At 57.2% G+C, this 57,021-nt stretch carries 54 protein-coding genes and 4 pseudogenes (1 of these 58 only partly in view); 27 read left to right on the top strand and 31 right to left on the bottom strand.

Translation table 11 applies throughout. The features are described from left to right. The 3 genes in view from FHT85_RS27140 to FHT85_RS27130 are tightly spaced (at most 58 nt apart) and all read right to left on the bottom strand, a layout consistent with a single transcriptional unit that may run on beyond the window. A protein-coding gene (locus tag FHT85_RS27140) for a transporter substrate-binding domain-containing protein (protein ID WP_112412736.1) crosses the window boundary here: on the bottom strand, positions 1-233 show its 5' end (the start). 622 nt of this gene lie to the left of the window's left edge; 233 of the gene's 855 nt are visible here — the first part of the coding sequence; its start codon is at positions 231-233; the stop codon falls past the left edge of the window. A 58-nt stretch (positions 234-291) separates the two neighbouring features. Next, positions 292-1,968: a M28 family peptidase gene (locus FHT85_RS27135; RefSeq protein WP_112412737.1), complete on the bottom strand. Its 1,677-nt coding sequence runs from the start codon at positions 1,966-1,968 to the stop codon at positions 292-294. Next, positions 1,961-3,385, bottom strand: coding sequence for a M20 family metallopeptidase (locus tag FHT85_RS27130; protein WP_112338779.1), 1,425 nt, complete (start codon positions 3,383-3,385; stop codon positions 1,961-1,963). Before FHT85_RS27130 ends, FHT85_RS27135 begins: the two co-directional genes overlap by 8 nt. Positions 3,386-3,563: 178 nt before the next feature. Between FHT85_RS27130 and FHT85_RS27125 the strand changes: the two genes are divergently transcribed. The 8 genes from FHT85_RS27125 (at position 3,564) to FHT85_RS27090 (ending at position 11,109) form a co-directional block, all read left to right on the top strand. Beyond that, positions 3,564-4,202, top strand: a complete 639-nt coding sequence (locus FHT85_RS27125; RefSeq protein ID WP_112338778.1) for a GntR family transcriptional regulator — start codon at positions 3,564-3,566, stop codon at positions 4,200-4,202. Between the two features lie 606 nt (positions 4,203-4,808). After that, complete coding sequence (locus FHT85_RS27120; protein ID WP_112412738.1) at positions 4,809-5,645, top strand: transporter substrate-binding domain-containing protein; 837 nt, start codon at positions 4,809-4,811, stop codon at positions 5,643-5,645. Between the two features lie 22 nt (positions 5,646-5,667). Beyond that, positions 5,668-6,414 (top strand): amino acid ABC transporter permease, encoded by a 747-nt coding sequence (locus tag FHT85_RS27115; RefSeq protein WP_112412739.1) that lies wholly within the window; start codon positions 5,668-5,670, stop codon positions 6,412-6,414. Then, positions 6,411-7,190, top strand: a complete 780-nt coding sequence (locus FHT85_RS27110) for an amino acid ABC transporter permease (protein WP_112412740.1) — start codon at positions 6,411-6,413, stop codon at positions 7,188-7,190. The genes FHT85_RS27115 and FHT85_RS27110 overlap by 4 nt, the downstream gene beginning before the upstream one ends. A 10-nt stretch (positions 7,191-7,200) precedes the next feature. Continuing rightward, a complete protein-coding gene (locus tag FHT85_RS27105; RefSeq protein WP_112412741.1) occupies positions 7,201-7,992 on the top strand; it encodes an amino acid ABC transporter ATP-binding protein in 792 nt (263 codons plus the stop codon). Between the two features lies 1 nt (position 7,993). Next, a complete protein-coding gene (locus FHT85_RS27100) occupies positions 7,994-9,346 on the top strand; it encodes an MmgE/PrpD family protein (RefSeq protein WP_112412742.1) in 1,353 nt (450 codons plus the stop codon). 18 nt (positions 9,347-9,364) lie between these two features. Then, positions 9,365-10,654 (top strand): LLM class flavin-dependent oxidoreductase, encoded by a 1,290-nt coding sequence (locus FHT85_RS27095; RefSeq protein WP_112412743.1) that lies wholly within the window; start codon positions 9,365-9,367, stop codon positions 10,652-10,654. Positions 10,655-10,914: 260 nt separating this feature from the next. Further along, entirely contained in the window at positions 10,915-11,109 is a 195-nt protein-coding gene (locus FHT85_RS27090) for a hypothetical protein (protein ID WP_112412744.1), read from the top strand. 73 nt (positions 11,110-11,182) lie between these two features. Here FHT85_RS27090 and FHT85_RS27085 read toward each other — a convergent pair whose 3' ends face one another. Then, positions 11,183-11,470, bottom strand: a complete 288-nt coding sequence (locus tag FHT85_RS27085) for a hypothetical protein (protein WP_162709794.1) — start codon at positions 11,468-11,470, stop codon at positions 11,183-11,185. 149 nt (positions 11,471-11,619) lie between these two features. On the opposite strand from FHT85_RS27085, the gene FHT85_RS27080 reads away from it, so the two are divergent. Continuing rightward, the gene (locus tag FHT85_RS27080) at positions 11,620-13,326 is read left to right on the top strand and encodes an adenylate/guanylate cyclase domain-containing protein (protein ID WP_112412745.1); all 1,707 of its coding nucleotides are present in this window, start codon (positions 11,620-11,622) and stop codon (positions 13,324-13,326) included. Positions 13,327-13,635: 309 nt separating this feature from the next. Here the strand turns inward: FHT85_RS27080 and FHT85_RS30680 are convergent, their stop codons facing one another. The 3 genes from FHT85_RS30680 to FHT85_RS27065 form a co-directional block, all read right to left on the bottom strand. Beyond that, positions 13,636-13,866: a hypothetical protein gene (locus tag FHT85_RS30680; RefSeq protein ID WP_405048054.1), complete on the bottom strand. Its 231-nt coding sequence runs from the start codon at positions 13,864-13,866 to the stop codon at positions 13,636-13,638. 640 nt (positions 13,867-14,506) lie between these two features. Further along, entirely contained in the window at positions 14,507-15,322 is an 816-nt protein-coding gene (locus tag FHT85_RS27070; protein WP_112412747.1) for a transglutaminase-like domain-containing protein, read from the bottom strand. Positions 15,323-15,398: 76 nt separating this feature from the next. Continuing rightward, entirely contained in the window at positions 15,399-16,295 is an 897-nt protein-coding gene (locus FHT85_RS27065) for a transglutaminase N-terminal domain-containing protein (protein WP_112338769.1), read from the bottom strand. A gap of 345 nt (positions 16,296-16,640) precedes the next feature. On the opposite strand from FHT85_RS27065, the gene FHT85_RS27060 reads away from it, so the two are divergent. The 7 genes and pseudogenes from FHT85_RS27060 (at position 16,641) to FHT85_RS27030 (ending at position 22,857) form a co-directional block, all read left to right on the top strand. Then, complete coding sequence (locus FHT85_RS27060) at positions 16,641-17,456, top strand: transglutaminase-like domain-containing protein (RefSeq protein WP_112412748.1); 816 nt, start codon at positions 16,641-16,643, stop codon at positions 17,454-17,456. A gap of 762 nt (positions 17,457-18,218) precedes the next feature. Then, positions 18,219-18,383, top strand: coding sequence for a hypothetical protein (locus tag FHT85_RS27055; protein WP_162709796.1), 165 nt, complete (start codon positions 18,219-18,221; stop codon positions 18,381-18,383). A gap of 722 nt (positions 18,384-19,105) precedes the next feature. Continuing rightward, positions 19,106-19,430: pseudogene (locus tag FHT85_RS27050) on the top strand (IS110 family transposase); the annotation flags it as partial. Between the two features lie 1,148 nt (positions 19,431-20,578). Further along, on the top strand, positions 20,579-20,788 hold the full coding sequence (locus tag FHT85_RS27045; RefSeq protein ID WP_183774604.1) for a cold-shock protein: 210 nt from the start codon (positions 20,579-20,581) through the stop codon (positions 20,786-20,788). Positions 20,789-21,438: 650 nt separating this feature from the next. After that, a complete protein-coding gene (locus tag FHT85_RS27040) occupies positions 21,439-21,702 on the top strand; it encodes a hypothetical protein (protein WP_112412874.1) in 264 nt (87 codons plus the stop codon). Continuing rightward, positions 21,699-21,995, top strand: a complete 297-nt coding sequence (locus tag FHT85_RS27035) for a hypothetical protein (protein ID WP_112412873.1) — start codon at positions 21,699-21,701, stop codon at positions 21,993-21,995. Before FHT85_RS27040 ends, FHT85_RS27035 begins: the two co-directional genes overlap by 4 nt. A gap of 490 nt (positions 21,996-22,485) precedes the next feature. Next, positions 22,486-22,857, top strand: coding sequence for a hypothetical protein (locus FHT85_RS27030; RefSeq protein WP_112338763.1), 372 nt, complete (start codon positions 22,486-22,488; stop codon positions 22,855-22,857). A gap of 284 nt (positions 22,858-23,141) precedes the next feature. On the opposite strand, the gene FHT85_RS31045 is transcribed toward FHT85_RS27030, so the two are convergent. From FHT85_RS31045 to FHT85_RS27005, 5 genes are all read right to left on the bottom strand, one after another. Next, positions 23,142-23,405 carry a DUF982 domain-containing protein gene (locus FHT85_RS31045; protein WP_112401249.1) on the bottom strand — a complete coding sequence of 88 codons (264 nt, stop codon included), beginning with the start codon at positions 23,403-23,405 and terminating at the stop codon, positions 23,142-23,144. 179 nt (positions 23,406-23,584) lie between these two features. Continuing rightward, a complete protein-coding gene (locus tag FHT85_RS27020; protein WP_112338761.1) occupies positions 23,585-23,836 on the bottom strand; it encodes an Sf3a2-prov protein in 252 nt (83 codons plus the stop codon). 176 nt (positions 23,837-24,012) lie between these two features. Continuing rightward, positions 24,013-24,183 (bottom strand): hypothetical protein, encoded by a 171-nt coding sequence (locus FHT85_RS27015; protein ID WP_181476413.1) that lies wholly within the window; start codon positions 24,181-24,183, stop codon positions 24,013-24,015. Positions 24,184-24,294: 111 nt separating this feature from the next. Beyond that, a complete protein-coding gene (locus tag FHT85_RS27010; RefSeq protein ID WP_112338760.1) occupies positions 24,295-24,504 on the bottom strand; it encodes a cold-shock protein in 210 nt (69 codons plus the stop codon). A 471-nt stretch (positions 24,505-24,975) separates the two neighbouring features. Then, positions 24,976-25,185, bottom strand: coding sequence for a cold-shock protein (locus FHT85_RS27005; protein WP_112401250.1), 210 nt, complete (start codon positions 25,183-25,185; stop codon positions 24,976-24,978). A 307-nt stretch (positions 25,186-25,492) separates the two neighbouring features. Between FHT85_RS27005 and FHT85_RS27000 the strand changes: the two genes are divergently transcribed. Further along, complete coding sequence (locus FHT85_RS27000) at positions 25,493-27,274, top strand: B12-binding domain-containing radical SAM protein (RefSeq protein WP_183774601.1); 1,782 nt, start codon at positions 25,493-25,495, stop codon at positions 27,272-27,274. 167 nt (positions 27,275-27,441) lie between these two features. On the opposite strand, the gene FHT85_RS26995 is transcribed toward FHT85_RS27000, so the two are convergent. After that, entirely contained in the window at positions 27,442-27,687 is a 246-nt protein-coding gene (locus FHT85_RS26995) for a hypothetical protein (protein ID WP_146746712.1), read from the bottom strand. Positions 27,688-27,984: 297 nt separating this feature from the next. On the opposite strand from FHT85_RS26995, the gene FHT85_RS26990 reads away from it, so the two are divergent. From FHT85_RS26990 to FHT85_RS26975, 4 genes and pseudogenes are all read left to right on the top strand, one after another. Beyond that, positions 27,985-28,479, top strand: coding sequence for a response regulator (locus FHT85_RS26990; RefSeq protein WP_310235711.1), 495 nt, complete (start codon positions 27,985-27,987; stop codon positions 28,477-28,479). Positions 28,480-28,547: 68 nt separating this feature from the next. Beyond that, positions 28,548-28,649, top strand: a pseudogene (locus FHT85_RS26985) (transposase); the annotation flags it as partial. Between the two features lie 761 nt (positions 28,650-29,410). Then, on the top strand, positions 29,411-29,635 hold the full coding sequence (locus tag FHT85_RS26980; RefSeq protein WP_112339715.1) for a hypothetical protein: 225 nt from the start codon (positions 29,411-29,413) through the stop codon (positions 29,633-29,635). A gap of 352 nt (positions 29,636-29,987) precedes the next feature. Next, the gene (locus FHT85_RS26975; RefSeq protein WP_246780113.1) at positions 29,988-30,734 is read left to right on the top strand and encodes an ATP-binding protein; all 747 of its coding nucleotides are present in this window, start codon (positions 29,988-29,990) and stop codon (positions 30,732-30,734) included. A gap of 53 nt (positions 30,735-30,787) precedes the next feature. On the opposite strand, the pseudogene FHT85_RS26970 reads toward FHT85_RS26975, so the two are convergent. The 6 genes and pseudogenes from FHT85_RS26970 to FHT85_RS26945 all read right to left on the bottom strand — a co-directional run bounded on the left by FHT85_RS26970 (position 30,788) and on the right by FHT85_RS26945 (position 37,997). Then, positions 30,788-31,775 (bottom strand): annotated as a pseudogene (locus FHT85_RS26970) (IS5 family transposase). 50 nt (positions 31,776-31,825) lie between these two features. Continuing rightward, positions 31,826-32,875 carry a nucleotidyltransferase family protein gene (locus FHT85_RS26965; RefSeq protein ID WP_246780112.1) on the bottom strand — a complete coding sequence of 350 codons (1,050 nt, stop codon included), beginning with the start codon at positions 32,873-32,875 and terminating at the stop codon, positions 31,826-31,828. Between the two features lie 250 nt (positions 32,876-33,125). After that, positions 33,126-33,251, bottom strand: a complete 126-nt coding sequence (locus FHT85_RS26960; protein ID WP_112412869.1) for a DUF2474 domain-containing protein — start codon at positions 33,249-33,251, stop codon at positions 33,126-33,128. Next, positions 33,251-34,258: a cytochrome d ubiquinol oxidase subunit II gene (cydB, locus tag FHT85_RS26955; protein WP_112412868.1), complete on the bottom strand. Its 1,008-nt coding sequence runs from the start codon at positions 34,256-34,258 to the stop codon at positions 33,251-33,253. The genes FHT85_RS26960 and cydB overlap by 1 nt, the downstream gene beginning before the upstream one ends. Positions 34,259-34,260: 2 nt before the next feature. Beyond that, positions 34,261-35,673, bottom strand: a complete 1,413-nt coding sequence (locus tag FHT85_RS26950; RefSeq protein ID WP_112400206.1) for a cytochrome ubiquinol oxidase subunit I — start codon at positions 35,671-35,673, stop codon at positions 34,261-34,263. Positions 35,674-35,729: 56 nt separating this feature from the next. Then, a complete protein-coding gene (locus FHT85_RS26945) occupies positions 35,730-37,997 on the bottom strand; it encodes an FdhF/YdeP family oxidoreductase (RefSeq protein ID WP_112412867.1) in 2,268 nt (755 codons plus the stop codon). Between the two features lie 274 nt (positions 37,998-38,271). Here FHT85_RS26945 and FHT85_RS26940 point away from each other — a divergent pair, with 274 nt between their 5' ends. Further along, positions 38,272-39,198: a bestrophin family protein gene (locus FHT85_RS26940; protein ID WP_112412866.1), complete on the top strand. Its 927-nt coding sequence runs from the start codon at positions 38,272-38,274 to the stop codon at positions 39,196-39,198. Between the two features lie 188 nt (positions 39,199-39,386). On the opposite strand, the gene FHT85_RS26935 is transcribed toward FHT85_RS26940, so the two are convergent. The 12 genes and pseudogenes from FHT85_RS26935 to dnaK all read right to left on the bottom strand — a co-directional run bounded on the left by FHT85_RS26935 (position 39,387) and on the right by dnaK (position 52,728). Beyond that, entirely contained in the window at positions 39,387-40,211 is an 825-nt protein-coding gene (locus tag FHT85_RS26935; RefSeq protein ID WP_112412865.1) for a family 1 encapsulin nanocompartment shell protein, read from the bottom strand. Position 40,212: 1 nt separating this feature from the next. Further along, complete coding sequence (locus FHT85_RS26930) at positions 40,213-41,283, bottom strand: Dyp-type peroxidase (protein ID WP_112412864.1); 1,071 nt, start codon at positions 41,281-41,283, stop codon at positions 40,213-40,215. An 87-nt stretch (positions 41,284-41,370) separates the two neighbouring features. After that, a pseudogene (locus FHT85_RS30675) lies at positions 41,371-41,487 on the bottom strand (formate dehydrogenase); the annotation flags it as partial. A gap of 57 nt (positions 41,488-41,544) precedes the next feature. Continuing rightward, complete coding sequence (locus tag FHT85_RS26925; RefSeq protein ID WP_112400213.1) at positions 41,545-41,787, bottom strand: DUF2171 domain-containing protein; 243 nt, start codon at positions 41,785-41,787, stop codon at positions 41,545-41,547. Between the two features lie 125 nt (positions 41,788-41,912). Next, entirely contained in the window at positions 41,913-44,516 is a 2,604-nt protein-coding gene (gene clpB, locus FHT85_RS26920) for an ATP-dependent chaperone ClpB (RefSeq protein WP_112412863.1), read from the bottom strand. Positions 44,517-44,564: 48 nt separating this feature from the next. Then, on the bottom strand, positions 44,565-45,095 hold the full coding sequence (locus FHT85_RS26915; protein WP_112400200.1) for a DUF1269 domain-containing protein: 531 nt from the start codon (positions 45,093-45,095) through the stop codon (positions 44,565-44,567). 172 nt (positions 45,096-45,267) lie between these two features. Continuing rightward, positions 45,268-45,660: a hypothetical protein gene (locus FHT85_RS26910; protein WP_183774598.1), complete on the bottom strand. Its 393-nt coding sequence runs from the start codon at positions 45,658-45,660 to the stop codon at positions 45,268-45,270. Positions 45,661-45,864: 204 nt separating this feature from the next. Continuing rightward, the gene (locus FHT85_RS26905) at positions 45,865-47,883 is read right to left on the bottom strand and encodes a cache domain-containing protein (RefSeq protein ID WP_112412862.1); all 2,019 of its coding nucleotides are present in this window, start codon (positions 47,881-47,883) and stop codon (positions 45,865-45,867) included. Then, positions 47,876-49,267: a sigma-54 dependent transcriptional regulator gene (locus FHT85_RS26900; RefSeq protein WP_183774595.1), complete on the bottom strand. Its 1,392-nt coding sequence runs from the start codon at positions 49,265-49,267 to the stop codon at positions 47,876-47,878. The genes FHT85_RS26905 and FHT85_RS26900 overlap by 8 nt, the downstream gene beginning before the upstream one ends. Positions 49,268-49,367: 100 nt before the next feature. Next, positions 49,368-49,649, bottom strand: a complete 282-nt coding sequence (locus FHT85_RS26895) for a chaperone modulator CbpM (protein ID WP_210293906.1) — start codon at positions 49,647-49,649, stop codon at positions 49,368-49,370. Further along, positions 49,646-50,548: a DnaJ C-terminal domain-containing protein gene (locus FHT85_RS26890; RefSeq protein ID WP_112412860.1), complete on the bottom strand. Its 903-nt coding sequence runs from the start codon at positions 50,546-50,548 to the stop codon at positions 49,646-49,648. Before FHT85_RS26890 ends, FHT85_RS26895 begins: the two co-directional genes overlap by 4 nt. 227 nt (positions 50,549-50,775) lie before the next feature. Continuing rightward, a complete protein-coding gene (dnaK, locus tag FHT85_RS26885; protein ID WP_183774592.1) occupies positions 50,776-52,728 on the bottom strand; it encodes a molecular chaperone DnaK in 1,953 nt (650 codons plus the stop codon). Between the two features lie 630 nt (positions 52,729-53,358). Between dnaK and FHT85_RS26880 the strand changes: the two genes are divergently transcribed. From FHT85_RS26880 to FHT85_RS26860, 5 genes are all read left to right on the top strand, one after another. Then, entirely contained in the window at positions 53,359-53,553 is a 195-nt protein-coding gene (locus FHT85_RS26880) for a hypothetical protein (protein ID WP_112412858.1), read from the top strand. 85 nt (positions 53,554-53,638) lie between these two features. After that, on the top strand, positions 53,639-54,610 hold the full coding sequence (locus FHT85_RS26875) for a cation diffusion facilitator family transporter (protein WP_112412875.1): 972 nt from the start codon (positions 53,639-53,641) through the stop codon (positions 54,608-54,610). A 274-nt stretch (positions 54,611-54,884) separates the two neighbouring features. Next, positions 54,885-55,451: an HdeD family acid-resistance protein gene (locus tag FHT85_RS26870; RefSeq protein ID WP_183774589.1), complete on the top strand. Its 567-nt coding sequence runs from the start codon at positions 54,885-54,887 to the stop codon at positions 55,449-55,451. A 75-nt stretch (positions 55,452-55,526) separates the two neighbouring features. Beyond that, entirely contained in the window at positions 55,527-56,156 is a 630-nt protein-coding gene (gene grpE / locus FHT85_RS26865; RefSeq protein WP_112412856.1) for a nucleotide exchange factor GrpE, read from the top strand. Positions 56,157-56,247: 91 nt separating this feature from the next. Next, positions 56,248-56,880 carry a DUF1345 domain-containing protein gene (locus FHT85_RS26860; protein ID WP_112412855.1) on the top strand — a complete coding sequence of 211 codons (633 nt, stop codon included), beginning with the start codon at positions 56,248-56,250 and terminating at the stop codon, positions 56,878-56,880. Positions 56,881-57,021 lie beyond the last annotated feature (141 nt).

The following is a 57,021-nucleotide window of genomic DNA, read 5'->3' as shown; positions in this document are numbered from 1 at the left end:
GCGTTCCATTCGCCGGCTATCAACTCGCAATCCACCTTGGCGCGCTTGCAGAGATCGTTGATGAGATCGACGTCGAAGCCGGCAAGCTTGCCGCTCGAATCCATCAGATTCCATGGCGGGAATGCGCCTTCGATGCCGACCTTCACCTGGGTCCAGTCTTTGGCGCCGGCGGTCAGCGGAGCAAGGAAGGTGATCACGCCGAATACGGCGGCAAGGATTTTTCTATTTTTCATGTTCGTTCCCCTTTTCGGCTGCCTAAGCGGCCTTTTCTCAGATCCGGTATTCTCGGCGTCAGGTCTCCAGAGCCGCTTGCAGGGCTGCATTGGCTTCCCGCAACGCGTGAGCGACGCGATTTCTCGTCTGACGCGCATGAACGACGTAAAAAGCGGTATCCGGCGCGCCCTCATCCAATCTCGCCAGCGCGCGCAGCCCTTCCAGAGAGGGCCAGGCGACGTGCGGGAGCGCGGAATCGGGATGGAAGCGTTCGCCGCTCGTATAGTTCAGCGGCACGAGATGCCGCCCTGCGCACATCAGCGAGGCATCGATCCGCGCCGCTCTTTCCGGCGTGGGATCCCTCACCTGCAGAAGCGAATTTGCGTTGACGCGCAAGTCTTCGATGGCCTGGGACAGGCCGGAGATATCGAGACGGCCGGCAAGCGCTGCCCGCAATTGCCCAATCTGTTCGCCGAGGGAGGCGGCATATTGAGTGTAATCCAGCGGCAGGACGGGCAAAGTCAACAGCCGCCAGAGAACCTCGAGAACAATCGCGGTATCCCGGCAAAGATTGTCCGGATCGATATGTTCCGCGGTATCGTGCGGCGTATGCCACCACCATCCAAGCGCCGTCAGCATCTTGACAGGCCCCGGGGGCTGATGGCTGAGGCTGCCGAACATCGAGGGAATGCCGATGCCCCAGAAAGACTGATCCGCAGCACGGCCATGACGCCTGCCGGCGTGTTTCTGTCCGGTCACGCGCTCGATCACATCCGCAGCCAAAGGCCTGAGTTCGTCGATCACACCGGAATTGGTGAGGACGGTCGCACCCTCGCCGCCGGTGGAATCGACATTGACATGGACGGCGCAGCGACGATCGAGTTCGTCGAAATACTCGTCCGCGTACCAGGCGGAGCCGGAATAGCGGCCATGGGAATGACCGGACCAAAAGCATATGCGCAAGCCCCGGCGCCATTCGGAGGCACGAAGCGCGAGCAGTCGCGCCGCCTCCAGCATCGTCGCGTTGGCGCCGCCATTGTCCATGACCCCGAAATGCCAGGTATCGTGATGGCCGGAAAACAGGATGAAAGGCCCATCGTCGCCTTTCGGTTGAAGCTCGGCAACAAGCAGCGGCGTCTTGCGCCAACCCGTATCGACGTCCGCGCAAAGCGTTGCAGTTACGGCTTCTCCGCGCGCAAGCCTTTCACGCAAGCGGCGGCCGTCATCCTTCGCGATCGAGCAGATGACGGTCGTCGGCAGCCTGTCGCGCGTGTGTTGCGACGGACTGCCCCAGACCGGCGAGACGCACATCTCGTAGAGATGCTCGTTCGGACTGATGTGAAGTTCGCCGAGCGCGCCGAAGGCACTCACAAGAGCGGCCACTTCTTCGGTCGCGATACCATCGACCAGAACGATCTTGCCGGCAACATCCTTGCCTGCGAAATCGGCTTCGGTTCCCTCGCCGACATGGATGAGATGGCCGGTTACCCCCGCGGCTGAAGTCGAGACCGACATGGAATGCGTGATGCAACGAAGGTTCTCGCCATCGATCTCAACAGTGGCCACGCCTGGCAAACTGATGAAGGCATCGTGCGTCAGAAGCTCCGTGCGATAGCCAAAGCCGTCCATCTCAGCCTGGAGATAACGGAAGCTTTCCAGCTCTTCGGCCGTGCCCGAAAGCTTTACCCGGCGCGCGAATTCGCCAATATGCGCCATCAAGCGCGCGCGATCGGGCTTCAGACCGGCCTCAGCCATTGACCTTCTCCGGCAGCGGCGGCTCGACATCGTCCGGGATCGGATTGACGAAGGGCGTACCTTCGAGGCGCGCCTTGTGATCTTCCTTGGCGGCCGCGATGAGCGCGGGATTGCGGATGAGTTCGACGGCCGTGCTCGCCATCACCTTGGCGGCATGTTCGGTGCCCTTGTGAGCGACAGGCAGCTTGCCCTGCGCGACGAGCTGCCAGGAGTGCCCGGGCGTGCCGATCGCATAGGTGGCGCCACGCATCTGCACGGTCGGGACGACCCAGCTGACCGTTCCGACATCGGTCGAACCGACCAGCGTGCCGTCGCCGGCATTCAACGGAAAGATTTCCTCGCAGAGCGCCTGGCCCTTCTTCGGCTTCAACGCAAATCGGCCGTAGGAAGCGGCAATATCCTCTGCGCTGAAGGTCTGCTGAAACTTCAGCGCGGTCTCGCGATCCGCGTCGTCAAACACGGGCGGCCCGAGCCGATCCAGCTGCGCGAACATGCATTCCTCGAGCGGTGTATTGCCGACGAGATTGGCGTCGCCGCTGATGATCTCGCTGCGAACCGTCGTCTCCGTCATCAAGGCGGCACCCTCGGCAACCTTCTTGACACGGGCGACCAGCGAAAGGAGTTCCGGCAGGGTCCGCGCCCGCACGAGATAACGCACGGTGGCGCGCGCCTGCACCACATTGGGGGCAGCACCGCCAGCATCGGTGACGGCATAGTGAATGCGCGCCGTCGACGGCATGTGTTCGCGCATGTAGTTGACGCCGACATTCATCAGCTCGACCGCATCCAGCGCGCTGCGGCCAAGATGAGGCGTGGCCGAAGCGTGCGAGGCACGGCCGGAAAAATGGAAATTGATCTCGTTGCAGGCGAGCGAAATGGGATTGTTGACGCCGGCGAAGGCTGCTGGATGCCAGGAGATCGCGATATCGACATCATCGAAAACGCCAGCACGAACCATGAAGCCCTTGGAGGATCCACCCTCCTCGGCCGGGCAACCGTAATAGCGCACCCTACCCTTCAGGCCGTTTTGCGCGAGGAAATCCTTGACCGCGGCCGCGGCGAGCATAGAGCCGGCGCCCAGCATGTTATGGCCGCAGCCATGGCCATTGCCGCCGTCGATCAGCGGCCGCTCCTCCGCAACACCGGCTTCCTGGCTCAATCCCGGCAGTGCATCGAACTCGCCGAGGATCGCTATGATCGGGCCATCCTCGCCCGCCTCGCCCATGACAGCCGTCGGCAGGCCGGCGATGCCGCGCTCGACGCGAAACCCCTGACGCTCAAGCATCTCGGCATGTTCTTCGGCGGATCTGTATTCCAGGTAGTTCGTTTCCGGAATGTCCCAGATCCGATCGCTGAGCGCGAAGAATTCGGCACTTTTCTTTTCGACGATGTCCCAGACCGCATCGGAATTTTGCATGGACTTGCCATTCGCCTCATATAATGGATACTAAATTGGTACCAATTTATGTGCCAATAAGAACGGATGCGCAAGAGATGGGCATGGATATTTTTTTGGCAGCGATCACGAGCGTCGTTGTTGAAAAATGCGGACCTATGATAGTCATCGCCAACTTGGGAAGGTCTGGGAGAGCTGCATGAACTCGCTGGAAGCTGAAGCGGCAGCGCCGTCACACGAAGATATGCCCGACGTGACCGAGCTCATTCTCCAGGACATCCTTGCGGGCAGGCTCCCACCGGGAACATGGCTAAAGCAGATCGATCTGGAGCGTCGGTACAGCTGTACGAGGCCGCAGGTGCGGCGGGCGCTCGACCGCCTCGTGCAGAAGCGGCTTGTCGAGCACATTCCCAATCGCGGCTATCACGTGCACGAGCAGGACGGGCGCCGCGCCCAGGAAGTAAGCGATATTCGCGTGATCCTCGAAGTGGCGATCAGCGACCGTATCGTCGCCAATGCCGGCGACGCGGATATTGCCAATTTGCGTACGCTGGCTTCGCGCTTCGACGATCTGGTGCTCAATGGCACCATGCTCGAACTTTACGAAGCCAACTTGGCTTTTCACCGGTACCTGCTGGTACTTGCGGGAAATCAAGAGCTTGTCGAACTCATCACCGAAATCCGGCAGCGCACCTCGTCGGCACCGGTGTCGCAATGGCGAACCCGAGCCCGCATCGAGCAGTCCGGCCGCGAGCACCAGCAGATGATCGACGCAATAGAGAAGCGCGACGTCGATATACTCAAGGAGCTGACCCGCAGGCATATTTTGCAGACATAGGTGATATCGACCACAGCTCGATAAAAGGGGCATGCCCGGCGAGCCTATCCCCAAAGATTCTGACAAGGAGTGTCCTTTGCCTTCGCGGATCTTCTATTGAAGATGCGGGCACAATCGCGTCAAGTCATAAAGCTCTTGAAGGTGCAACCAGAGGGCGTCCACGGTTCTCAAAGCATTGCAGCCGATTGCAGAGTGGGATGCTCCGACGGATTTCAAGGAGCTTCCCGCCTCCATGCCGGAACCAAGTCCAGATAGTAGCTGGCGGAAAGCGGGTAGGCAACATGATGAAAACCGGACTAATGTCGGCGATGTTATGAACGCAGCTCCGCCGGGTTTGAAGCACGACTGAACACCTACACCTGAAACTCGTCGCGAGCGTTGAAGGAGGACGTTCTGGCTCATCTCGTCGCTCGCCAGCACGGCGGCTGTGTCAAGCCGAATTTGTGAGCAATATCGCGGGGTGCCTGAACAGCTGCCTGAAACATCATTGCTCCTTACCGCGCCCGTCAGCGGATACATTCCAATATTCCCGCGACACATAGAACGGTCTTTCTCGTCGGGGCACCCGGGCTCAAATACGTTGCGGCGCAGACAAGGAGCCACCAGATGTTCGCAACGCCGTCACTCAAAACCCTCTTCGGACTTGCCTTTGCGATCGCGACGCTTGCTGCGACGCAGGCCTGCGCAGATGCCACGCTTGATCGTATCAAAGGCCGCGACAAGCTGACCGTGGGGGTCATCCTGTCGGGCGCGCCTTTTGGTTATATCGATCCGAAGAGCCAGGAGCAGAGGGGTTACAACCTCGACATCGCGAAGGCGCTTGCCGATGATCTTGGTGTGAAGCTCGAAACGGTCACGGTGACGCCGCCGAACCGCGTCCAGTTCCTGCAGCAGGGTAAGGTCGACATTCTGATCGCCAACATGCAGTACACGGAAGAGCGCGCCAAGGTTCTCGACTATGTGCCCACACCGTATGACCGGGCAGGCGGCGCCGCCGTGGTGCGAAAGGACAGCGGGCTGAAGGACTGGACCGACCTCAAAGGAAAAACGGTTTGCGTTTCTCAAGGCTCCAATTACACGCAGCCTCTTATCGAGACCTATGGCGCAGTGGTCAAGGCGTTGCCGAGCCAGCCGGAATCGCTGCTTGCCCTTCAGGGCGGCAACTGTGTCGCCGCCGTTCATGTCGGCGCAACGGTTGGTCTCTTGCTTGAGGATCGCCCGGAAGAGTGGAAGGATTACGCAATTCCCTTCCCGACCGAGCTTGTCCCTTCGGATTCGGTGATCTGGTTGCGCAAGGGTGAGAAAGACACCCAGACGGCGCTCGATAACGCGGTCAAGAAGTTGCACGCGTCCGGCAAGCTCCTGGAGTTCGCAAGGTCCAATCGGCTGCTGAATACCAAGTATCTTGAGGAGCAGCACAAGGCTATGTCTGCCGTCAAATAGGGGCCGTCACACTGGAAAAGATATGCAGCATATGAGCGTGACTGACCTGTTCATCAGCCTAACGAGCAGGATTGGCTTGAACTACGAGTTCTTGGTCTCTGGTTACGAGGCTCAGATATGGCGCGACGGTTTCGTCACCACGCTATATCTGATCGCCGCTCTGATACCCGTCAGCCTTATCGCCGGCGTGACATTCGCAGCTTGCCTCACATCCGGACGGCTGTGGCTGTCAGTACCGGTACGCGCTTTCGTGGAACTGACCCGCAACACACCGACGCTGGTGCAGTTGATGTTTAGTTTCCTTGTCCTGAACAACCTCGTTTCCAACATGGTTGGCGGCGCGCAGAACAATCCGCTCTCACCCTTCTTCTGGGTTATCGCGGTAGTCGGCTTGCATATCGCAGCTCTGCATGCGGAAGCCATCCGCGCCGGCATCGAGGCGGTGCCGGCATCGACGGTTGAGGCGGCGCAAGCCATCGGCTTCAGCCGGTTACAGATCCTGCGCTATGTGGAAATTCCGCTGGCTTTCCGTGCGTCGCTGCCGGCAATCGTCAATAACCTCATCAACCTGGCGAAGCTGACCACAATAGGAAACGCGATTGCCGTCAGCGAAATCACCTATGCCTCCATCATGGTCTGGACGCAGCGCGACAACGTCGTCTCGCTGATGATCGTCATTCTCCTGTTCTTCAGCGTGATCAATTTTGTTATCGCCCGCATCGGCTCGTGGGTGGAGCGACGGCTGGCAGTTCCGGGATATGGCTTATGACGACGGCAGCCCTTCCCCAACCAGTCAGTCACCGAGTGCTGCGCAATCTCGGTATCCTCGCGCTGCCGCTGATCGTCCTTGTCTGGTCACTGGCAGACCCGACACTTGGCCAGGAGGTGGTGGAATGGATCCCCTATCTCGCGTCCGGCTTCGCTATGAATGTCGTGATCGCCGTGCTTGCCATGGCGCTCGGCACCCTGGTGGGGGCGCTGTTCGGCATCTTGGAGCTCGTGCCCCATCGCATTGTCCGCTATCCCGTCGTCGCCTATGTGCAGGTGTTCCGAAATGCGCCGCATCTCGTGCTGATCTTCGCGACCACCTACATCTTTCCGTTCGAAATTGTCGTCTTCGGCAATTATCTACCCTTTCCAGACTGGGTGAAGGCCGTCATTGGGCTTGCCATTCCCGCCAGCGCCTACGTCGCGGAGATCACCCGCGGCGCGATCCTCTCCATACCCACGACTCAATGGGAAGCGGCCAAGGGACTCGGCTTTGCGCGCAGCGAGGCATTGCGGTGGATCATTCTACCGCAATGCCTGCGCCGCTCGCTGCCGCCCTGGATGAACGTCGCGGCCTCGATCACCATGGGAACGGCGCTGGCCTCGCTCGTCGGTGTCCACGAACTTCTGCATGCAGCCACCGATGCAAGCACGGCGGTGCGGCGGCTCGATTTCACGATCATCGCCTATCTCGTGGTCATGGCCGCCTTCTTCCTGCTCTGCTATCCAATTTCCCGCCTGACCAGACGCCTGGAAGGGCGCTTCAAGGCGGCTTGAGGACCAAGAGATGACAAGCCCATCCGCCGAGAACGCCCTCGTCAAACTGGAAGACGTGCATTTGTCCTTCGGACCTGTACAGGTGTTGAAGGGCATCGACCTCACCGTCAACAGGGGCGATGCCGTATCTATCATCGGTCCGTCCGGTTCCGGCAAGTCCACGATCCTGCGCTGCATCAACGCGCTGGTTCAGCCGCAGAGCGGCAGAATCACGGTCGGCGGAACCCGGGTCGATCAATTGGCCCGGGAAAGCGAACGCATCGCCCTGCGCAAGCGCGTCGGGATCGTCTTCCAGCAATACAACCTCTTCCCGCACCTGACGGTGTTGGACAACATCGTTCTGGCACCCGTCCGCATTCTCGGCATCGAACGGCGCACAGCGGAAAAGCTGGCCCGCGACTTGCTGGAAAAGGTGCGGCTTGCGGATAAAGCAAATGCCTATCCCGGCCAACTCTCGGGCGGCCAGCAGCAACGTGTCGCCATTGCCCGCGCGCTTGCGATGAAACCGGAACTCGTCTTGTTCGACGAAGTGACTTCGGCACTGGATCCGGAAACCGTCGGCGAGGTCCTGTGGGTGATACGCGACCTGATACGCGATGGCATGACCAGCATTCTCGTCACGCATGAGATGCGCTTCGCCGAGGAGATCAGCAATATGGTCGTCTTCACCGAGAACGGCCGCATTATCGATCATGGTTCGCCGGAACAGATCTTCCACGTGAGCCAGAATCCGCGCATCCGCCAGTTCGTCGGGGGCCTATCGGGAGGCCGCGGCTCGCTGAGCGACGGTGAAGGAATCTGAGATGACTGGCACGTCCGCACCATTGACCACAGCCTTCGCCGAGGCGATCGTTCACTCGGCCCCTGGTCGCGATCCTGCCGCGATCGAAGCAGCTCGCACGGCGATCATTGATTTTTTTGCCTGCGCCGTTGCCGGCGCTGGCGATCGCACGGCTGGCCTTCTGGCTCAGGCCGTGGGCGCGGAACTTGCGGGTAACGCAATCGTCATCGGGACGAGCCGCCACACCGACCCGCTCGTCGCAAGCGTGGTCAACGGTTATGCGGGCCATGTGCTCGATTACGACGATGTCCATGCCAGCGTGCGCGGGCACCCGACGACCGTTATCATCCCCGCGCTCCTGGCCCTTGCTGCTGAACGTGGGTTCACCGCGGGCGACCTGATCGCCTCCTATATCGTCGGGCTGGAAGCGATGGCACGGCTCGGCCTCTCGATCGGCTCAAAACACTACGAGAATGGCTTTCATGCCACCGCAACCCTCGGCCCCGTCGGCGTCGCCGCGGCAATCGCACATCTGACTAAAGCCTCGGTGAAGGAAACCGCCGTTTCGCTAGGACTGGCGGCAACCCAGTCTTCTGGCTTGCGGCTGCAATTCGGTTACGATGCAAAGCCCTTCCACGCTGGCATGGCCGCACGTTCTGGCCTTTTGGCAGCGCGTCTGGCTGCGGCAGGTTTCGGTGGTGCGCCTGACTTTCTCGACAATCCCGTCGGCTTCCATTCCGCCTATGCGTTCGGCGCGGAGCGTCCGGCCATGCTGACGGAAAACTGGGGAAGGCCCTGGCAGATCGTTGCGCCCGGCCTCACGCTGAAGGCTTATCCCTGCTGTACGGCAAGCCACCCCGTCGCTTCGCTCGGCATCGAACTTCACCGCGAAGGCCTCGCAGCCGACAGGATCGAGACCATCACCTTCACCTATCCGCCCGGCGCCGATGCGGCGCTGGTGGTAACAAAACCGACCAACGGCATCGAAGCGCGTTTTAGTCCGGAATACGTGTTCTCCGCCGCGCTCATCGACGGTGCGTTGCGGCTGGACCATTTCGACGAGCGACCGGTCGAGCCGCGCCTGATGGCCCTGGCAGGCCGCGCGCGGCGTCGCCATGACGAAAGCGCGCCGCACATGTCGAGCGATCCGACAACGCGTTTCGTCATCCTCGACCTGAAGCTTCGCGACGGCGGTACGATCACACGCCGCTTCGATGGCCTTCCGGGCGTGACGGATCCCACCGAGAAATTCCGTGACGCGACGGCAGGCAATCCTGCCTTCGCCGATATCCCGTCCCTCGTTCGCGCAATGCACGGCGCCGCCGATCTCGACCGGCTGCTGGCGCTGCTCAATCAGGACGCCGTCTCAATCTGAACTGACGAAAGACTTACAATGAGTGCCAAACGACAAATCCATCTCGGCCTGTTCCTGCAAGGCGCCGGCCATCACGTATCGGGCTGGCGGCATCCACATGCCGAGGCCGGCAGCGAGAATTTCGATCTGCTGCGGCGTGTCTCGAAGATCGCCGAGGCGGCAAAGTTCGACATGGTGTTTCTTGCCGACGGCCTCACCAGCGGCATCGACGCGCATCCTTCAACGATCGCCCGCTTCGAGCCGCTGACGCTTCTTGCAGCGCTCGCGATGGTCACCGATAAGATCGGGCTGGCCGCCACTTCGTCGACAACCTATGGCGAGCCCTATCACACCGCCCGCGCCTTTGCCTCGATCGACCACCTGAGCCACGGCCGCGCCGCCTGGAACATCGTCACTACCTCCTATGCCCGCACTGCGAACAACTTTTCGAAATCGCATCCGGAGCACGATGAACGTTACGCCGTGGCTGAAGAATTCGTCGACGTGGTGCGCGGTCTCTGGGATAGCTGGGAAGACGACGCTTTCGTCAAGAACAAGCAGACAGGCGTCTATGCCGATCCCGCCAAGATGCATGTGCTCGATCATAAGGGCAAGTATTTTTCCGTTAAGGGTCCGCTCAACATTCCACGCTCGCCGCAGGGGCATCCGATCCTAATCCAAGCCGGTTCGTCCGGCCCCGGCCAGGATCTCGCAGCGCGCACCGCCGACGTGGTCTTCACCGCGCAGCAGAGCCTGCAAGAGGCGCAGGGCTTCTACAGGAGCCTGAAGGAGCGCGTAGTCAGGTTCGGCCGGCTGGCCGACGACGTCGCGGTTATGCCTGGTTTCCTGCCGGTGATCGGTCGCACAGCCAAGGAGGCGGCCGACAAGCTCGCAGAACTCGACCAGTGGACCGACCTGACGAGCGCTATGCCGCTGCTCGAGGAGCGCATCGGCCACAGCCTCGCCGACTACGATCCGGATGGCCCGCTGCCAGACCTGCCGATCTCCGACCAGCTGCGCAGTCGCGCCGAGCTTTTAACGGCGCTGGCACGCCGCGAACACCTGACGATCCGCCAGCTGGCGCTGCGGGTCGCCGCCGGCCGCGGTCACCATATTGTTCTTGGCACGCCGGTCGAAATCGCCGATCGGATGCAGCAATGGTTCGACGGCCGCGCAGCCGACGGCTTCAACGTCATGCCGCCTTTCTTCCCCGAGGGTCTGGAGGATTTCACGCAGTTGGTAGTGCCCATTCTTCAGGAGCGCGGGCTATTCCGCACAGAGTACAGCGGCACAACCTTGCGGAACCATCTGGGACTTGCGAGGCCATAGCACGCCCCGACAATTATCGGGATACGTAGAAGCTACCTTACAAGCTCGGCCGACTGGGCGGTATCGCTCCGAGCCGATTGGCAGCGCCTTATTGGAATTGCAGTCGTGCATCCACTACCTCGGCGTCACAGAAGTCTAGCTCGCATTCGACCGAGCCACCTTGGATACGAGAGCGAACAATATAACGACGGTGAGCACCGGTAAGTAAAACATGCCCACTATGAATGCACCCATCCATATATCTCCATCGGGGAACGACTTTGATTCTGAACTACCTCGGTTCGTCGATGCTGGCGATCGCGCTAGAGCAGTTCCAGCAAAAGTGCGAAGCGGTTTTGCGTCCGGAACTGCGTAAAAACAAGGAGATAGAGCGTTTTCGCGATTCGAAGAAAAGCGGAAATGCTCTAGTCTTCGTCGCGGCGGTCAATCGGGTTGCCCTTGCGCTCATTCCATGATCGACGTCGAACAGCGCCCAACTGGCGTTATTAGCATAGAGCAGGCTTTCATCTTGCCGAGATTCAGTGACCGTCACATGCCATGAATAGCGTTGCTCTTGAAAGGATCAGAACCAACGACCCTGTTATTGCAGACGCTATCCGTTTGAAATTCCTCAGTAGCGGACATCCGCTTTATCTGTACGGAATGACCGATTTGGGCCGAAAGGAGACCGGCTGTGTCTGGAGAGTTAGCAGGGCGCAGTTGCAGTTCTGGCCTCCCCCGGAACACCATTTCGCAAACAGAACTGGGTACTTCCGCCGCCCCCTCGCCGCGTATCACCAGACGTTCAAGAACCATCCGCTTTTCGTGAATACTCATTTCGGTGTCGTCTACCTCGATGCCGTCGTCACAAAGAGAGTGACGGGTCGATGGAGGTGGAGATCGCCTGGACATTACTTCTTACGATTTGTTGACTCACCCGCAGTTGATCAATAACTTGTGAACTCAGTCGTTAGGCTTGTCCTCACATGACGGATCAATCTCTTCAGCGTCGCCTTGCCGCCATCGTCGTTGCCGATGTGGTGGGATATTCACGCCTGATGGAGGCTGATGAAGCCGCAACGCTGGCGAACCTCAGGGAACTCCGTTCTGGCGTTATCGAGCCGGCTGTAGTGCGCCACAAGGGTCGCATCTTCAAGGCCATGGGCGACGGATTCTTAATCGAATTCGGCAGCGCGGTGGACGCGGTCGCAGCAGCGTTGGAAATGCAACGGGCCACTACTGCTGTTCAGTCTTCCGAGGACCGGCGCCTGCTTTTGCGTGTCGGCATCAATCTGGGAGATGTCATCGACGACGGTGCAGACGTCCTCGGCGACGGCGTCAATGTCGCTGCACGCCTCGAGACCCAAGCCGCACCGGGAGGTATCTGCATTTCAGCCAAAGTTTACGGCGAGATCGTCGGCAAAATCGACGACCAATTCTTTGATGCAGGTGAGCGTTACCTGAAGAACCTTACTCGCCCGGTTCACGTGTGGCATTGGCCAGACGCACTGCAGAGCATATTGCCGCTGCCCGAATGTCCCTCGATCGCTGTATTGCCGTTCACGAATATGAATGGGGATGAAGCGGACGCGCCTTTCGTCGACGGCTTGACCGAAGACCTGATCACCGACCTTTCCCGTACGGCAGGCCTGTTCGTCATCGCGCGCAATTCCGTTAACGGCTACAAGGGCAAGCCGGTCGACGTACGGCTGGTGGCCCAGGAACTCGGCGTCCGCTACGTCCTGGAGGGGAGTGCCAGACGCGCAATGGGCCGTGTCCGCATCAATGCCCAATTGATCGACGCGCGCGCCGGCCGGCACTTGTGGGCCGACCGGTTTGACAGGACCGTGGAAGATGTTTTCCAATTACAGGATGAAGTTAACGCCAAGATTGTTGAAGCCCTCGTCGGCCGGCTGACCATCCCGAAGCAGCGCAATCGGCCGAAAAACCTTGAGGCATACGAGCTGTGCGCGCGCGCCCGCCTCCTGACGGAAGAGTCGCCGCAAACTGAGCGTGAGGCGTATATGCTGCTCCAACGCGCGGTTAAGCTCGAGCCGTCATATGCCGAGGCGCTCGGTCTGCTCGCCTATAACCGCTGGCTTGCCTGGACTCATTTCGGCGAGCCTGAAGATCCTAACCGTCGGATGGCGGCGACGTTCGCGCAGAAGGCCGTCGACCTAGATCCTAACGATGCCGGCTGCCGTTACGTTTTGGGGACCATTTTGGCTTATGAGCGGCGATGGGAGGAATCGGAGGGCGCCTTCGCCAAGGCCCTGGAGCTAGACCCCAACCACGCCGACACCTGGGCCGCCATGTCGGACATATCCGTGCTGGACGGCAGGATCGCCGACGGACTAGCCCAGATCGAAAAAGCTCTGCGGCTCAATCCCTATCCAGCTTGCTGGTATCTCTGTCATCTTGGGCAGGCGCAATACGCGGCGCGTGACTATGAGGCGGCAACCGCAACGCTGCGCAGGGGAGATACGTATCGTACCAACTCACGCAAATTCCTGGCTGCTACGCTTGCGCAGTTGGGCCACCGTGAAGAGGCGCGGCGAGAAGCAGATTTGTTCCTGATCGCCCATCCTCATTTCACGATCGGCCATTGGCTCAGCTCCCAGCCGCTTCGCGATGCATCTGTACGAGACCACTTTGTCGACGGCTTTCGAAAGGCCGGCTTGCCGGAGAGGTGACAGCGGGTGAGGACAATCGCGATGCGTTCGAGGACTTGATCAGCGGATATGCGCTGCGCGAGAAGGGCAGTCTGGATGGCAGTACCGAGCTTCTTCAAACGCTCCCCCAAAACCCGTCGACCAGCCCGAGCCTCGCATCCGCTGGACCACCTTGCATCATGGTGGCGATGAGCCCGCAGGCATGAAGGCGACGCTTACGTCCGCTATCCGCGGCGCAAAGATGCCGGTACCTTGAAACTAGACAAGGTCTGCTTTCCGGCACGTGCAAGGTGTGCTTCAACGGCCGAAATGATGGCGCAACGTTGCCGTTCAAGTCGCTCCAGTCGTTTCGTCGAATGGTCGACGATAGTCAGGCTTGTGGCCGACGCTGATCGCGCCAAATGCCGATGTCAGCACAACACGCCTGACCCCAACATCACGCGACGCTCGCAGCACCCTGAGGTTTCCGTTGACAGCGGATTCGATCCAATCTTCCTGGCGGGTCTGGTCGCCGGACGGGGTTGGCGAAGCGCCGTGCATCACGTAGGCGCACCCCGCCACAGCTTCCGGCCATCCTCGATCGGCATTGAGATCGGTGAGGATAAACGACAAACGTTCGCTTGCATCTACGCTACCAGTGAAAGCCTATAGAGGTTCTCTGTATGCTTCGGATGGTAGTGGTGGACAGCCGTTGTCAAGCCAGGTCACGAACGGCGCCTCAGAAAGCTGACCGAACGCGTATAGAGCGAGATGATTTGCCAGGCAGACGTCCGCTTATACCCCGGAGCTCGCTGACGAAGCGGCGCCGCTCGCTCTCGTGGATCGAAGTGAACGAGCCGGAACTGAACTCCGCAACGAAGCTCAGAAAATCGTCAAGGCACTTACCGGTTTGAGACGCGAACCCGGTATGGTGGGTGCGGACGGTGCACTTTATCCAGATAGCGAAGGTAAACCCAAGGCATCAGGCTTCGCGGAGTTCAGTTCGACCGGCAACGACGGAGCACACTGTAAATCCGACAAGCCATTGTATCGCTACGGAGATCGGCAGAAAGCTACGCGGACGACAATATGCGGATCTCGAACGGCTAAATCTTGGATCGCTCCCTCTGTGCCGCTCCATCCGCCAAAGGCAAGGCTCGCAAGCCTCGAGTTTCCCGAATGAGCTTCAGAGTTCCTCGTCGCAGTTTGACCAGGAGTCATCTTAACCAGCGCTGGAAATTTCCTCGGTCAAGACTTCGAAACGTGACAAGATTGCGGGGCCGAACGCCGTGGTGAGCGCCACGTCAGTGGCGTCCCGACCGGTCGCCATCAGGATTCGGCCAATGCGCGGCGTGTTATGTCGGGCATCGGCCGTATGCCAGTGTCCTCCAAGATAGACTTCAAACCACGCACTGAAATCCATTGGGTGAGGATCTTTCGGGACGCCTATGTCGCCGAGATAGCCGGTGCAATAGCGTGCGGGAATGTTCATGCAACGGCAAAGCGCAATGGCGAGATGTGCGAAGTCGCGGCAGACGCCCGAGCGTTCGTTAAAACCACCAAATGCTGTCCTGAGCGGATCCGCCTTCTGATAATCGAAGGTAATGTGGTTATGCACGAAATCGACGATAGCCTGCACCCGCGGCCAGCCGAGAGGCGTAGACGAGAACTGCTTCCAGGCGAAATCTCCCAAATGGTCGGTGTCGCAGTAGCGGCTGCCAAGCAGATAGACCAGAACGTCGTCGGGCAGATCCTTGATGTCGTGCTGGAAGGCATTGTCCGGTACGGGATCCGGCAGCCCACCGTCGTAGATCTCGAATTCGGTCGAAATTGTCGTCAGCCCGGCCGGCGCGACGATCCGACTGCAGGCATTACCGAAGCCGTCGATATAGCCCCAGGTCTCGATAGGACGGTCGAAACTGAGCACCTGATCCGTCAAGAGATCCGCACGGCGGGAGGGATGAATGTTCAGCACCAGCAGCATCGGGGTGTCCTGCTCGCATCGATAGCCCAGACAGAAACCGGCGCGTATCTTCATCGTGGTATCCTTCAGGAGAGGAATTTATGCCGAAGCAGCTATCCAGCAGCAACGCTCGGGCGACGAAGGTGTTCCGCTAGCCGCGCCGCCTGCCCCCAAGATCGTCGGTAGTGACGTTCACTTGCACCGACATATCGTCGAAGTCGGATGCATTGCCGTCATAGCTGCCCCACAGAGGAACCGCCTGTCTCGGATCGCGGGCGACCCCGACGCGGATCAGGTCGCGATTGCCGACTATGCCGTTGGTGGGATCGAATTCCGCCCAGCCGGCGCCGGGCAAATAGATCTGGCACCAGGCATGGGTCGATCCACCGCCAAGCGTCGTCGAGCCGTCGCGATCGGGAACGTAGATATAGCCGGTGACGAAACGCGCGGCGAGTCCGAGCGATCGGGCCGCCTCCATCATCAGTAGCGCGAAATCACGGCAGGTCCCGCGGCGAAGCTGCAAGGTTTCCAGCGGAGCCTGCGTTCCATGCGCCGAGCGCCTTGCATAGATGAAACTCTCATGGATCGCATAGCACATCGTCATCAGGAGGTGCCCGGTTTCGGTCGGCTGGCCGATACGCAGGAATTGCCCTGCCCATTTGCCGACTTCATCGTCGGGGTCGGAATAGTGACGCTCAATGGTTCGCTCCAGGTCGAGCGCTTCGTCTGGATCGTATGAAAAAGGATAGGTCAGCGCCTCGTCGTCGATCTGAAGATCGATTGAGACGTGTGGCGTATGGTCGAGGCGGATGGCAGTTTCGAAGCGAAGCTCACGAGCGGCCTGGGCAAAGCCTATCACGGCGACGCAATTGCCGAAGACGTCATGGATCCATCGGATGTATTCCGGCTTGGGATCGACCTCAAGACGGGAACTCAACAGCGTCTGATCGAAACTGTCGCGCGGCCTGAACATCAGCCGGTGCTCACCGAACTCGACCGGCCTCTTGTACCGGTAGGAGGTAACATGCCTTACGAAGAATATGGTCATCAATCACCAACGAGAGTTGCGGACAAGGAGCGTTTTCGAGACCTGGATGTCACTACCGCCCGGAGCGATGCAAAAGCTAATACCGACGCAGATATCTTTCGCCGGCAGAAGGTATGAATGCCGGCGGCAGCGGCCGATTCGCATCCGTCACAAAGCATTTGGCGGCTCCGCCGCAACATGGTTCGTCATCGTAGCGTCGTCAGCCGCTGTTGTCTCCAGCCATTTTGCATTTGGCGTTTCGACGATCGTGGTCTATGTCATGGGATGCAGATGCGGGCATTTCCGCCACGGTTGACGGCGGCGCCCCGTTCAATCCGCCATAGCCAGCGTCAGGGATATGACCTTATGCTCATCCGCTACGGCTACGACATTACCGTGACATTCCCCCAACCGACGCCGATGGTCACCATGCTGACGCCACGACCTGAGCGGTCGGCCGATGTGCGATCGCCGGATGTCGTCGCGACAAACCCTGAGACGCCGACCACCTCCTACCTCGACCTGTTCGGCAATGTCTGCCGTCGCTTCACCGCGCCCACGGGAGACCTGCAGATCTGGGGTGATGGCACACTCGAAGACAGCGGCGCCCATGATCCTGTCTTTTCAGATGCGCAGGCGCTGCCGGTCGGCGAGCTGCCGGACGATTGCCTCGTCTACCTGATGGGTAGCCGGTATTGCGAAACCGATCGTCTCAGCCAGATTGCCTGGGACAGGTTTGGCAACATCGCTCCCGGCTGGGGTCGAGTTCAGGCAATCTGCGACTTCGTTCACCAGCACATCACGTTCGGCTATCAGGATGCACGCTCAACGCGTACAGCGTTGGAAGCTTATGAGGAGCGCATTGGTGTCTGCCGCGACTATGCTCATCTCGCCATCGCTTTCTGCCGCTGCATGAACATTCCAGCGCGCTATATCAACGGTCACCTGGGCGATATCGGCGTGCCGATCCTCGACCCGATGGATTTCAGCGCCTGGATCGAAGTTTTTCTGGGCGGGCGATGGATAACCTTCGATCCGCGCAACAATATTCCGCGCATCGGCCGCATCGTGGTCGCCTGCGGGCGGGACGCCGCGGATGTTCCACTGATTATTTCCTTCGGTCCGCATCTGTTGAAGTCGTTCCGGGTCTGGACCTATGACGTCACGGATACAATGCCCTGAGTAAACGCCAGAAGCTACCCGATCGGTGCGGCGGTTGCTGATGAATGAACGACGTATTGATCCCGGTCACGATGTCCGTAGGAAAGCTTTGCGAGCTGGGGTTCAGCAAGCTTACACGTTTCTCGAGCCCATGCGGTATCTTGCAGAACGGAGCGAATGACGGCGAATGCGGCATGGTGACGATTGTGGCCCTTGCAGCAATCGCATCCTCGCGTGAGGCATTGTGCTGGTCAACCAATCGAGAATGCCAGTGCGGATCGAGGAGGAAGGGCCGCAAACGAACAGATGCGATCTTGAGATTCGTCCTTAACGAGACTGAAGTTGGGAAAAATCCAGGCCGACATGCTACTTCATGATCGGACGCCTTGAGCGGGGTCGTACCGATGACCCCGCTGTTTCTTTTGCGGTAACTCCAGAATGAACCATGATCAGCGTGATGCTGATCTCGCGTGCGCCCATTGCCCACGAAGGCAGTTTTGGCAGCATCGCCTCGGTCGCCTAAGGATCAACGGAATTCATTCGCTAATCTTGCGTTAGCGTGGTCTAACCTACCTGCTCGGTTCGTTGTTACCTGTTCTGGCATCTGAGCTTTTTGGAGTCCGTTAGCACCCCTGGCGGACTCCTTCTGGCATATGGGTGGCTTCGATTTGGCGCTGCATACGAAGCAGCGCTATATTACAGCATTATTTTAAAGTTGTTGCCAAAGCACTCCAACGGGCGCACGGTGTTTCGTGGAAATATTTCCATGGAAGGAAAAGTGCCATGGACCGCCTCGTCGCAGCTGCCAACATTCAATACTTTCGTGAGCGCCTTACTGGGGTGACGGACGAGCGGGAAGTAAAAGATTTGCGCTTCCTGATCGCCCGAGAAGAGTGTCGCCTGCGCGATATTAGCTCTTCGAAAGAGCAGATCATAAGCTGCCACTAAGCTACCGTTGAGCGGATTGAACGCGCCCTTCTTTGAACGCTCTGCGGCATTTCTTTCGGGTTCTGTTTACGCACTTCGCCTGATCTGGGGACCGGTCGGGTGGAGGATTGCTGCCAGAACCACGAGCGCCTGGCAGCAGCGCCAACCATAGACCCAGCAGCAAAGGAATGCCGTTATGCCGCCGGTTAGAGTGACTTCCGCCAGAAGAGTCGCAAAGGGCTTCCAATGCCCCATCCGCGAAAAGACCGCCACGGTATTTCGCGCGATTGATACAGGTGACATTGCCAAACGACTGGAAAACGCTGCCCTGCTCAAAGCCCTGCGTATCGAACGCAACCGGCCGAGGCGACCCCAACGAGAGAGCTGAGAAATGTCAAATAAGCAGACAAATCTAAACCGGGTGCTCAAGAAGGCTGAATATGTGACTTCCGATATGGAACCATCGCCGGGCGGCGACCATGATGACGACATAATCACCATCCGAAGAATCCGTGCGGCGACGATTTCGCCTGGTGGCTACCCGCGTTCGCGTCGGCAAAAGCGGAATGCAAATCCGGCCGCCCTAGCAGCCTGGGAAAATGAAGGGGGCGCCGTTCTCGACGGCGTAGACGCATCCGCTGTTCAAGTCTAGATTTCACCCGACTTTGCAGTTCGCCGTGACCATATTTTGCTCTCGATATAGCGGAGCATCAACGGGTTCCCGGCGACTGGATGGATCAACCGCAAATGAAAATCTGGGGCAAAGCGTCGTGAAACTCGACAGCCTCACCACACGACGCTGCCAATCCGGCGAAGTCGATTACGACGGCCATATATCCCGACACGGCGATTGCCGTCTGCATGGGCTTCTCTACGAAGCAGCGTCGGTCATTCTCATGCGCAGCTCCGTGCAGAGTTCCTTGCGAACATGGGGTTCAGCTCCGGGAGAGGATCGGTTTCAAAAGAGCTGCTGTGGCTGTCGCACGAAAGCTTGCGGTCATCGTGCACGCCGTGCTCCAGACCGGAGAGCCCTTCGATCCCACCACAGGAGTGGCAGTGACCGCATAGCATCGAGTAGCGCTCAAAACTGAGCGCGTGAAGCGTCTCTACCAGGACCTGAGCTGAGCCATTCCGTTGATGGGGTTGCATCGCTGTCTCAGCTGAATGTGCCGTCCACGTGCCTCGCCAGCAGTTACCCAAAAACTTCCTACCACCCGCCGACTTTCCATGGTGCGCCTCTCTCTTTGCCTTGCATAGCCGGAACCTTAGCCGCAGTTGCGATTTATCCATCAGGGAGTACACCAGATGAGCAATGATAATAGACCAAAGCCAGACCTCAGGACGACTCCGGATCGCTACAACCCCTGGATCTCATGGATCGCGGTCCTTGCGATTATGGTGGTCACGCTGCTCGCCTGGGGTTTTTGGCCGTACGCCGGTAGGACGGATCTTAATGGCTCGGCGCAGATAACTGCACAACCATCAACCACTACCCCGCCGGCGGTCGTTCCAGCTCAGCAATAGAAAACCATCGTCGAGGAAACTGGTTATGGTAAAATATCCCAAGCAACCCACATCTGACACAAGGCATTCCATCGAGCAACGCCGCTAGCGCATATGAGCGTGGCGCGAAAGCCGGCGCACAAAAAGAACCCAAAAATGGTAATCCTAATCCCTAAGGTAGCCGCGCCTCGAAGGCATTTGAGCACAGGCAGCTAGACACCTAAAACGTCAGAAGCAACGACAAGCCGCCAAGCCAGTAACGCGATCTGTTCATCATCTTCATGCCCGCCTCCGCGCCGCGCATTAAAACAAAAGAGCCCCTGTCCGTTTTAGGGGATAGGGGCTTGTGTCATGTGCCCCATCGCGCGCCCGGTAGTTCGTGCTCAAAGGCTCTATGGAGACGTTCCTGTAAGCCGTCTATACGGTTGCCAAGGCCTTCGATGGCGCGAAGAAGCTGCGCTTGTTTGTTCCTGTATGCCAGTCTTGATGGCGAAGATGGCGAACGTTTTTGCAGCGTGTGGCTTGGGTGCGCACCGTCGATTTCCGCATTATCCATTGTAAAATCAAAAATTGAGTATATATATAGGACATCGACCATTGCTTGTGACGTCGTTCAAGAGCCCTGCGCTCCCGTCGGATCTCCTCTCAAATAATCGATCTTAGCCCACAAGGCATCGCGGGCGCCACAACGATTGCTTTGAAAGGACATCGTTATGAACACTGGTACTGTGAAGTGGTTTAATTCCGTCAAGGGCTTCGGCTTCATTCAGCCTGATAACGGCAGCACGGACGTATTTGTCCATATCTCTGCTGTCGAGCGCGCGGGAATGCGCTCGCTTTCGGACGGCCAGAAGATCAGCTACGACATCGTGCAGGACCGCAAGTCCGGTAAGAGTTCCGCTGACAACCTTCAGGTGGCTTGAATTTGTCATTCGCTCCGCTGACCACGGATGTACTGGCAGCTGAGCCGAATGACTGTGAGAGGTCGGGTCCATGCCCGGCCTTTTATTTTGCCAACCGGACAACCGTATCTACTGTTGGCGTTACCGGTTGAGTGAGACAATCCTGTTAAAAGCCGGCTTTCTTGGAAGCTCGGCCCCCTTGAGCCGCATTCAGATTCTATACTGCTTGTCTGATGCGGAAGATAGCGCGCAATATAGTGTTGGGTTCGAAACAAAGAGTTTGAACGTCCCTTCCGATTGGCATTGATGTCATCCGGTCCCATTACCAACGCAAGACATCTCGGCTGAATCAAAGCTTACCCAGACAGACGCTGCGGCAAGGGATATCGTGGACGCTGAGGCTACAATCAGAGAGAAGAAGACGGAGAGACTCCGCGCACTTCGGCTGGGCTCAGCCAGTGGCGGAGGCGCCCGAAAAGGCTACCCGTTCCAAAGCCAATTCTTCAAAAGCTCAAAAAGCATAGCGACCTTCGGCGCTTAGGACTTGTAGGCCGCAACACACAATTAGAAAACGGGAACGGCCGTTGTACCGGGCAGCTTGGGATCGTTTCAGTTCAAATGTGAATGATTAAGGGAGCCGCATCCGCGTGTTCCCGTGGAGGCCTGCCGTCATGAACAGTCGCACCACGCAAACCGTTATTCGCTTTTCATATCCGTTCCAGCTGCCGGGCTTCGAAGCGCCACTGCCGGCCGGAGAATATCGCGTCGATTACGACGAGGAACCTCTCGAAGGCGTCTTTCGGCTGGCATGGCGGCGTATTGCCGCCTTCATATACCTGCCGGCGATTGCCATGCAGGGTTCGGCACAACAGATGGTGCCGATCAATATATCGGACCTCGAAACCATCCTCGAAAAGGACCAACAGCAATCATGACCACACCAGCTATTCTACAGCGCAATGGCCACCCGATCCGTCGCACTCCAGCGACACATATCTTCGCGGTGGGACAATTGGTGCAGCTCAAAAACGGTTTTCGCACATTTCCTTCCAGATCGACGGACATCTATCGCGTCACCGGCACATTGCCTGCGAGGGGGAACATGCTGCAATACCGTATTCGCAACGAAGACGAGCGCTATGAACGCGTGACGACAGAGGATGCTCTGGAACTGGTTAGCGTGTTACCCGGCGCTGGTGCGACCCTCGTAGAGAAGACATTCGGCTGAAGCTGAAGGAACGCAAAAGGAGCAGCAGCAGGACTATCGACGACCAGATCGAGCAACGATCAAATACCATCGCACCTAGCAGATGGGAAAACGATGTCGGCGCTCTCTAGGTCCAGATTCGGAATGCATCGCTTCGAATGAAACGGCTGGTCGCGTCTTCAGAGCAAAGATTGGCTAAGCTTGGTTTTGGGGTATAGATCCGGACATGCGCGGACGACGTTCCGGAGTGAAATTGATCTTGCGCTTACCCAACAGATCCCTGCCGAAGCAATCCTAAGCTGAAATAATCAGGCAGGTGGTTGAGGATCTAACAGTTGCCCGCGACTTCCATCCGCCGAGCAAAAGCAATCAAGAGTGGTTTTGACATCGAAGGCGGTTGCCCCGGCCGTGTACCCGGTCGCTCAATGGAACAACATTGATTTCCGGACGTTTTCCTCGACTGTGTCGGGCACTGCTGACATTCCGTCGGCAGTCCGAATGGGAGGAAGTTATGAAAACGCTGCTGATCGCGATCGGCCTTTTCGCCGCAACAACTTTGCCGGCTCTGGCAGCCGAGCCCGTCAAGATGGTCGACACTAAAATGGGCAAGATCATGGCCACGGAAAAGGGCATGACGCTTTACACCTTCGACAAGGATGCTCAAGGTAAATCAAACTGCGACAAGGATTGCCTCAAAAAGTGGCCAGCTTTTCACGCTGCCGACAAAGCCAAGGCCGAGGGCGAATGGTCGTTAGTCCAGGATGCCAACGGCAAGAAGATGTGGGCATATGGCGGAAAACCGCTTTACACATTTGCCGGAGACAAAAAGGCAGGCGAGATGAACGGCGATGGCATTGGCAACGTCTGGCACGTAGCCAAATAGCCGGACGACGTCGAGGAGCAGAGGACGGTCGTTGGATCGTCCTCTATTCCCGGTGCCGCCACACGGATTGAGCTTTTGAAGAAATTGGGGTTGCGGCTGCTCACTGAGAATGGTGCGCTAAAGAATCGTCACTTGTCGAGCAAGATCGCGACGCGTGTTGCCTGATCCTACTTCCGCTTTAATCTGAGTCTTCGCGATCTCAAGGATGGAGCGGTTCAGTGATTTCGTGAACGCTGAACCCACTAGCTCCTTTCCGTTCGCTAGTCGCCACAGAGGTCGCCAGGCTAACTGGCGTCGATATGCGCATTGTCACAGGCGAAAAGAAAATACTGACGGGCAACGCTCGGGGCGGAGCGATATCGAAGCGCTGTCATACAGGAAAAAACCGCGTCCCAATAAAGCTGGCCGGAGTGTTGATCGAAATCTTTCTGCAGATATCGAAGCGCTTCTCTTGGTCCACTGATGGCTCGGGTGCAAAAGCCTGCTCCCTGGATGAGGACCGGTGTCTCCCAGATGAGCGAGAATCCGACGTTAATGACAGAGCCCATTTAATTCCTCTCCGACATCATCGCAGGGGGAAATGTCTGCGATGGCGATCGACACGACAAGTCAATTTGGGAATCCTGAGGATTCGTGGGCCTCTTCTCCAGATAGGGTTCTTCCAGGAGGGCCGGGTACGGTTCTGGCGAGATTTTGAAAGAACCCGCCATTTCGATAGCTTACAGTTTTATCTCTGCACCTTTTGGCCATCGAGGTAGCCGTGTTCGAAAGCCTTGGCGAGCACGCTTCGTTCCGGATAAGGATTTTCCTCACCTGTCACGTCCCGCATACCAGCTTCGCCACCACGCTCATATGCCTCTCTGGTCGCCTCATCCGAGGCTTTCAAATCCGGGAGTTCGAGTATTTCTGTGCCGATCGGATCAGGAGGGCTCGACGTCACGCGGTGTCCTGACGGACCTGGACGATTTTCGACTTGCATAGCTGTTTCCTCCTGAGGGCGTGGAGCGATGAGCACTGACGAACAGGCCGCGTATGCGGTCATCACAAAGGCCGCATTTAAAAGAAGCCGTTCCATCGCCCCGAAGGATCGCGATCTGCTGGTCGAGGCGAGACAAGAGCGACGCTGACAAAATCAGTATCGCTCTCCATTTAAGGCTATTTGATGCGCTCAGGCTTCCGGGATTTATCGTTTCTGCTCTTGCTGGATGATGTCTTCGCATCGAAGGCCTGCCCGAAATTCGTGCCGCCGAGATGCCCGCCACCACTCGTGTTGTTGACTTGGCGCAGTGCTCGCCGAAGGATCTTCTCTGCATTTGTCTTTGTCATTGTGTCTCTCCAAAACAAAAAGACCGGGGATCGCCCGGCCTTTTCAAAGGCTTGCGGTCCCGCTTGCCAATACATCCGTGTTAAGGCGGCGCGAGCCGATCGCTTGATTGATTATGCGGACAAAAGGTTCTGCGCGGCGTTCTTGCCGTTACGCACGTCTTGTACCAGGTCGAAGGAAATCGTCTGGCCTTCCCTGAGAGAAGACATGCCGGACCGCTCCACCGCGGAGATATGAACGAACACGTCCGCGGATCCGTCACTCGGAGCAATAAAGCCGAACCCCTTACTGATGTCGAAGAATTTCACGATGCCTTTAGCCATGACGATGTCCTTTCAATCGCATGAAATTACGAAGCCCGCGGGTATGCGCGCCATCAATGATCGAGCTTGAAAGGGAAGATCAGCAAATGCGCCTGCGCGCAGAAACAAAGCTAACTAAGCAAATCCGATAGATACTCGTAGAATAAATTTCTTGCGTTAGCAATGTTGTCGTCATTCAATTTTATTGAATTACTATAAATATACATGAAACCATGGTAAAACACATGGATAATACACGCAATTCAAATCAATGGATTGCCATCATAATTGTTAGAGAACCGTGCAAATAAGGAAGTATTCTGAATATCAGCTTTTCTCGCACCCTTTTTATCTGCACGATGGGCTGGACGCGCCGGTTTCGCGTGCGGTTTTCCAACGAAGCAAAACAAAAGGCCGGGCGTTACCCCGACCTCTCACAGTCGCTCACTTCAGCTGCCAGTACATCCGTGGTCAGCCGAAGGAATGACAAATTCAAACCGCCTGCAGATTGTCGGCAGAGCTTTTGCCGGTTTTACGATCCTGAACAAGGTCATAGTCCACTTTCTGGCCGTCCTTCAGTGCACTCATCCCCGCGCGTTCCAGGGCGGAGATATGGACAAATACGTCCGTGCCACCGTCCTCGGGTTTAATGAACCCAAATCCTCTGCCGGCATCGAACCATTTCACAGTGCCTGTGGCCATGGTCATTCCTTTCGAAGCAGTTGTCGTGGTTCCCGCAATACCTTGCAGGATCAGATCGATTATTTGAGAGGAAATCCGAGGGAGCCTTGGGCTCTTGAGCGACATCACAAGCAACGGTCGACACACTGTACGTAGGTTCTATTTCTGATTTTGCAATGTATGAAAGCTGATTTTATTGGCGAACGGCGATTGTCGCCGAAAGCCTGATCAAGATTGGCGGCAAAATCGGAAGGCCGAATCTATTCCTTGCATCTGCACTATTGCCTGTTAGGTTACGCCAGCGCCTCAAACCGAAAGATAGATTTCTTTGGCTCAGCATCTCGAGGCGCGTCATCGACGCTTCCAACTCGTCCTTATAAAGCCCTCCCACTACGACGACGACGGTTACGTTATCAGATGGTGGAGAGCGATGATTCCTTCGAATTCGTTGGCTGCCATTTACGGCATTGCCCGCGACTGCGCGGAGCGCGAGATCCTTGGTCCCGATATCGGCATCGACATTGTGGTGATCGATGAGACCAACACCCGCATCAAAACCGCTGCGCTCATCGAAACGCTGCGCAGGAACGGGAATTTCGGAATGGTGGCGCTTGTTGGCGTTCAATCCAACCAATATCCACGCGCGTTGGATATTGCGCGTCCATTCCGTCACGCAAATATCCCGGTTTGCATGGGTGGCTTTCACATTTCCGGCTGCCTGGCCATGCTCGACGGCGCGGCCGTGGAGCTCGACGCCTGCCGAGACATGGGCATAGCGATGTTTGCAGGCGAAGCAGAGGGACGGCTTGAAACAGTGATCCGGGATGCCGCTGAAGGCACCTTGAAATCGCTCTATAATTTCATGAATGACCTGCCGAACATCGATGGCGCCCCGGTGCCGTTCCTTCCCAAGGATAGCATCCAACATACGCTCGGCCTCAGCAGCAGTTTCGATGCGGGCCGCGGCTGCCCATATCAATGTTCCTTCTGCACGATCATCAATGTCCAGGGCCGCAAGTCGCGTTTTCGCTCCGCCGACGATATCGAAACGCTCGTGCGCCTGAATTGGGCACAGGGAATTCATAAGTTCTTTATTACGGATGACAATTTTGCTCGTAACCGGGATTGGGAAGCCATCTTCGATCGCCTTATCGAGTTGAAGGAGAAGCATGGCATTCCACTGGGCCTGATGATCCAGGTCGACACGCTCTGTCACAAGATCCCAAACTTCATCGAGAAATCCAAGCGCGCCGGCGTCACCCGCGTCTTTATCGGGCTTGAGAATGTCAATCCCGACAATCTCGTCGCCGCCAAGAAGAACCAGAACAAGATCACCGAATACCGCAAGATGCTGCTCGCCTGGAAGGCGCAGGGTATCATGACGCTTGCGGGCTATATCCTTGGTTTTCCTGCCGATACGCCCGACACCATTCGTCGCGACATCCGGATCATTCAGGAGGAATTGCCACTTGATGTCATCGAATTCTTCGTACTGACTCCTCTACCTGGCTCGGAAGACCATCAAAAGCTCTGGCGCAATGGCATCGGCATGGACCCCGACCTCAACAAGTACGACGTTGAGCATGTCTGTACCGCGCACGAGAAGATGAGCAAGGTGGAGTGGGAGGCGATCTATCAGGAGGCATGGTCCCTCTATTATTCTCCGCAACACATGAAAACTCTGCTGCGCCGTGCCGTCGCGACGGGTGTGCCGCTCGCCAGCCTGGTGAAGGTTTTGATATCCTTTGCGACAACGGTACCGCTTGAGAACGTCCATCCCCTGCAAAGCGGCATATTGAGGCTCAAACGCCTCGACGAACGACGGCCGGGTCTGAAGCGGGAACACCCCTTGTGGTTTTGGCCGAAATTTGTCGGCGGAACCGTGGTAAAGCATGTGAGGCTTGCCGGGGCAATTGTCAGCCTGTGTCTTTCGGCCTATCTCATTGCTCGGAATGCGTCGTCAAAAACCTATATGGATCAGGCTCTGATGCCGGTTAAAGATGATGACGACACGCATCTTTCCCTCTTTACGCAGACGAGAGGCGGACATGCTGCGGTGCAGCATGTCAAGAAGATCGCCGAACTCACCAAACGTTCGTCTGCGGGGTGAAGAATAGCGTGTGAGCGAGACGTCTGGTCCACCGCTTTCGTGATCGGCTAAGCAGGTTTCCGGCTCTCGGTCAGAACTTCTTCCTTGCCCGTTTACCGCATAAAGCTGTAGCTGCAGGCTAGTAACCGTCAGAGGCGCATTCATCAGGGTGCGGCCCGATAGTAATCTTAGCTTTCATCCGTGACGCTGCGACGATCGGCATCTTTTTCGTTAAGGATAGCGCAGAAGACACGCGCTTCCTTTTCAGGCAAAGCTTCAAGGCGCCAGGTTGAAGGCTGCGCCGTCATGCCTGTGAAGACATCATAGACGGTCCATGAAAAATCGATTTCTCTACGCACGTCATATCGTTTCGTCCGAACTGCCATCACGCCCTCCTGAAAGATGGCAGAAACCCTAGTAGTCTTTGCATTCATCAATCGAATTTATATTATCACATAGAGGTGGAATGGTCTGCCGATATAGGATCGACCACATCTATTATCGTGAGTCTATAAATGAGCGCTCATATCGATAGAGATACTGGCGATAAGGCTCTTGCTATGCCTCGTAGCAACCATATCTACTTGCCTATGGATGGTAGCCTTGCCGGTGCAAGAATAGTCAGAAACCACGGCAAATCGAACAATCGGCTGCCGGAGCCGGGACACAGTTCGGAAAGATAAAGTCTTCAGGAACAAGTGCTCGCGACGACCGTTTGGTCATCAGAGTAAATGGTTCTCGAGGCCGTTGAAATCCGGGCGCATCAGCTGACTACCACCTTCGCTCCCGAACGCCGACAACCTTCCGCCTTAGAAAAAAGACTTCCGCTCTTAAAGCCGTTGGCAACAGTGGGTGATCGCATGATACGAGAAATTACCAAAGTGCTCGTCGTTGAAGATGAGCCTCTCCTCCTTATGATGGCGATCGACATTGTCGTGGACCTAGGCTTTCAGCCGGTTGCAGCTCACAACGCTGATGAAGCGGTGGGACTGATTGCCAATCATTCGGAGATTCAAATATTGTTCACCGATATCCAGATGCCCGGATCGATCGATGGGTTAGCGCTGGCCCTAATCATACGGGAGCGGTGGCCGCTGGTCGAGATCATCTTTGTTTCCGGGATGAGGAAGCCGGACGTAACTGAAATGCCCGAGCGAAGCATCTTCTTTTCGAAACCTTACGATGCTCGCGAGGTCTCAGACGCACTCGTCAGAATGGCCGCGTAACCAATCGATGTGAATAGCCCTAGATTTGCAGACGCTTCCTTTCCTAATTTTGAGGCAAGAGGAGCATCATGAGCAAATCAAATATCAGCAAAGAGTTTAAGCGTGACGCGGTGCGCCAGATCACTGAGCGAGGCTATCCGGTTGCGGAGGTTTCGCAGCGGCTCGAGGTCAAGGATCTCCAACAGCACGCTCTCCCCGCTCGCCAAATCGGCGAAGGTCCCATTTGCCGTGCCCGAGCACGATTATAGCTTCTGGCATTCGCTCGCGGCGCCCATGCGCCTGGCGCAGGCTCTGACGGTTGCTCCGGCCGCTCGCGTCCAGCAAAATGAAACAGCGCCGCGCGTTCCGACCGTTACTCGAACCTGAGCAGGAAGCTCGCTGCTGCTGGCCCGCCTGGTTGATCACACCGTTGTTAAATGCTCCGGAAAAATTCGACAATTGGACGCACCCGCCAATTGTCGAAGAGCGTCGGGCAACTAACGGCATGCGCGCCGCGAACGCGCGGTTCTGCTCAGCACATAAGTAGGTTTCCGTGACCTTGGGCGATGGTTTTACAATTACGCACGCGGATCACAGTGAGGCGCTTGAAGGGAATCGAACCAACGACCCTTTCTGAAGTTTATCTAACCTACTGAAACTATATGCCTTTCGTGAGATAATGCCGAGCCGAAACCGTTCATGTGGAAGGCGGATCCAGACGAAATCATCGCCGCAGTCAACCGCGGGCACCAAACGTTGGCATCAACCCACCGGCGGCGGGCTGCAATATGGAAGGTTGCCGATCTGGTGTTTCAACCTTGTTGCAAGTTTCATCATATTATGACAATGTATATTTTGCCACGATATGAGCATAAATATGCGTCTCTGAGTTAATATTTATACTCTCTCATGAATAGTACTTGCAATAATCACACTACAAGGGGAGTCTTTCATGGACAGGGATGATCAATCAGAAAATATCGGTCCGAGCCGGCGAGAATTTGTCGAAGGGTGTGGAAAATATGCGGTCGTGGCACCGCCTGTTCTGACCTTCTTACTTTCAACCACACTGAGTTCGGGCGCGATCGCCAAATCCGGCCAAGGCAACAATGGCTACGGCAATGGCGGCGATGATGGCGTGCCGGGTAATTCCGGCAAGGAAGACATCGATCGCTGATCGATTTGCCCGGAACATGATACTGCTGCCGGGTAGGGACATTCTCATTGCGCAGTTGGGCGATGCTTTTGCCTTGTTCAACAGCCAAGAGCAGCGTTTGTATGAAGTCGACAGTCTTGCGGCTTGGACCTGGCGGCATGTTTCAAATTGTGCCGCGGGTATAGGCTGGAGCCAATTGTCGGCGCAATTTTCGTCCGAATGCAAGCTGGCAAGGCCGGATGCCGAAGCCTTGCTCGATCGCTATGTCGGGCTCGGTATCCTTCACGCGTGCCAGGGTTCAGCATCCATTTTCGCGGTTGCTCTGAATGGCTCCAGATGGATGATTGAGTGTCCGGATGTCTTATCCGCAGAATTGAAGCGGCTCTTTCGCGGCATCGCCATTCCAATGGAGCCCGGATGCAGGCATGAACATCTCGTCATCAGGCTCAATGCGGATCGATATGAGCTGACTGCGGCCGGCAAAAGCATAGGCGTGGTCGGGCGGGCGGAAATTATCCCGGCAATAAAAGCCTTTCTAACCGAGGCATTGCTGCAGACCGATTTCACGCTCGCGTTGCATGCGGCTCTTCTGCGGCTTGGAGACAGGCAATTATTAATTGCCGGCGTCCCCGGAGCAGGTAAGACGACGCTCGCACTTGCCCTCTCGGCCGAGAATGGGTGCTTGCTGCTCGGCGATGATATCGTCATCGTTGACGAAAAGGGCGCGCTTCGAGGTATTCCGTTTCCGGCTGCCGTAAAAAGGGGAAGCTGGACGCTTTTGCAGACTTTCCAACCTGAAGTCGCGTCACGCCCCACTTACGTTCGCTCCGACGGAAAAGAAGTCAGATTCATTCCCGGCGATATCGATAGCGACCATATTGCGCCGGCTCGCTCGACGACAATGATCTTTCTGCGTCAGAATGTTGCGCGGCGACAATCATTGTCGAGGATGTCGCCTCTTCTGGCCTTTCAAAGATTGCTCACTGAAGCGGCTGCGCCCACTCGCAGGCTGACGGATCAGGCGTTCGCCGCGCTGAGCAAGGCCGTCAACATCTCCCGCGTATATGAAATGGAGGTCGGCCCGCTCAGGCAAGCCGTCGAGATCATACGGGATCTTTGACGCTTTGGTGCATCGATCGTGGCGGAAAGGGATTTAGCTCTTTGATGTTGCGGCTATGTCGAGCCTGCTTTGCACCGGACAGATTTCGGGCGTGCGCATGCCAGCATGCGATTGAGGACGGCGCAGCCGATGGCAGCTTCCGTTTGCTGCGCGCTGAATGAGCGTGCCCGTAGTCGGTGTCCGATGATCGACTTGTAGCGACCGATCGCAGTCTCGGCGAGCGCCCGCTTGTCATAGCCGGTCGCAGCTTGCCATTTCATCCTCCCATTGATGTTGATTGCCGCGATGTGTCGATCGCGCTGACTGGACGGATCGGCGCCCGGCCGCTCCACTGCGTTGGCCCGAGGGGGAATGACAACGGCAGCATGGGGGCTGTGCCTGGCAACGCCATCATACGTCGGGCTGCCGTCATATGCGCCATCCGCCGTGAACTGACGGATAGGTGCGTCAATCTGGTCGAGCAACGGCTCTACCTGCGAGGCGTCGCTGGTATCCTGTCTGTCATGACGTGAGCGATGATATCGCCACTGTCGGCATCCAGCGCCAGGTGTAGTTTACGCCAGCCCCGCCGGCATTTGGCACGTGCTTTTGCTCCAACCACTGGCCCGCGCCGTAGATCTTGAGCCCCGTGCTGTCGATGAGGACGTGAACGGGCCCCTTGATGTGAGCGCTGCGGCTTTCCCGGCTTCTCGGCCATCGCCGTTTGTTTGCCCGGCGGCTCAGCGTCGTATGATCGGGAACGGCGAGATCCAGTCCCATCAACTGCAACACCGATGCCAGAAAGCCTTCCGTCTGGCGCAGATGCAGGCCGAACACTATTCCCAGCATCAGAGTAGTCTCTATCGCCAGATCCGAGTAGCGCGGCTGCCCACCACGCGTCGTCCGCTTCGCCGCTTGCCACGCCGACGCCGCGTCCTGCGTCATCCATAGCGTCAGACTTCCTCGGCGACGAAGTCCGGCCTCGTATTCAGCCCAGTTTGTAACCTTGAACTTCACCTTGCTGATATGATGACGGCGGACGGCATTGTGTTTAAAAGGCATCGTCGCTGGAGACCGGTTATTACGCTGACCGAACCCTTACGCCAACGCCATTAACGATCCGCGCACCAAGGCTGATCTTTGACGCTTTTCGAGGCGCGGGTTCTGAGGGCTTTCTGCCCCTTGCGCATAATGCGTCCGGGCAGTTCGCTCCATGGCCCTCGAAATCGCCAGCGAATCTGGAAAATGCGGATGCCCCAAGCGATGCGGCCAACAGCCTGAACGGCACCTCCCAGCAAGGGGTGATATTCCCTGGACCGCAGACCGTGATGCCACTTTATCCATGCTGGAATTGGCCTGTCTCGCACGATATCGGTTCCGAAAATCGAACGCAGCGCCAATAATTGTGTATCCAGCATTGCTCGGCCCAAGGAGTCTGAGAGCAGGATATCCAATTCATGCCAGTCGATCCCTTCGGGCGCTTTTGTGAGCCGGTAAAGCTCGAAAAGATTTCGCAGGTCGATATGAAGAGCCCAAAGGTGCCCGTCCTTCAGCATGTCGTGCACAATCCAGTGCTGGGCTTGAAGTGTCGGCGAAAGGATGCGTGCCTTTCCCGACCCGATACGGATTTCCTCGGAATGTTTCGAAAGGCGCGTGTCCGAAGGCCAATATTGCGGATATCTGCCGGGCGGATAATGCAGATCGACAGCCCCGACATCCTTGGATCTGCCCCAACCAAGGGCCTCGATCGGAAGATACCCAAGCTGAAGGAGGCACTTTTGCGCCAGTTCCTTTTCATTGTCGGCAACGGTGACGTCGATGTCGCGCGTGATGCGATCCGCGCACGTAAGTGCGAGGAGCGCTGTGCCTTTGTTGAGCGTCGGTACGATCCCTGCGACGTTCAACGCGACAACTAGCTCCTGCAGTTGCGCCAGCAGCCGTGCATTTCTCACCTTATTGCAGCGGTGGATGAAACCCAGGAACGAAAGCACGTCTTCCGGCAGGAAGTCTTGATGGTCGTTCGCCGATATGGCCGACCAAATTGCCGGCGTCAGCAAAGTATTGTTCGCAAGTGCCAATACCGCGTCCCAATCGGTCACACCCGATGGATCTCCTCGTAAGCAAGATGCGAGCTGCATGAAGCTTAATGTGGTCAATTTCATTTCTATTGTTCTGACATTCAGCCATATATCCAGTAATGGATCGGAATTTATCTATAAAGTTCCCGGTGTCATTGTAGCATACCCGTATAAATTAAGGAACAATCCATTCGCGTGGAATATAAGCGAAGTTATTTCCATCAAAGAGCGCAGGTGCGCGGATCAAATTTCAACAATTTCCGCCGATGCAGCTGCGATTGAAAACAGCTTGATTGATCATCGATGCCACGCAAACATAACGCTGCTCGCCAGGTCAGCTATCAGTTTTCAGGATGAGCCGAAGCAGGAACGCGACAATAGCCAGGGATATCACGCTGGCTACCCAGATCGCGATCATCCACCCGAGGCGTTTCCAGATCGAGGAGGTTTCAGCTTGCATCAGTGGTATCCGTGCACGCCCGCCTTACCGCGGAAAACCCAATAAGCCCAGGCTGTATAGATCAGGATTATCGGGATGATGATCATCGCCCCGACCAGCATGAACCACTGGCTCTGCGGTGGCGCCGCGGCGTCCCATATCGTTACTGATCGCGGCACGATGTAGGGATAGATGCTGATACCAAGCCCGGCAAATCCCAGCAGGAAAATCGCCAGGGCCATGACAAACGGCACCCGCTCCATGCCGCGCCTGAGGCTCCAGAAAAACAGCGCGGCGGAAATCATGACAAGAAGCGGAACCTGCGCCGTCAACAGCACGCCCGGCATCGCGAACCAGCGGCGCCAGTAGTCGTAGGTGAGAAAGGGAGTGGCAATGCTCACCGCGGCAAGCGAAACAAGCGTTGCGATACCAAGCCAGAACGCCAATTTGCGTGCATTCGCCAGGCTGGTGCTTTCTGTCTTCCAGACCAGCCATGAGGCCCCGAGCAGGGCATATCCGATCACGAGCGCGACACCCGTGAGGAGACTGAAGGGGCTCAGCCAATCGAGCCACCCGCCGGCATAGGCCTGATTTTCGACATGGACCCCTTGCAGGATGGCGCCCAGCATGATGCCCTGCGAAAACGCAGCCACCAAGGAACCAAGGGAAAAGGCAGCATCCCAGAATGCTCTATGCCGAGGATGACGCCAGCGAAACTCGAACGCCACACCTCGAAACACCAATCCCAGCAACATGGCGATGACAAGCGGATAGGTGGCGGGCAGAATGATCGCATAGGCGAGCGGGAAGGCCGCAAAGAGCGCACCACCCCCAAGCACAAGCCATGTCTCGTTACCGTCCCAGACGGGCGCGATCGAGTTCATCGCCTGATCGCGCTCATCGCCCACCGCAAATGTCGGAAACAATATGCCGATCCCAAGATCGAAACCATCCATGACGACATAGGCAAAGACCGCGAAACCGATGATCATGGCCCAGACTATCGTGAGATCCAGATATTCGGTCATGATCAATCCTCCAAAGGCAGCGGGGCGCCGAGGCTTGGAGCGGGCGTGATGCCGGCAGCACGCTGCGGGACCTGGGGCGGCTCGCTTTCATGCGGTTCCGGCGGGTTGGACATCAGCCGCAGCAGATAGAAAATGCCCGATCCGAAGGCAAAAAAGTAAACGATCACAAATGCCAGCAGCGACACTGCGACGGCGGGGGCGGCAAGCGGCGAATGGGACTGCGCCGTCCGCAACAGCCCGTAGACCGTGAATGGCTGGCGGCCGACCTCGGTCGTGACCCATCCCGCGATCACGGCGACAAATCCCGCAGGCCCCATGCATACGGCGGCCCGATGCAGCCACACCCACTCGTAAAGCTTTCGTCTGTAGCGGGCGAGAAGGCTCCACAGGCCGATGCCAAGCATCGCAAATCCGAGCGCCACCATGATACGGAACGACCAGAAGATGATGGGAGCCGGCGGCCACTGATCACGGGGAAAGTCGTTCAGCCCCTGCATCGGCGCGAAAGGGTCATGCTTGAGGATCAGCGATCCGAGATGCGGGATGGCAATCTCGTAGCGTACCCGCGCTTCCTCGTTGCTCGGCAGACCGAAGAGGATCAGCGGAGCCCCCTCAGCATGTGCTTCATAGTGGCCTTCCATTGCGAGGATCTTAGCCGGCTGATGTTCCAGCGTATTCAGACCGTGTGCGTCGCCGGCAAAAATCTGGATCGGCGTGACGATCGCCGCCATCCACATCGCCATCGAGAACATCTTCCTGGCCCCGCGATTGGAACGGTCCCGGAGCAGATGCCATGCTCCGACACCGCCAACGACAAAGGCCGTCGTCAGGTAGGCTGCCAGCACCGTATGCACGAGGCGATAGGGGAAACTCGGATTAAATATGATCGCCAGCCAGGAACCCGCCGGCACGAACTGTCCGTTCGCATTGATCTCAAAGCCGGTCGGCGTGTGCATCCAACTGTTGACCGAGAGGATCCACGTTGCCGAAATGAGCGTGCCTAGCGCCACCATGCAAGTGGCAAAGAAGTGCAAGCCTTTGCCGACCTTGTTTATTCCAAAGAGCATCACTCCCAGAAATCCGGCTTCGAGGAAGAATGCCGTGAGCACTTCGTAGGCCATCAGCGGGCCGATGATAGGCCCCGCCTTTTGAGAGAATACGGACCAGTTCGTGCCAAACTGGTAGGACATCACCACGCCGGAGACCACGCCCATGCCAAAGACGACTGCGAAGATTTTCAGCCAGTAGCGATAGAGATTGGCATAGACGCCATCTCCCGTTCGCAGCCAGAGCGCCTCGAGCACCATGAGGAAACTCGCAAGCCCGATCGAAAAGGCCGGAAACATGAAATGAAACGAGACAGTGAATGCGAACTGGGCTCTCGCTAAAATGACCGCGTCTAGGTTCTCAAACAACGTCCGTCTCCCTGGCTAAGATCGGTTCGAAATGACTGTTGCTGGCGCTTTCCTTCTTATGCCGCCAGTACCCTGACAGGGATGGACTTTGCTGCCGGAGTGCCGCTGATCTTGTCGTAATATTCGAGCGGAAGCAGCGGGTTGAGCTCCGGGTAATAGCCGGCAACCGAACCCCGCGGCATCGGGTAATCCAGCACGGTGAGGCCATCGACCCGGCGCTGCACACCGTCTTCTGTGATCGTCTCCAAGGAGACGCGTGCGCCCGCTTCGAGGTTGCGTTCTTTCCGATCATCCTCGTTCATGAACAGGACCATGCGGTCGTTGTAGACGCCGCGATAGCGATCATTGTAGCTGTAGATGGTCGTGTTGAACTGGTCGTGCGAGCGCACAGTCGCAAGCCTCAGCATGGCCGGATCTGCGACCGGTGCATTCACTTCCAGGCCAGGCAGCAGAAGAAAGTTCGCCTTGCCGTTCGGTGTCGGCCAGACAAGCCGACGCGGCGGGACGTCCAGGTGGAAGCCCTTTGGATTTTTGATCTTCTCATTGAAGTCGGTATAGATTTCGGGATAAACGGCTGCGATCTTGTCACGGATCAGATTATAGTCCTCGATATAGCTCGCCCACGGGATCTTGCTGTCGGGAAGAGTCGCCATGGCCATGCGGCATACAATCTCCACCTCCGGCTTCAGATGCTCGCTGGCCGGAGTCAGCACCCCACGGGAGGCCGTGACGTTCGACATGGAGTCCTCGATTGTTACGAACTGTTCACCGGCCGACGTTCGGATCCATTCAGACCTGGCGATCACCGGAAGGATCAGCGCCTCCTTCCCGTGAACGAGGTGGCCACGATTGAGCTTGGTCGTAATCCCGACAGTGAGCGCAAGCTTGCTCATGGCCGCATAGGATCGCTCTGTGTCAGGGATTGCGCGAACGAAGTTCCCACCCATGCCGATGAAGACCTTGGCAGTCCCATTCTCCATTGCTTCCACGGATTCAACCGTATGATGGCCGTGCTCGCGGGGCGGTTCGAAGCCGAAGACATCCCGGACCTGGTCGAGATATTCCTGCGTCGGCTTCTCATCGATCCCGACGGTGCGATCGCCCTGAACGTTCGAGTGTCCGCGGATAGGAGAAATCCCGGCTCCCGGCTTTCCGAAATTGCCCTTCAGCAGCAACAGATTTGCGACCTGTTGCAAGAGGCGCGATCCATCCTGATGCTGGGTCAAGCCCATGCCGTAGCAGATCATCGTTGCTCGTGAGCGGATATAAATTTCGGCGCAACGGCGGATCTGGTCTTCATCCAGCCCCGACGCCTTGACGAGTTCGGGCCAATCATGGGTCATCACCTCGTCGCGAATGGCGTCGAGACCAACCGTGTGCTTGGCGATGAACTCATGGTCGAGGATCGTTTCGCCCTTGGCCTCGCGCTCAAACATCACCCTCATGATGCCTTTGAGGAAAGCGAGGTCGCCGCCGATCTTCATATGGACGAATTCGCTGGCGATCGGAGTGGAGCCGAATGTCGCCATCTGGATCATATCCTGAGGTTCGGTGAAGCGTATCAGCGCACGTTCCGGCATGGGATTGACCGCGACGATCGGAACGCCGCGCTTTCGTGCTTCAACCAAATTCGTCATCATGCGCGGCGAGTTCGTGCCGGTGTTCTGGCCGATGACGAAGATCGCCTCGGCATGTTCGAAATCCTCAAGGATCACCGTGCCCTTCCCGACGCCGATCGCAGGCGGCAGACCGCGGCTGGTGGGCTCATGACACATATTGGAACAGTCGGGGAAATTGTTGGTGCCGAACGCCCGGATGAAGATGGCGTAGAGGAAGGCTGCTTCGTTCGGTGTGCGCCCGGAGGTATAAAATTCGGCCTGATGCGGGCTCTCGAGCGATCTCAGATGCTTGCCAATCGTTGCAAAGGCGGTGTCCCAGTCGCAGGGCACATATTTATCGGTTGCGGCGTCGTAGCGCATCGGCTCCGTCAAACGGCCCTGCATCTCGAGCCAGTAGTCCGACTGTTCCATGAGCTCGGAGACGGTGTGTTTGGAGAAGAAGTCCCGCGTGACCCGGAATTTCGTCGCTTCATGCGCCAGAGCCTTGGCACCGTTTTCGCAGAATTCGAGCGTCTTCTTGCAGTCGGCATCCGGGAAGGCGCAACTTGGACATTTGAAACCACCAGGCTGGTTCATGGCAAGGAGCGCTCGCGACCCCTTGGTCACGACACTTTGCTCCAGCAACACCTTCGCTGTCGCAGCCGCGGCACCCCATCCACCCGCCGGATGGTGATAGGTTTTATACTCCGCTTTCTTGTCACTCATAGCCCACACTCCGCCGCTGTATCACTATAGCCAGTAGAACACGTTATCTCCTTGTTTTCCATGGACAATTTGTCTCACCCCCAGGGACAATTTGTCCATTGTGTGGTGGGTTCGCCCTGCTAAGCCTTTGACAATGCTGTCTGCGCGAAATGGTACGGTTCTTGCGAAGCGAACCTGGCGTGAGAGGCCAGATGAAGCAGTTTCGCTCACCCTTGCTACCGCGACGTCGTTCCTCACCGCCGCAAAACGCAATGCCACAGCAATCAGGTGAAACATGATCGTCCGGGAAACTCCGAACCTGCTCCGTCTCTTCTTTGAGATTCGAGGGTCGGTGATCAGACGCATCTATCCTCGCGTCCTCATCGTCATGTTCATGTCGGCTATTGTCGTCTGGGCGCACACGCGACACCCTACGCTTGTTCCGCTGGTCGACGGGGCGCCGTTCTACCTGATCGGCCTAACGCTTTCCATTTTTCTCGGCTTTCGCAACAACGCCTGCTACGATCGCTGGTGGGAGGGGCGAAGGCTCTGGGGCCATCTTCTTGCCCACAGCCGTGATCTGGCGCGTCAGACTATCATCTTACTGCCGAGTGGCGATCAGGCAGCCAAAGAGCGCGAAAGGCTGATCCGACTGAACATCGTCCTTGTCGAGGATCTTGTGCGCCACCTGCGTTATGGGGATCGGCTAGGCGACAACGTTGAAACCCTGCTCTCGAATGAAGAAAGAGCTGGGCTTCTTAGAGCATCCAATGCGCCCAACTATATCCTGCAATTTATGGGCGAATGTCTGGCCGGTCTTTCAGCCAAAGGCTACGTCACCGACATCGAGTTCAGCATCCTCGACCGCACGATCTCGGGAATGAATGAAGTTATCGCCGGCTGCGAGCGTCTTCGCAACACGCCGGTTCCGTTCGGTTACACGCTTCTGCTTCACCGAACCGCTTACCTCTTCTGCTTCCTCCTGCCGTTCGGTCTCGCCAATATGCTGGGACCAATTACACCGCTGGCCGCCGGCATTATCGCCTACACGTTTTTCGGGCTGGATGCGCTTGGGGACGAGCTGGAGATGCCATTCGGAACCATGCCCAACGACCTGCCGATTGCTGCGATCGCCAAATCAATCGAAATTACCTTGAGAGAGGCTTTAGGAGAGGAAGATCTCCCGGAAATGCCTGTGCCGGTGGAATCGATCCTTCTCTGATGCTTTGAAGACTGCGGATGCATGCCACCCTGCATGGCTTGGAGTAGCGGCGGCGGCCGGTGTGTCAGGCTTGTGCATACGCCGCCGTTTTCTGCCCCGCGAAAATCCATTGAGCGCGGATAGCTTGCCTCGTAAAACCCGAGATGAGACAAGCCGCTGTCCACGGTCGCATCACCCTTACCAGTAACCTACACGCTCTTATCAATCTGAGCCTGCGCAGGCAGCAAAGCGATCGCCGCTTCGGCGGTCAGCATCCGAAAGGTAAAGCTTTCCTGGAAGTAGAGTTCGACTGTCGTGGCGGAATGGCTGAGATAGCCGATGGAGATGTCCTGGCCAAGATCGAGCTCGAAGTCCCCGCCCCTGGTCGTCAGGACGAAGCCGCCCTTGATTGCAGGCGCCCAGATGATCCCGCCATCGACAACCTTTTCGATATGATGGAACACCGGGTAGCCTTCGTCACTTCCGCCGCTTGCGGCGGTATATTCTTCTTCACCAAGAACCAGGGCATAGGGACCTTGAACGCCGGCGAGACGCAACTGGCTGACAGCCTTCGCAACGACATCGGGATAGTTCTTGAGGCTTGGAGGAAGGTTCAGGGCGGGATTGCTGCTGGCCTCGCGAATTCCCTGGATCCCGGCCGCAGTAAAGCCTTCGAAGACAGCGCGGTCTTCGCTGAAGGCCAGCCTGCGTGCGGCTTCTTTGACCGGCGACCAGTCGGAATCCTCCGATCCGCGCTCGACGTCGTCGATTGCGGACCGCGAAAGTTCGAAGGGAACGCGAAGTTCGACAACCGCCTTGACTTCGCGCAGGGAAGCCTGGACACCCTCGCCTAGGCTATCGACCTGTTTAAGGTGCCCCGTGCCGGCGGCGGAAAATTCGGCGCCCTTCGGACCGTCGACGTCCACCACACGACGCGCAGCCAGGTGACGCTTGAGCGTCCTCTTCGCTTCTTCCTCGATTTGCTCCCATGCCTTGGCCGAGATAGGAGCGAGGTGTCTGTGAAGATTGTCCATGTCAAACCTCTTTCTTTAAAGAACCGATCCCGAGGGAGCCGTCCGTGTTTTCATTCCGGGGAGCGGAGTTCGCATTGTCTGATTGAACTGTGGAGGCAGATTCAGCTTCGGCAACCGGTGCAGGGGCTGCGTCGGGCTCGACACCGTCAAGAAAGGTTGCCGACGGAACGAAGAAGAGGCTGCCGGTAATCGCCTGGCTGACGTCAAGCAGGCGATCGTAGTTTCCCGGGGGTCGGCCGACGAACATATTGACGAGCATCTGTTCCATACGCGCCGGGGATCGGGCGTAGCCGATGAAATAGGTCCCGAATTCGCCCTTCCCGACATCGCCAAAGGGCATATTATCCCTGACGATATCGAGCTCCTCGCCGTTCTCGACGATCGTCGTCAGCGCATTATGCGCGTAGCTTGGTTTGACGCTGTCATCGAGCTCGACGTTGGAGAATTTCTTGCGGCCAACGATACCCTCCTGCACTTCGACAGGTATCGCATTCCATTTTTTCAGGTCGTGCAGGTATTTCTGGACGATCACATAGCTGCCGCCGGCAAAGGCCGGGTCTTCGTCGTCGATGATCGCCGCGTCGACCGCTGCCTGATCGACCGGGTTTTCCGTCCCGTCGACGAAACCGATGAGATCGCGATCGTCGAAATAGTTGAAGCCTTGGACCTGATCTGCGGTTGCCACCGCATCTCTAAGCCGCGACATGATCTCCATCGCGAGCTCGAAACAAAGATCCATGCGGGCCGCGCGAATGTGAAAGAGGATGTCACCCGGGGTGGAAACCGCGTGATGCACGCCGTGGATTTCCTTGAAAGGATGCAGGTCTTTCGGCCTCGGTCCGTCAAACAGGCGGTCCCACGCGTCGGATCCAAAGGCCATCACGCAGGACAATCTGCCTTCCAGGTCGCGGAATCCGACCGCGCGAAGCAGTCCGCCGAGATCGGCGCACAGCGACCGTACGGCTCTTTCGTTGTCCGGGCCGGGATTGATGGTCAGAACCAGAAAAATCGCCGCGCGCGTGAGGCGGGCAACAACAGGCTGTGGGATTGGTTTTGTTTCGTCTGCCGCCATAATCCGTCCGTTAAATCTTTCAGATGTCGCGCCTGGCATGCGGGTGAGGAACGACATTGCCGCACACAGTTTTTGGTCTTGGAATTTCTACCTCAATTTGTAGGAGCGCGCGCCTGTGCCGGCAAGACCACCGCCGTCGACAAAGAGATACTCCTCGCGAATAGGCTTCCCGCCAAAATAGTCCTGCAATATTTCAAGCGTGCCTCATTGAGATCGATCGCCCCGGGCAGCTGCCGCGAGGCAATCGATTAAAAGCCGCGATCACTCATTCTCCGGAACAGGGCGGCCGGATCGCTCCTCTTCGAGCGTAACAGCGATATCGGCATTGGCGGAAAGGCGAACCTTATCGCCTTCGACACCGGCAACGAAACCGAGTTCGATATAATGATGATGCCGGCCCTTGTGAAACGCATCGCCGCTGTCGCTCTTGATGAGCTTGATGCGATTGCCTTCGACGCGGTCGACAGTTCCGACGTGGACGCCATCAGCGCCGATCACTTCCATGCCCTCTTTGATCTTATGGTCCGTCACGTTTCTTCTCCTTTGCTGCTGAACTGGGACCCCAAGGCGACTGCGCTGGGATCAGCGATATGGTTGGCAAGGGTGGGCTACGCGGTCGACCGCGGCGCCTATTCGTCTTCGTCGTCCAGTATCTTGACGGCCTTGCCGTTGAAGGTGAGCCCATCTTTTCCGACCGAGAGCTTCACGGTCGAGTCATCGTGAACCTCTCCGCCCAGAAGCAGTTCGGCGAGCGGGTCCTGGACGTAACGCTGGATGGCCCGTTTCAGCGGGCGCGCCCCAAAGGCCGGGTCCCACCCCTTTTCGGCAAGCCAGTTCTGCGCCTTGGTATCGAGCGACAGGCTGATTTTTCGATCGCTGAGCAGCTTCTTGAGGCGTGCGAACTGAATGTCGACGATACGGCCCATCTCGGTCTTCTGGAGACGATGAAACAGGATGATCGCGTCGATGCGATTGAGGAATTCCGGACGGAAATGGACGCGAACCATTGCCATCACCTCTTCACGCACCACACTCGTCTTTTCACCCTCAGGCTGGTTGACGAGATATTCGGCGCCGATATTCGACGTCATGATGATCAGCGTGTTGCGGAAATCGACCGTCCGGCCCTGGCCGTCGGTTAGGCGCCCATCGTCAAGCACCTGCAGCAGGACGTTGAAGACATCCGGATGCGCCTTCTCGATCTCGTCGAAGAGAACGACCTGGTAAGGCCGCCGGCGGACGGCTTCGGTCAATACGCCGCCCTCATCATAGCCCACATAACCGGGAGGCGCGCCGATCAGCCGCGAAACCGAGTGTTTTTCCATGAATTCGGACATATCGATGCGAACCATCGCGGTTTCGTCATCGAAGAGAAATTCCGCAAGAGCCTTGGCGAGTTCGGTCTTGCCGACGCCGGTCGGCCCCAGGAACATGAAGGAGCCGATCGGACGATTGGGATCCTGCAGGCCGGCACGGGCACGGCGCACGGCGGTCGATACCGCGCGCACGGCCTGCGCTTGGCCGACGACCCGCTCGCCGAGCTTTTCCTCCATGTGGAGCAGCTTGTCCTTTTCACCCTCAAGCATCTTGGTGACCGGCACGCCGGTCCACCGCGATACGACCTGGGCGATGTTGTCGGCGGTTACTGTCTCGCTGATCGAAGAGGTTTCGTTTGCCTCGATCGCGGCAAGCTTCTTTTCCAGTTCCGGAATTGTGCTGTAAGAAAGCTCGCCCGCCCGTTGGAACTCGCCTTTGCGCTGGGCATTCGCAAGCTCGGTGCGATATTGCTCAAGCTCGCTCTTGATCTTCTGCGCATCGGAAAGCTTGCCCTTTTCCGCCTGCCATTTGGATGTCAGGTCGGCTGACCTTTTTTCCAGGTCGGCCAGCTCCTTTTCGAGCGCCTGGAGGCGGGCCTTCGATCCTTTGTCATTCTCCTTTTTCAGCGCCTCCTGCTCGATCTTCAGCCGAATGACATCGCGGTCGATTGTGTCCAGCTCTTCCGGTTTCGAATCAACCTGCATCTTCAGACGTGCGGCGGCTTCGTCGACGAGATCAATGGCTTTATCGGGCAAGAAGCGATCCGTGATGTATCGATTGGACAAGGTGGCCGCCGCCACCAGCGCCGCGTCCGAAATCCGCACGCCATGATGCAGCTCGTATTTCTCCTTCAGGCCGCGCAGGATCGAGATGGTATCCTCCACGCTCGGCTCCGGCACGAAGACCGGCTGGAAGCGCCGCGCCAGCGCCGGGTCCTTCTCGACATGCTTGCGGTATTCATCGAGCGTGGTCGCACCGACGCAGTGCAATTCACCACGCGCCAGCGCCGGCTTCAGCAGATTGGACGCGTCCATGGCGCCATCAGTCTTACCCGCACCGATCAGCGTATGCATTTCATCGATGAACAGGATAATGCCGCCTTCCGCAGACGTCACCTCCTGCAGTACGGCCTTCAGCCGCTCCTCGAACTCACCTCTGTACTTCGCCCCAGCAATCAGAGCGCCGAGGTCGAGCGCCAGAAGTTTCTTGTTATGCAGGCTTTCGGGCACATCGCCATTGACGATACGAAGCGCCAGCCCCTCGACGATCGCAGTCTTGCCGACACCTGGCTCGCCGATCAGGACAGGATTGTTCTTGGTCCGGCGCGACAGGACCTGAACCGTGCGCCGGATCTCCTCGTCGCGGCCGATCACGGGATCCAGCTTTCCGTCCCGTGCGGCCTTGGTAAGGTCGCGGGCGTATTTTTTCAACGCGTCGTAGGCATTCTCAGCCGAAGCATTGTCGGCGGTCCGCCCCTTGTGCAGCGCGCTGATCGCCGCCGTGATCGCCTGAAGATTCACCCCGGTATCGGACAGCACCTTGCCCGCATCACTGTTGCGATCCTCGACCAATGACTGGAACAGACGCTCCACGGTCACGAAGCTATCGCCGGCTTTTTCCGCGATCTTTTCCGAAGCGTCGAATATGCGGGCAAGTTCGGAAGCCATATAGACCTGCCCCGCTCCGGAGCCCGATACCTTCGGCAATTTTGCAAGCGCATCCTCGGTCGCGCCGAGAACGGTGCGGGAATTGCCGCCGGAACGATCGATCAGGCCGGAAACCAGACCTTCATTGTCGTCTAGCAAGACCTTCAGCACATGCAGGCTGTTAAATTGCGGGTTTCCGTCCCGCATGGCGAGCGATTGCGCCGACTGTATGAAGCCCTTCGCGCGGTCCGTGAATTTTTCGACGTTCATTTTGGCCACCTTCTGCAACGGTGATTGGACGGCTGAAACAAGTCAGCATCAGTTGTGCGAAGAAGTCTCGGCGGGCGCCGGCTGCCCGAAGCCGGGGGAGGCCGCCAGCGCGTCGCGCAGCGCCTGTTCCTTCGCGTGATCCAGCGATGTTCTAAGGACGGTTCCACCGGTGCCCTTGAGTTCGTCGAGAACCTTGTCGGCGGTCATCTTGCGGATCAGCAGGAACAGCGCCGCGTTCTCCGGCTTCAGATTTGTTGCAAGCTCCCTCATGAAGCCGTCGTTGATGCCGTAGTCGGTCAACGCGCCGCCAAGTGCACCCGAAGCGGCACCGATCGACGCGCCAAGGAGCGGCATGAGAAAAATGGACCCGATCAACAGTCCCCAGAAACCGCCGGAAATGGCGCCGACGGCCGTCGTGTTCATCAACTGAATGAGCTTGATCCTGCCATTGTCCTGTTTGACGGCGATCACGGCGTCGGAAAGCTCGATCAAATATTCCTTCTGAAGGTTCACGAGCTTCTGCCTTATGGCTTCGGCTTTGTCTTCGGTCGGGTAAACGATGACGATCAGATCGGACACAACTCTCTCCCTCGTTCCAAACCATTCCGCGCCGCGCACGGAACACTGGAGCAACCATCGTGCCAGATGCCAAAGTTATTGAAAATCAATAGCTTGATCGCCCGAAACAACGCTGGAGAAGACAATGTGTCGGCTTGGGCAGGACAAATTGTCTTTCGTCGCTGCCTATTGCCTAGACCGCCGGCGGGCCATACAGGACGTCAAGTGCCGCAAGCGCCGTCAGGATATAGGTCCCGTTTGAATCCATATCCTCGCCGGTTGAGAGATCGAGCTCTTTCCAGACGCCATCTAGATAGCCGGCCTGTCGTTCTGTGATCACCTTGTTGGCGATCTGGCCGATGGCGTCGAATTGCGCGAGATCGTAATTCAACCCGCGATCATCCAGAAAGAGGCCGTGCTGCTGCAGAAGATCGGCCATGGGCATGGATGTTTGCGTCAAATAGAAGAGCAGGTCATTTGCGTTCAGCGGCTGGTCCTGCGATTGCGGGATCAGTCCGGCTTCTTTGAGCTTTTGTGCCGAGGCTTGCATGTCTTTCGAAAGCTGTTCGGTCGATACGGCGGTCATTGCGGACCTCCAGGGTTCGGTTTTGCGTTGAATGTCACCACGCTGTCCGTCACACGGCTCGATTGGCGGGTCGCGAAACGACGCCGCAACAATCGTGCCACTTATCGTTTCCAAGCCTTTTCAATGGGTCGCAGCGGCAAGCGGCACCGGTTGCGGACAAATTGTCGTCCGATAGAAGACTATTTGTCCGCCGTCAGGTCTGTCTCAGGCGGCTTCCGGGAGCCAGACCGTAAAGGTCGTTCCCTCGCCGGGTTTGCTGGTGACTGCAATCGTGCCGCCCTGGCGCGTCACAAGCATCTGGCAGATGGAAAGGCCCAAACCTGTGCCTTCACGGCGCTTGGTCGTAAAAAACGCGTCGAAAATTCTGTTGACGACATCCGGTTCCATGCCACTGCCAGTGTCCGATACTTCGATCGTTATTCCTGGTGTGCGATCCGTCTCTGAATCGAATGTGCGCAGAACCAGCTTGCCGCCTTGAGGCATGGCATGGAACGCATTGACGATCAGATTGATCAATACTTGCTGAAGCTCGGTGCGAGGCATCGCGATGAGCCGGGACGCATGATCTTCCCGCTCTATCATTATGGTGGTTTTCTTCAGAAGGTGCCGTACGAGAGGTAAGGTGTCACCGATAATATCGGCGGGATTGTATCGCTCCAGAACCCCAGCATATTCCTGAGGCTTCGAAAATTTGAGGAGATTGGTGACCATCTCGCTGATGCGCATGAGTTGCTGGTCGATCAGCTTGAACTCGCCTCTGGCCTTGTCAGCCTCGTCTCCGACGATACTCTGAATGACTTCGAGATTACCTTGGATGACGGCAATGGGATTGTTGATCTCATGAGCGACGCCGGCCGTAATTTCACCGATCGCCGCGAGCTTCTCCGACATAATCAATTGTTTGGTTGTGGTTTCGAGCTGCTCGTTCGCCATTTGCAACGCGCGGGCTCGCTCTTCTACACGCTGATTGAGTTCCGTATTCCATAGCCGCAATTCCGCATCGCGCTCCTGAACCTGGTCAAGCAATCGATCCAATTCCGATGCGACCTGACCGATTTCGTCTTTCGTTTTCGGAAGGCCGGTTCGCGCTGTAAGGTCGCCCGTTTCGACGGCACTGATCGTCCGTGTCATGCGCTCCAGCGGTCGGAAGATGTTGGTTGTCCAGACAAGAAACAGGGGGACGGTCGCGGCGACCGCCACGCCGAAGGCGATGACGATCGCGATCAGCGTTTCTCGTTTCGCATCGGTAAACGGCTTTTGCAGGAAACCGACATAGAGCATTCCGACGCGACGATTGTAAGTATCCAGCAACGGTTGATAGGCCGAGATATACCAGTCATTGACGACAAAGGCCTGTTCTCTCCAGGTTTTCCCATATTTAAGGACCGCTTCGCCTACCTCCGGCGAAACCCGAGTTCCGATTGCACGCCTTCCTTCGAAAAGATTCACATTGGTACTGATCCGGACGTCCGAAAGGAACACGGTCGCAGTCCCGCGGCTGTCGGCGGGCAGGCTGGCTTCGTTGTAAATCAATCTGTTGATGGTATCGATAAACGAGGTGTTCTTGTTCAGAAGCACGCCGGCAACCAATGCGCCACGCTTCCCATCAGCCCAGGTCGCCTCAGTGGCGGAATGAAGAATAAGACCCCGGCGCTCCTGTTGGATAGCGGAATCCGAACCCGGTTGCACAAGCGCGATCCGGGCCTGCTCGGCAAGGTCCGGTGTCAGCGCGGAAAGTTCGTTCTGGTCAAAGACATCGAAACCGGCAGATGACGTGCCGTCAAGAGCCGCCTTGACGACGGGCCAGTCCCAGCGAGGTGACGCACTGGCAAGCGGACGACTGGTGGCAATGACATTGCCTGCACCATCGATAAGATAAAGGAAATCCAGGCCGCGATCATTCGCGGTCTCTTTCAGGAAAGCATCGAGATCGCCGGTAGAGACATGTCCACCAACGGTCAGATCCCGAAAGCGCGCGGATTGGCTGACTGCGGCAAGACGCTCTTCCGTGACCGCCAACATTCTGTCGATATAAAAATGGGCGATCGTCAGATCATCGTTGACCTTGGAGATCGCCAGCGCGTCAAATCGCTCGTTCCAGCGATAGATCGTAATACCCAGCAATATGGGCAGGATAACAAGCATCGGCACGAGCGCGATTGCCAGAAGGCGATAACGAACCGATGCCTTGCGGTTTGATATCTCGCTCGTTCCCTCACCCATTCCAGCTTACGCATTTCCGATCGATCGTCTTGCGAGAAATCCCGAGCCGTCGAGCGGCCTCTTCGCGATCGCCGCCAGCCTCTCTCAGCACAGCCAGAATATGACGCTTTTCAATTTCCGCCAAGCTCTGCCCACCGGCTCGTGCAGGGACCAAAGGAGACCTTTCCGCCTCCTCGGGAAAGCTCCCGAGGATAACGGCCCTTTCGATGAAATTTCGTAGCTCTCTTATGTTGCCTGGCCAATCATATCTCAAAAGATAGGATCGGACGTGTTCATCGATCTCCACTGCCGGCATACCGACCTGCTGTGCGACTTCGCGCATGAACAGCCCTGCCAGTTCCAAAACGTCATTGCCGCGGTCCTTCAACGGAGGCAGTTGAATCTGGACGATGTTGATGCGGTAATAAAGGTCTGCACGGAAGGTTCCTGTTGCAACCCGGCTCTCGAGATCGGCATTCGTTGCGAAGATAAACCTGGCGTCGAACGGAAACTCACGTTCCGAACCGATCGGTCGGACGCGCCGATCTTCCAGTACCCGCAGCAATTTGCTCTGGAGCAAGTAGGGCATCTCGGCGATTTCATCGAGGAAGATCGTGCCGCCTTGTGCGTGCAGGAACAGGCCCTCGCGCGTGCGGTTGGCGCCTGTAAACGCTCCCTTCAAATGGCCGAACAGTTCACTCTCGATCATGTCAGCCGGGATTGCCCCGCAATTGATCGGCACGAACAGCTTGTCGGCACGATCTGAAAGTGAGTGTATCGAACGGGCAGCGACTTCCTTGCCGGTCCCGGAGGGTCCAGTCAGCAGGACAGACGTTGATATCGGAGCAACACGGGCAATCATCGCCCGCACTTTCTCGATGGCAGGCGATTGCCCGACAATATTGTTTCGGAGATAGACCTGATGGGCCGAAAACTTCAGTTGATGCCGCAAAACGTCATTCTCGCGCTGCAACCGGCTGCGGTCGAGACAACGGGCGATCGAATTCAGTAACTGGTTCGACCGGAAAGGCTTCAGAACGAAATCGACCACGCCGACGCGCACCGCATTTATAGCCGTGTCGAGATCGGCATAAGCCGTCATGAGGATCACATCCGCAAGAAAGCCGGCGGCACGTTGCTCCGCCAGCCAGTCGAGGCCGTTCATATTCGGCATGATGTTGTCGAGGATCACGACATCGAAATGCTGCTGGTCGAGCTTTCGGGACGCTTCGGCCGCATTTGCAGCCTCTTCGATTATCTTGCAGCGCGGGCCAAGGGTCTTGAGCAGGAAGTTTCTCATGCCCGGTTCGTCATCGACGATAAGGATCGAAGCCTGAGCAAGCCATGGTCCGAATTCGGGATTTTTGACGCGTTCCGATCTATCGTTGGACGCTTCCTCAGACATCACCGCCACTCCTGGATGCTATTGTATCGACGATTGCGCATTGCCGTACTTTCTAAAGCATCTCGCCTCGGAGATGCTGTCAACAGTTTCAGCTGGTGCCTTAAGGCAATTTATCCTTCAGATGCGTTTGCAACTGCTCGAAGGCGCGCCGCATGCCGTGTAGCTGGTCGAGCAGATGCAGGATGACGTCGACCCCGGCATCGTTCGCACCCACCTTTTCCGTCAGGTCGCGAATAAGATGCACGCGGGCGATATCGGCATCGGAGAAACCCGGCCCGGACGGTGTGTCCCGCGGAATGACCCATTCCTGCTCGATCCATAGTTCCAGTGTTTTTACCTTGAGACCGGACTGAGTGAGGAACTCCTTCTTGGTGATGATCATGACCTGTCCTCGCGTGGGTTGAAGTCTCTTCCGCCCGTCCAGTTCGACACGAAGGTCTCAAGCTCTGGATCCGGGTGCTTGGGTAGGACAATCTTGAGCTTGACGAACTCGTCGCCATGCCCTCCTCCCCGCTGTGGAGCACCCTTGCCACGAAGGCGCAGCGTTGTACCCGTGTTCGATCCTTTTGGGATCGACATCGACACGTCGCCAGTGGGTGTCGGCACGCGTATCTTTCCGCCAAGCACGGCCTCGTTGAGCGAAATCGGCAACTCTATCGATATGTTGTCACCGTCGCGCTGGAAGCGGGGATCGGGTAGAACCTCGACCTTAATAAGGGCGTCGCCAGGTCCACCCTTCCCTGCGCCGGGAGCGCCTTTGCCCTTGAGACGAAGGATCTTGCCGTCGACGAGGCCCGCCGGAATGGTGACGTCAAGGGTACCTCCGCCTGGAAGCGTCAGACGCTTATTGGCACCGGTGATCGATTCAACGAACGATATGGGCAGCGTATAGTGCAAATCTTCGCCGCGGCGATTTGCCCGGCTGCGTTGACCACGTCTGAGCAATTCCGCGAAGGCATCGTCGGAATCCATGAAATCTGCAAATCCGGACGTATCCATGTAGGGGTGACCGCCATCGGATTGCGCAAAATCCCTGTAGTAGTGATGTTGCGGCCGTTCCGCACCGGTCTCATCGATCTCGCCGGCATCGAAGCGCTTCCGCTTGTCTGTATCACCGACAAGATCATAGGCGGCGGCAACCTCCTTGAACTTGTCTTCCGCAGATTTATCGCCGGGGTTCAGGTCAGGATGCAGCTTTTTTGCAAGCTTGCGATATGCGGACTGAATATCCGATGCGGAGGCGGTGGGACTGACCCCAAGAACCTCATAGGGATTTTTCACGTCTTACTCCGGATATAGTTGAGTTGAGCAATTATCGAGCGGGAGGCGTCTCGGACGTCCGAGCCCTTTGCGCGACGCGGGACAACGAATAAAGAAGAGCCGGCCACTGATCCCCACGGAGAAATCACCGCAAGTCCAGCCAGACGCTGCACCCTATGGCCGGCTCTTGCCGTGATCATGCGAGGGGCGATCGGGGGACGGATAGCCAAAGCTCCGCCCCCTCAATCTTAATTCGCTTTCTTCTGGTCGTCATCGAGTTCGGTGAATTCAGCATCGACGACATCATCATTGCCCGATGCCGGTGAAGCTGTTTCAGACTGCTGAGGTTGCGAATATATCGCCTCGGCCAGTTTCATGCTGGCCTGCTGAAGCGCATTGACCTTGGCTGTGATCGCGTCGCCATCATTGCCTTTCAATGCCTCACGGAGATTCGATACGGCGTCTTCAATCGTCCGGCGATCGGCATCTGCGAGCTTTGCGCCGTGCTCGGCCAGGGTTTTCTCCGTTTCGTGAATAAGGGCATCCCCTGCATTTTTGGCCTCGATGGTTTCGCGGCGCTTCTTGTCCTCGGTCGCGTGGGTTTCGGCATCCTTGACCATCCTCTCGATGTCGGCCTCGGAAAGGCCGCCGGAGGCTTGGATCTGGATGTTCTGTTCCTTGCCGGTCCCCTTATCCTTGGCTGAGACATTGACGATACCGTTGGCATCGATATCGAAAGTAACCTCGATCTGCGGGGTCCCGCGCGGCGCCGGCGGAATTCCCATGAGATCGAACTGGCCGAGGAGCTTGTTGTCGGCGGCGAGTTCTCGCTCACCTTGGAAGACGCGGATCGTTACGGCGTTCTGGTTGTCCTCGGCTGTGGAGAAGGTCTGGCTCTTGCGCGCGGGGACGGTCGTGTTGCGTTCGATGAGACGCGTAAAGACGCCGCCCAAGGTTTCCAGCCCGAGCGACAGAGGCGTGACGTCGAGAAGCAGGACGTCCTTGACGTCACCCTGTAATACACCCGCCTGGATCGCGGCACCGACGGCGACCACCTCATCAGGGTTCACGCCCTTGTGAGGCTCCTTGCCGAAGATCTTTTCCACGACCTCCTGGATTTTCGGCATTCTGGTCATGCCGCCCACCAGCACGACCTCGCTCACTTCCTTCGCCGTCAGACCGGCGTCTTTCAGGGCGCTGAGGCATGGTTCGATTGTCCGCTGCACCAAATCTTCAACCAGGGATTCAAACTTGGCGCGCGTAATTTTGACCTGCAGATGCTTCGGTCCGGTGGCGTCGGCGGTGATGAAAGGAAGGTTGATTTCGGTCTGAGTCGCTGTCGAAAGCTCGATCTTCGCCTTCTCGGCAGCCTCTTTCAGACGCTGCAGGGCCAGCTTGTCGGTCTTCAGGTCGATGCCTTGCTCTTTCTTGAACTCCGAGCAGAGATATTCGACAAGACGCATATCGAAGTCCTCACCACCCAGGAAGGTGTCGCCATTCGTCGACTTCACTTCGAAGACGCCATCCCCAATATCGAGGATGGAAATGTCGAAGGTGCCACCGCCAAGGTCATAGACGGCGATCTTAGCTTGCTTCTTCTTTTCAAGCCCATATGCCAGCGCTGCGGCTGTCGGCTCGTTGATGATACGCAGGACCTCAAGCCCCGCGATCTTGCCCGCATCCTTGGTGGCCTGCCGTTGCGCATCATTGAAATAGGCAGGAACCGTGATGACCGCCTGTGTCACCTTCTCCCCGAGGTTCGCTTCGGCGGTTTCCTTCATCTTCTGCAGGATGAAGGCGGAAATCTGGGACGGTGAGTAGGTCTTGCCTTCCGCTTCGACCCAGGCGTCACCATTGCCCGCCTTGACGATCTTATAAGGGACGAGGCCCTTATCCTTTTCGACCGTCGGGTCATCGTAACGACGGCCGATGAGACGCTTCACGGCGAAGATTGTGTTTGTGGGGTTGGTGACCGCTTGTCTGCGCGCAGGCTGGCCAACCAGGCGTTCGCCATCGCTGGTAAAAGCAACGATCGAGGGCGTCGTTCGCGCACCTTCCGAGTTCTCGATAATTCGCGTGTTCTTGCCGTCCATCACAGCAACGCAGGAGTTGGTCGTACCCAGATCGATTCCGATAACTTTACTCACCGTATTACTCCTCTGTTTTCTTCTCGGATTTGATGTTCGCGCCCCGCACAGCATCCGTCCGGGATCACCCCTGTGCCAGCTCGCACATGCCGCAATCCTTCAAGAAGCAACGGCGGTCATCCGGATCGGACCCCGCCGCCGTGAGGATACCGGGCGACGAACTGGTATTGCCGAAGAGAGGAGCAACAGCCGTGCCAGTTTTTGATATTCATGAATATCAATCGCTTAGAGGCGATTTGTCGAATTTCTCAGACAGGTTGTCCCGCGCCGATCGGACAAAATGTCCGGCACCACATCGAATTTTTATGGAAGGCTCCATCAAAATTGACAGATATGCCGTTGCATCGACTGGCCCGCAGCAGCGTCTTGCAGTCGCAGCTAATATACCACGCCTACATTGAATTGGAAAAGAGATCCGCTTCCGACTCGATGCCCCAGACGAACGGAAATGGATCTTGCAAACGTGCTCCCCGGCGTGGACATTTTGTCCAAAACCCCACCGACATAATGTCGTAAGTCAAACGCATCATAGCAATAGTCGATTGATTACGCCGATCTTTTAGAACTGGCACGACCGTTGCTTCAATGTCGTTGCAACTATTACGCTGCCCTTCACAAATGGTAAGCTTCGTCCCGGCAGCGGATTTGCATGGGTTTTGAATTGGGCTGCAGAGGAGATTGGTCGTGCAAGAATATGATCTTTACATCAACGAAAAAAAGCCTGCCATCGGACTCTACGTACGAACTGGAGCAAGTCTTCCAGATTTTGCTGACCCAAAGGAATGGATTTTTGATGGCACCGACGCAGCGGATCTCCTGCCGCCGAGTATCATCGAAGGGGTGGCCGCGGCCGGACATGCATTCCGTGACATGGATTAATGCCATTCGATCAGTTGATGTGATTTTGCTGGCGTCAACTTTTTCATAGGAGACGGCGGTGTCCACAGCGATTTCCAATCCGGGCATGCAGGGGCGGCATTCCGCCCGAACGGCCGTCTATGCAGCATTGGCCGGCAACATCGCCGTCGCAATAACGAAGCTCGCCGCAGCCGCCATGACCGGCAGCGCGGCGATGTTCAGTGAGGCTGTGCACTCAGTCGTCGACTGCGGCAATGAAGGTCTTATTCTCTACGGATACCGTCGTGCGGTACGAAGGCCAGACCTCGTCCATCCCTTCGGCTTCGGCCGTGAGCTATATTTCTGGAGCTTTATTGTCGCGTTGCTGCTGTTTGCGCTTGGCGCAGGTGTTTCGGCCTACCAAGGCATACGGCACGTGCTGGCTCCGCAACCACTCGAATATACGCAGATCAGCTACATCGTTCTGGCTCTTTCTTTTATGTTCGAGAGCGCGTCCTGGGTTGTCGGCTGGCGGGCCTTCGCAAAGGCACGCGGCAACCTCGGCTTCTGGAAAGCATTCCGCCAAAGCAAGGATCCACCTGCATTCATGGTGTTGTTCGAAGACAGTGCTGCTCTGATCGGCATTGCAATTGCCATGATCGGGATTGCCGCCGCCGAACAACTTCAAATGCCGGTACTGGACGGAGTAGCATCTATTCTGATCGGCATCGTTCTCGCGATAACGGCAATTCTTTTGGCGATCGAGAGCAAAAGCCTGCTAATAGGAGAACGGGCAACCCCGGCGCTGGTCGAGGCCATTTGCAATATTGCTCAGGAACAACATGGCGTTGTGCACGCAAACAGCGCACTGACGGCCCAGCTCGCTCCCGATCAGGCGATGGTGGCACTGAGTATTGAATTCGATCCTACATTATTCACCGAGCAGATTGAGGAATGCGTGGCTTTGATCGAGGAAAAGGTCCGCTTAGCACATCCAGACGTCGTTGCTTTGTTTGTCAAACCGCAGACGCTTGAGCAATTCGAAAGAGCTCGTAGGAAACGGTTCGGCAATTATCTATTTTCAGCCACGCCGCGATAGGAGTTGAGATGCCTCGATTGCCTTACCCCTAGATCGCCATCCGGAGTCTCATCTCTTTTCCAACTTGCTTATCCGACATCTTGTCCCCAGAGGTTCGGACAATATGGCCATGTCCCTCTTCGCCGCCGACGCAACATCCTGTTTTTACACATTATTCAAACTGGCACGTTCATTGCTTCCGACAGCTGTAGGGCTTGGAACGGCGAAACTCCCGGTCGCCAATCTCAAAGCAGATTGAAATCCTTGCGGTCCATTCGGACAAAGGAGGCTGCAAATGACATCGATCAGCGTGATTCCCGCCGAGCGGGAGAGATTTGCCAATGCGCACAAAAAATGGGGATGGTTCCTCCTTCTTGGTGTCGTCTTTATTGCCCTTGGCGCTATTGCTGCAGGCGACCTGTTCTATGCGACGATCGCCGCCGTCTTCTATGTCGGTATCCTTATGACTATGGCGGGGACATTGCAGGTCCTGCACGCGTTCCGCGTCAGGACGTGGGGCGGCTTTTTTCTCTGGCTCGCCAGCGGCCTGCTCTATGCGATAGCCGGTGCATGTGCCTTCTCCAATCCCGCGCTCACCTCCATGATCCTCACGCTACTCCTTGCCGTGTTGACCTTGTTGTCTGGTTCGCTCCGACTGCTTATCGGCATTTCCGCGAGGTCGACACAGGGCTGGGGGTGGATCATCGCATCCGGCGTGGTGACGGCTCTGGCGGGAGTGATTTTCCTGATCGGGTGGCCGGTCGACAGCATCTGGCTCCTCGGCATGCTCCTGGCGATCGACCTGATATTCCAGGGCATGACGTTGATCGGCTTTGCCTGTCAGCTCGGAACAATACCATGAGTTTCTCCCATGCTTGCATCCTAGACGCAGGCTTTGTTCCCAGCTTCCAGTGACAAATCGTGACAGGACATTGAGATGAGCAATGAGAAAAGACAGCCTCAGGAACAATCGACAAAAGCCGCCGAGGACCCGCACTCACCGGTCAAGCCTGCTGATAGAGACAAGACCCAGGGCGCCGGCGCGACTGACGATCCTCCGTCCGAAGCGGCCGCATCCGAGAGACTAGAGAGCTTGGAGGCAGAGAACAAAAGCCTTCAGGATCGCCTGCTCCGTGCTCTGGCGGAAACGGAAAATGTGCGCCGACGAGCTGAACGCGATGTGAACGATGCGCGGCAATATGCCGTCACCCAATTCGCACGCGACATGACAAAAGTGGCCGACTACCTCGGACGGGCGGTCAGCAGCATTCCGGAAGACATTCGTCGCCATGAAGGGCCTGTAAAGAGGTTGATAGAAGGTGTCGAGCTCACCGAGAAGGAGCTGCTGCGCTCGCTGGAAAAGCACGGTGTCACCAAACTTGATCCCGCCGGCAAGGCGTTTGATCCGAATCTTCACGAAGCAATGTTCGAAACGGAAGATCCGAGCATTCCCCACGGCACCGTCACAATGGTGGCCGAGCCAGGCTACGCTATAGGAACCCGCCCCCTCCGGCCGGCAAAGGTCGCAGTTTCCCGGGGTGGCCCACCACGCCCACCTCAAGGCTGACCGCTTGCAGACCGCTCGCCCGCCGCTCGCGTGAAGGAAGAACGATCAACAGGCAGCGGAAACTTATTTCATTTGATCAGGCCTCGCTACAATGACTATTGGTAATAAAATCGCTCCCGTACGCTTCCTGGTGTTCGCTGCCGTGCTGGTCCTTGCAGGGGTCATTGCGGAGGCTTTGCATGCCGAGTGGAACATCGCTCTTCTCATTGGATTCGATATTGCAACATGCGTTTTCATAGTCAGCACTTTTCCGCTACTCAACGACAGTCCTGAGGAAATCCGAGAGGCGGCGAAGCGCAACGATGCGAACCGGGCAGGCCTGCTGGCGATCACGGTCCTGCTTTGTCTTATCGTTTTGATTGCGATAGCCAGCCTCATCGCCAGACATGCCGCCCCGCAGTGGACAGATATCGCGCTGATCGTCCTCACCCTCATGCTGTCGTGGCTATTTGCGAATACGGTCTTCGCCATGCACTACACTCATCTTTTTTACTCGCAAGACCAAGGACAAGACCTGGGAGGTCTGGAGGTGCCCGACACGCCGAAGCCGGGCTATTGGGACATGTTTTATTTCAGCTTTACGCTAGGAATGACCTTTCAGACTTCGGATGTCACCGTGACGGGGCGGCACATGCGCAAAGTTGTTTTGCTGCAATGCCTGGCGGCGTTCGTCTTCAATATGGGTATCCTGGCCTTTACTATTAATGCATTAGGCAGCCTATGAAGAAACGTGTCATGCCTAAGTGACAGAGAGAACGATCACATAAGAAGGTTCTGTTGCAAACTTCCTGGTTACTGGTGGCATGGCATTGATCTCCGGAAGTCGCGGAGATTGGCAATGTTCAAAGGTCGGCATTTCGAGCAG

The sequence above is a fragment of the Rhizobium sp. BK312 genome (assembly GCF_014193605.1).
Taxonomy (GTDB): Bacteria; Pseudomonadota; Alphaproteobacteria; order Rhizobiales; family Rhizobiaceae; genus Rhizobium.
This window is presented reverse-complemented; position numbering and strand designations above follow the sequence as displayed.

Excerpts from the sequence above, each read along its gene's own strand:
- FHT85_RS27135 (WP_112412737.1), bottom strand. The coding sequence starts at position 1,968 with ATGGCTGAGGCCGGTCTGAAGCCCGATCGCGCGCGCTTGATGGCGCAT.
- FHT85_RS27130 (WP_112338779.1), bottom strand. The coding sequence starts at position 3,385 with ATGCAAAATTCCGATGCGGTCTGGGACATCGTCGAAAAGAAAAGTGCC.
- FHT85_RS27125 (WP_112338778.1), top strand. The coding sequence starts at position 3,564 with ATGAACTCGCTGGAAGCTGAAGCGGCAGCGCCGTCACACGAAGATATG.
- FHT85_RS27120 (WP_112412738.1), top strand. The coding sequence starts at position 4,809 with ATGTTCGCAACGCCGTCACTCAAAACCCTCTTCGGACTTGCCTTTGCG.
- FHT85_RS27115 (WP_112412739.1), top strand. The coding sequence starts at position 5,668 with ATGCAGCATATGAGCGTGACTGACCTGTTCATCAGCCTAACGAGCAGG.
- FHT85_RS27110 (WP_112412740.1), top strand. The coding sequence starts at position 6,411 with ATGACGACGGCAGCCCTTCCCCAACCAGTCAGTCACCGAGTGCTGCGC.
- FHT85_RS27105 (WP_112412741.1), top strand. The coding sequence starts at position 7,201 with ATGACAAGCCCATCCGCCGAGAACGCCCTCGTCAAACTGGAAGACGTG.
- FHT85_RS27100 (WP_112412742.1), top strand. The coding sequence starts at position 7,994 with ATGACTGGCACGTCCGCACCATTGACCACAGCCTTCGCCGAGGCGATC.
- FHT85_RS27095 (WP_112412743.1), top strand. The coding sequence starts at position 9,365 with ATGAGTGCCAAACGACAAATCCATCTCGGCCTGTTCCTGCAAGGCGCC.
- FHT85_RS27085 (WP_162709794.1), bottom strand. The coding sequence starts at position 11,470 with ATGAGTATTCACGAAAAGCGGATGGTTCTTGAACGTCTGGTGATACGC.
- FHT85_RS27080 (WP_112412745.1), top strand. The coding sequence starts at position 11,620 with ATGACGGATCAATCTCTTCAGCGTCGCCTTGCCGCCATCGTCGTTGCC.
- FHT85_RS27070 (WP_112412747.1), bottom strand. The coding sequence starts at position 15,322 with ATGAAGATACGCGCCGGTTTCTGTCTGGGCTATCGATGCGAGCAGGAC.
- FHT85_RS27065 (WP_112338769.1), bottom strand. The coding sequence starts at position 16,295 with ATGACCATATTCTTCGTAAGGCATGTTACCTCCTACCGGTACAAGAGG.
- FHT85_RS27060 (WP_112412748.1), top strand. The coding sequence starts at position 16,641 with ATGCTCATCCGCTACGGCTACGACATTACCGTGACATTCCCCCAACCG.
- FHT85_RS27055 (WP_162709796.1), top strand. The coding sequence starts at position 18,219 with ATGGACCGCCTCGTCGCAGCTGCCAACATTCAATACTTTCGTGAGCGC.
- FHT85_RS27045 (WP_183774604.1), top strand. The coding sequence starts at position 20,579 with ATGAACACTGGTACTGTGAAGTGGTTTAATTCCGTCAAGGGCTTCGGC.
- FHT85_RS27040 (WP_112412874.1), top strand. The coding sequence starts at position 21,439 with ATGAACAGTCGCACCACGCAAACCGTTATTCGCTTTTCATATCCGTTC.
- FHT85_RS27035 (WP_112412873.1), top strand. The coding sequence starts at position 21,699 with ATGACCACACCAGCTATTCTACAGCGCAATGGCCACCCGATCCGTCGC.
- FHT85_RS27030 (WP_112338763.1), top strand. The coding sequence starts at position 22,486 with ATGAAAACGCTGCTGATCGCGATCGGCCTTTTCGCCGCAACAACTTTG.
- FHT85_RS31045 (WP_112401249.1), bottom strand. The coding sequence starts at position 23,405 with ATGGGCTCTGTCATTAACGTCGGATTCTCGCTCATCTGGGAGACACCG.
- FHT85_RS27020 (WP_112338761.1), bottom strand. The coding sequence starts at position 23,836 with ATGCAAGTCGAAAATCGTCCAGGTCCGTCAGGACACCGCGTGACGTCG.
- FHT85_RS27015 (WP_181476413.1), bottom strand. The coding sequence starts at position 24,183 with ATGACAAAGACAAATGCAGAGAAGATCCTTCGGCGAGCACTGCGCCAA.
- FHT85_RS27010 (WP_112338760.1), bottom strand. The coding sequence starts at position 24,504 with ATGGCTAAAGGCATCGTGAAATTCTTCGACATCAGTAAGGGGTTCGGC.
- FHT85_RS27005 (WP_112401250.1), bottom strand. The coding sequence starts at position 25,185 with ATGGCCACAGGCACTGTGAAATGGTTCGATGCCGGCAGAGGATTTGGG.
- FHT85_RS26995 (WP_146746712.1), bottom strand. The coding sequence starts at position 27,687 with ATGAATGCAAAGACTACTAGGGTTTCTGCCATCTTTCAGGAGGGCGTG.
- FHT85_RS26990 (WP_310235711.1), top strand. The coding sequence starts at position 27,985 with ATGGTTCTCGAGGCCGTTGAAATCCGGGCGCATCAGCTGACTACCACC.
- FHT85_RS26980 (WP_112339715.1), top strand. The coding sequence starts at position 29,411 with ATGGACAGGGATGATCAATCAGAAAATATCGGTCCGAGCCGGCGAGAA.
- FHT85_RS26965 (WP_246780112.1), bottom strand. The coding sequence starts at position 32,875 with ATGAAATTGACCACATTAAGCTTCATGCAGCTCGCATCTTGCTTACGA.
- FHT85_RS26960 (WP_112412869.1), bottom strand. The coding sequence starts at position 33,251 with ATGCAAGCTGAAACCTCCTCGATCTGGAAACGCCTCGGGTGGATGATC.
- cydB (WP_112412868.1), bottom strand. The coding sequence starts at position 34,258 with ATGACCGAATATCTGGATCTCACGATAGTCTGGGCCATGATCATCGGT.
- FHT85_RS26945 (WP_112412867.1), bottom strand. The coding sequence starts at position 37,997 with ATGAGTGACAAGAAAGCGGAGTATAAAACCTATCACCATCCGGCGGGT.
- FHT85_RS26940 (WP_112412866.1), top strand. The coding sequence starts at position 38,272 with ATGATCGTCCGGGAAACTCCGAACCTGCTCCGTCTCTTCTTTGAGATT.
- FHT85_RS26935 (WP_112412865.1), bottom strand. The coding sequence starts at position 40,211 with ATGGACAATCTTCACAGACACCTCGCTCCTATCTCGGCCAAGGCATGG.
- FHT85_RS26930 (WP_112412864.1), bottom strand. The coding sequence starts at position 41,283 with ATGGCGGCAGACGAAACAAAACCAATCCCACAGCCTGTTGTTGCCCGC.
- FHT85_RS26925 (WP_112400213.1), bottom strand. The coding sequence starts at position 41,787 with ATGGAAGTGATCGGCGCTGATGGCGTCCACGTCGGAACTGTCGACCGC.
- clpB (WP_112412863.1), bottom strand. The coding sequence starts at position 44,516 with ATGAACGTCGAAAAATTCACGGACCGCGCGAAGGGCTTCATACAGTCG.
- FHT85_RS26910 (WP_183774598.1), bottom strand. The coding sequence starts at position 45,660 with ATGACCGCCGTATCGACCGAACAGCTTTCGAAAGACATGCAAGCCTCG.
- FHT85_RS26905 (WP_112412862.1), bottom strand. The coding sequence starts at position 47,883 with ATGGGTGAGGGAACGAGCGAGATATCAAACCGCAAGGCATCGGTTCGT.
- FHT85_RS26900 (WP_183774595.1), bottom strand. The coding sequence starts at position 49,267 with ATGTCTGAGGAAGCGTCCAACGATAGATCGGAACGCGTCAAAAATCCC.
- FHT85_RS26895 (WP_210293906.1), bottom strand. The coding sequence starts at position 49,649 with ATGATCATCACCAAGAAGGAGTTCCTCACTCAGTCCGGTCTCAAGGTA.
- dnaK (WP_183774592.1), bottom strand. The coding sequence starts at position 52,728 with ATGCTGTGCGGGGCGCGAACATCAAATCCGAGAAGAAAACAGAGGAGT.
- FHT85_RS26875 (WP_112412875.1), top strand. The coding sequence starts at position 53,639 with ATGCAGGGGCGGCATTCCGCCCGAACGGCCGTCTATGCAGCATTGGCC.
- FHT85_RS26870 (WP_183774589.1), top strand. The coding sequence starts at position 54,885 with ATGACATCGATCAGCGTGATTCCCGCCGAGCGGGAGAGATTTGCCAAT.
- grpE (WP_112412856.1), top strand. The coding sequence starts at position 55,527 with ATGAGCAATGAGAAAAGACAGCCTCAGGAACAATCGACAAAAGCCGCC.
- FHT85_RS26860 (WP_112412855.1), top strand. The coding sequence starts at position 56,248 with ATGACTATTGGTAATAAAATCGCTCCCGTACGCTTCCTGGTGTTCGCT.